The 57671-nt window shown below is 55.0% G+C and carries 41 protein-coding genes and 1 pseudogene (1 of these 42 running past the window's edge); 12 read left to right on the forward strand and 30 right to left on the reverse strand.

Going from position 1 to position 57671, the window contains the following annotated elements; all coding sequences use genetic code 11:
* Together ABVT36_RS14020 and ABVT36_RS14025 are read right to left on the reverse strand one after the other, a co-directional pair.
* The coding region (locus ABVT36_RS14020; protein WP_368456351.1) for a helix-turn-helix domain-containing protein at window positions 1-150 on the reverse strand (150 nt) is incomplete at its 3' end.
* A 401-nt stretch (window positions 151-551) separates the two neighbouring features.
* Window positions 552-2309: a hypothetical protein gene (locus ABVT36_RS14025; protein WP_368457100.1), complete on the reverse strand. Its 1758-nt coding sequence runs from the start codon at window positions 2307-2309 to the stop codon at window positions 552-554.
* A gap of 373 nt (window positions 2310-2682) precedes the next feature.
* Here ABVT36_RS14025 and ABVT36_RS14030 point away from each other — a divergent pair.
* Both ABVT36_RS14030 and ABVT36_RS14035 read left to right on the forward strand, forming a co-directional pair.
* Window positions 2683-3458 (forward strand): IS5 family transposase gene (locus ABVT36_RS14030; protein WP_368457101.1). Its coding sequence is split into 2 segments (ribosomal slippage): window positions 2683-2998 and window positions 2998-3458, totalling 777 coding nucleotides; the frame shifts between segments, so codons are not numbered across the junction.
* Window positions 3459-3473: 15 nt separating this feature from the next.
* Window positions 3474-4319 (forward strand): trypsin-like serine protease, encoded by an 846-nt coding sequence (locus ABVT36_RS14035; RefSeq protein WP_368457102.1) that lies wholly within the window; start codon window positions 3474-3476, stop codon window positions 4317-4319.
* A 242-nt stretch (window positions 4320-4561) separates the two neighbouring features.
* Here the strand turns inward: ABVT36_RS14035 and ABVT36_RS14040 are convergent, their stop codons facing one another.
* The 3 genes from ABVT36_RS14040 to ABVT36_RS14050 all read right to left on the reverse strand — a co-directional run bounded on the left by ABVT36_RS14040 (window position 4562) and on the right by ABVT36_RS14050 (window position 6754).
* Window positions 4562-5281 (reverse strand): CPBP family intramembrane glutamic endopeptidase, encoded by a 720-nt coding sequence (locus tag ABVT36_RS14040; protein WP_368457103.1) that lies wholly within the window; start codon window positions 5279-5281, stop codon window positions 4562-4564.
* A 393-nt stretch (window positions 5282-5674) separates the two neighbouring features.
* Window positions 5675-5881: a hypothetical protein gene (locus ABVT36_RS14045; RefSeq protein ID WP_368457104.1), complete on the reverse strand. Its 207-nt coding sequence runs from the start codon at window positions 5879-5881 to the stop codon at window positions 5675-5677.
* A 3-nt stretch (window positions 5882-5884) separates the two neighbouring features.
* Complete coding sequence (locus ABVT36_RS14050; RefSeq protein WP_368457105.1) at window positions 5885-6754, reverse strand: SPFH domain-containing protein; 870 nt, start codon at window positions 6752-6754, stop codon at window positions 5885-5887.
* Window positions 6755-7138: 384 nt separating this feature from the next.
* On the opposite strand from ABVT36_RS14050, the gene ABVT36_RS14055 reads away from it, so the two are divergent.
* Entirely contained in the window at window positions 7139-7297 is a 159-nt protein-coding gene (locus tag ABVT36_RS14055; RefSeq protein WP_367150060.1) for a helix-turn-helix transcriptional regulator, read from the forward strand.
* A gap of 58 nt (window positions 7298-7355) precedes the next feature.
* Here the strand turns inward: ABVT36_RS14055 and ABVT36_RS14060 are convergent, their stop codons facing one another.
* Window positions 7356-7700: a DUF4158 domain-containing protein gene (locus ABVT36_RS14060; protein WP_368457106.1), complete on the reverse strand. Its 345-nt coding sequence runs from the start codon at window positions 7698-7700 to the stop codon at window positions 7356-7358.
* A 152-nt stretch (window positions 7701-7852) separates the two neighbouring features.
* Between ABVT36_RS14060 and ABVT36_RS14065 the strand changes: the two are divergent.
* Window positions 7853-8023 (forward strand): annotated as a pseudogene (locus tag ABVT36_RS14065) (IS91 family transposase); the annotation flags it as partial.
* A gap of 526 nt (window positions 8024-8549) precedes the next feature.
* A complete protein-coding gene (locus tag ABVT36_RS14070) occupies window positions 8550-9830 on the forward strand; it encodes an NAD-dependent epimerase/dehydratase family protein (protein ID WP_368457107.1) in 1281 nt (426 codons plus the stop codon).
* 62 nt (window positions 9831-9892) lie between these two features.
* On the opposite strand, the gene ABVT36_RS14075 is transcribed toward ABVT36_RS14070, so the two are convergent.
* The 8 genes from ABVT36_RS14075 to ABVT36_RS14110 all read right to left on the reverse strand — a co-directional run bounded on the left by ABVT36_RS14075 (window position 9893) and on the right by ABVT36_RS14110 (window position 21813).
* The gene (locus ABVT36_RS14075) at window positions 9893-12616 is read right to left on the reverse strand and encodes a glycosyltransferase (RefSeq protein WP_368457108.1); all 2724 of its coding nucleotides are present in this window, start codon (window positions 12614-12616) and stop codon (window positions 9893-9895) included.
* Window positions 12617-12643: 27 nt separating this feature from the next.
* Window positions 12644-14896, reverse strand: a complete 2253-nt coding sequence (locus tag ABVT36_RS14080; protein WP_368457109.1) for a glycosyltransferase — start codon at window positions 14894-14896, stop codon at window positions 12644-12646.
* A gap of 58 nt (window positions 14897-14954) precedes the next feature.
* Entirely contained in the window at window positions 14955-17141 is a 2187-nt protein-coding gene (locus ABVT36_RS14085) for a glycosyltransferase (protein WP_368457110.1), read from the reverse strand.
* On the reverse strand, window positions 17138-18073 hold the full coding sequence (locus ABVT36_RS14090) for an NAD-dependent epimerase/dehydratase family protein (RefSeq protein ID WP_367150054.1): 936 nt from the start codon (window positions 18071-18073) through the stop codon (window positions 17138-17140). The genes ABVT36_RS14085 and ABVT36_RS14090 overlap by 4 nt, the downstream gene beginning before the upstream one ends.
* A 211-nt stretch (window positions 18074-18284) precedes the next feature.
* The gene (locus tag ABVT36_RS14095; protein ID WP_368457155.1) at window positions 18285-18779 is read right to left on the reverse strand and encodes an ATP-binding protein; all 495 of its coding nucleotides are present in this window, start codon (window positions 18777-18779) and stop codon (window positions 18285-18287) included.
* Complete coding sequence (locus tag ABVT36_RS14100; RefSeq protein WP_367150053.1) at window positions 18742-18903, reverse strand: winged helix-turn-helix transcriptional regulator; 162 nt, start codon at window positions 18901-18903, stop codon at window positions 18742-18744. The genes ABVT36_RS14095 and ABVT36_RS14100 overlap by 38 nt, the downstream gene beginning before the upstream one ends.
* Before the next feature lie 270 nt (window positions 18904-19173).
* Window positions 19174-20520 carry a methyltransferase gene (locus ABVT36_RS14105; protein WP_368457111.1) on the reverse strand — a complete coding sequence of 449 codons (1347 nt, stop codon included), beginning with the start codon at window positions 20518-20520 and terminating at the stop codon, window positions 19174-19176.
* Between the two features lie 153 nt (window positions 20521-20673).
* Complete coding sequence (locus ABVT36_RS14110) at window positions 20674-21813, reverse strand: glycosyltransferase family 4 protein (RefSeq protein WP_368457112.1); 1140 nt, start codon at window positions 21811-21813, stop codon at window positions 20674-20676.
* Between the two features lie 447 nt (window positions 21814-22260).
* Between ABVT36_RS14110 and ABVT36_RS14115 the strand changes: the two genes are divergently transcribed.
* The 4 genes from ABVT36_RS14115 to ABVT36_RS14130 all read left to right on the forward strand — a co-directional run bounded on the left by ABVT36_RS14115 (window position 22261) and on the right by ABVT36_RS14130 (window position 28501).
* The gene (locus ABVT36_RS14115; protein WP_368457113.1) at window positions 22261-23256 is read left to right on the forward strand and encodes a hypothetical protein; all 996 of its coding nucleotides are present in this window, start codon (window positions 22261-22263) and stop codon (window positions 23254-23256) included.
* A 456-nt stretch (window positions 23257-23712) separates the two neighbouring features.
* The gene (locus tag ABVT36_RS14120; RefSeq protein WP_368457114.1) at window positions 23713-23994 is read left to right on the forward strand and encodes a hypothetical protein; all 282 of its coding nucleotides are present in this window, start codon (window positions 23713-23715) and stop codon (window positions 23992-23994) included.
* 1529 nt (window positions 23995-25523) lie between these two features.
* On the forward strand, window positions 25524-27164 hold the full coding sequence (locus tag ABVT36_RS14125) for an amino acid adenylation domain-containing protein (protein WP_368457115.1): 1641 nt from the start codon (window positions 25524-25526) through the stop codon (window positions 27162-27164).
* A gap of 20 nt (window positions 27165-27184) precedes the next feature.
* Window positions 27185-28501, forward strand: coding sequence for a hypothetical protein (locus ABVT36_RS14130; protein ID WP_368457116.1), 1317 nt, complete (start codon window positions 27185-27187; stop codon window positions 28499-28501).
* 144 nt (window positions 28502-28645) lie between these two features.
* Here the strand turns inward: ABVT36_RS14130 and ABVT36_RS14135 are convergent, their stop codons facing one another.
* Together ABVT36_RS14135 and ABVT36_RS14140 are read right to left on the reverse strand one after the other, a co-directional pair.
* Window positions 28646-29449, reverse strand: coding sequence for an SDR family NAD(P)-dependent oxidoreductase (locus ABVT36_RS14135; RefSeq protein WP_368457117.1), 804 nt, complete (start codon window positions 29447-29449; stop codon window positions 28646-28648).
* Entirely contained in the window at window positions 29439-30161 is a 723-nt protein-coding gene (locus ABVT36_RS14140) for a glutathione S-transferase family protein (RefSeq protein WP_368457118.1), read from the reverse strand. The genes ABVT36_RS14135 and ABVT36_RS14140 overlap by 11 nt, the downstream gene beginning before the upstream one ends.
* 117 nt (window positions 30162-30278) lie before the next feature.
* On the opposite strand from ABVT36_RS14140, the gene ABVT36_RS14145 reads away from it, so the two are divergent.
* Entirely contained in the window at window positions 30279-30863 is a 585-nt protein-coding gene (locus ABVT36_RS14145) for a TetR/AcrR family transcriptional regulator (protein WP_368457119.1), read from the forward strand.
* 117 nt (window positions 30864-30980) lie between these two features.
* On the opposite strand, the gene ABVT36_RS14150 is transcribed toward ABVT36_RS14145, so the two are convergent.
* The 3 genes from ABVT36_RS14150 to ABVT36_RS14160 all read right to left on the reverse strand — a co-directional run bounded on the left by ABVT36_RS14150 (window position 30981) and on the right by ABVT36_RS14160 (window position 35011).
* Window positions 30981-31304, reverse strand: coding sequence for a TfoX/Sxy family protein (locus ABVT36_RS14150; protein WP_368457120.1), 324 nt, complete (start codon window positions 31302-31304; stop codon window positions 30981-30983).
* Between the two features lie 577 nt (window positions 31305-31881).
* Window positions 31882-33447, reverse strand: coding sequence for an AMP-binding protein (locus ABVT36_RS14155; RefSeq protein ID WP_368457121.1), 1566 nt, complete (start codon window positions 33445-33447; stop codon window positions 31882-31884).
* Window positions 33448-33532: 85 nt separating this feature from the next.
* The gene (locus ABVT36_RS14160; protein WP_368457122.1) at window positions 33533-35011 is read right to left on the reverse strand and encodes a hypothetical protein; all 1479 of its coding nucleotides are present in this window, start codon (window positions 35009-35011) and stop codon (window positions 33533-33535) included.
* 365 nt (window positions 35012-35376) lie between these two features.
* Here ABVT36_RS14160 and ABVT36_RS14165 point away from each other — a divergent pair, with 365 nt between their 5' ends.
* Window positions 35377-36417 carry an AraC family transcriptional regulator ligand-binding domain-containing protein gene (locus tag ABVT36_RS14165; protein ID WP_368457123.1) on the forward strand — a complete coding sequence of 347 codons (1041 nt, stop codon included), beginning with the start codon at window positions 35377-35379 and terminating at the stop codon, window positions 36415-36417.
* Window positions 36418-36522: 105 nt separating this feature from the next.
* On the opposite strand, the gene ABVT36_RS14170 is transcribed toward ABVT36_RS14165, so the two are convergent.
* Together ABVT36_RS14170 and purL are read right to left on the reverse strand one after the other, a co-directional pair.
* On the reverse strand, window positions 36523-38745 hold the full coding sequence (locus ABVT36_RS14170; RefSeq protein ID WP_368457124.1) for a TonB-dependent receptor: 2223 nt from the start codon (window positions 38743-38745) through the stop codon (window positions 36523-36525).
* Between the two features lie 278 nt (window positions 38746-39023).
* Entirely contained in the window at window positions 39024-42887 is a 3864-nt protein-coding gene (purL, locus tag ABVT36_RS14175) for a phosphoribosylformylglycinamidine synthase (RefSeq protein WP_368457125.1), read from the reverse strand.
* Window positions 42888-43304: 417 nt separating this feature from the next.
* Between purL and mltF the strand changes: the two genes are divergently transcribed.
* Complete coding sequence (gene mltF / locus ABVT36_RS14180; RefSeq protein WP_368457126.1) at window positions 43305-44780, forward strand: membrane-bound lytic murein transglycosylase MltF; 1476 nt, start codon at window positions 43305-43307, stop codon at window positions 44778-44780.
* A 38-nt stretch (window positions 44781-44818) separates the two neighbouring features.
* Here the strand turns inward: mltF and ABVT36_RS14185 are convergent, their stop codons facing one another.
* From ABVT36_RS14185 to sdhA, 9 genes are all read right to left on the reverse strand, one after another.
* Entirely contained in the window at window positions 44819-46288 is a 1470-nt protein-coding gene (locus ABVT36_RS14185) for an NAD(P)/FAD-dependent oxidoreductase (RefSeq protein ID WP_368457127.1), read from the reverse strand.
* A 24-nt stretch (window positions 46289-46312) separates the two neighbouring features.
* Window positions 46313-46999, reverse strand: a complete 687-nt coding sequence (locus ABVT36_RS14190; protein ID WP_368457128.1) for a TVP38/TMEM64 family protein — start codon at window positions 46997-46999, stop codon at window positions 46313-46315.
* 300 nt (window positions 47000-47299) lie between these two features.
* A complete protein-coding gene (gene sucD, locus ABVT36_RS14195; RefSeq protein ID WP_367150033.1) occupies window positions 47300-48172 on the reverse strand; it encodes a succinate--CoA ligase subunit alpha in 873 nt (290 codons plus the stop codon).
* 2 nt (window positions 48173-48174) lie between these two features.
* Window positions 48175-49341, reverse strand: coding sequence for an ADP-forming succinate--CoA ligase subunit beta (gene sucC, locus ABVT36_RS14200; RefSeq protein ID WP_368457129.1), 1167 nt, complete (start codon window positions 49339-49341; stop codon window positions 48175-48177).
* A gap of 370 nt (window positions 49342-49711) precedes the next feature.
* Window positions 49712-51154 carry a dihydrolipoyl dehydrogenase gene (lpdA, locus tag ABVT36_RS14205; RefSeq protein WP_368457130.1) on the reverse strand — a complete coding sequence of 481 codons (1443 nt, stop codon included), beginning with the start codon at window positions 51152-51154 and terminating at the stop codon, window positions 49712-49714.
* Between the two features lie 79 nt (window positions 51155-51233).
* Complete coding sequence (odhB, locus tag ABVT36_RS14210) at window positions 51234-52433, reverse strand: 2-oxoglutarate dehydrogenase complex dihydrolipoyllysine-residue succinyltransferase (RefSeq protein WP_368457131.1); 1200 nt, start codon at window positions 52431-52433, stop codon at window positions 51234-51236.
* A 47-nt stretch (window positions 52434-52480) separates the two neighbouring features.
* A complete protein-coding gene (locus tag ABVT36_RS14215; RefSeq protein WP_368457156.1) occupies window positions 52481-55309 on the reverse strand; it encodes a 2-oxoglutarate dehydrogenase E1 component in 2829 nt (942 codons plus the stop codon).
* Between the two features lie 211 nt (window positions 55310-55520).
* Complete coding sequence (locus ABVT36_RS14220) at window positions 55521-56225, reverse strand: succinate dehydrogenase iron-sulfur subunit (protein ID WP_368457132.1); 705 nt, start codon at window positions 56223-56225, stop codon at window positions 55521-55523.
* A gap of 18 nt (window positions 56226-56243) precedes the next feature.
* Window positions 56244-57671, reverse strand: the 3' portion of a protein-coding gene (sdhA, locus tag ABVT36_RS14225) for a succinate dehydrogenase flavoprotein subunit (protein WP_367150028.1). It continues 345 nt past the right edge of the window; 1428 of the gene's 1773 nt are visible here — the last part of the coding sequence; the start codon falls outside the window, past its right edge — the gene reads right to left on this strand; it ends in the stop codon at window positions 56244-56246.

Genomic DNA, 57671 nt, shown 5'->3' on the forward strand with positions numbered 1-57671 from the left:
CCTGATCCAGTTACGAACCGCCTTATCCGATACGTCCAGCGTGTCTGCTACTTCGATGACACGCATTCCATTTTTCCAAAGCTTGATAGCTGTGCGGCGCTTTTCTTCTTGGGCGGAAGCCGGTATTTTTCGAGCATCTATTTTATTCATGCTGCCATTATACAAAACTATAAGCGTGCCGGGTTAATATTTCAATGCAACACTTTAGGCAAAAGCCTTGAATTGAGCTTTTACCTAACTGCATTAACACTGCCCTAAGCTCATACTTACAAGATTCACACTCTATAGCCCTAGTGAATGATTGCGCCAATAGCCAAGCGATACAAAGAACTGTGACTGCAACAGAAAAAATCCAGTTCTTTGGAAAAACCACCTCACTAATTAGAAACCTAGAGCCAAGCACGAGTGATTAGAAAACCACATATAAGCTTTTTGATTCGCCTCTTAAGGCTATGTTTTTCTTGTTTTCGTAACTCATTTTGCACTCATCTCGTATAACGCCATGTCCACCGGCTTGTCCGGTGCAACGCTTTGCTATCTTTTAAGCATAATTATTGCTTTTTAATGACTTCAATTATCTGCTTCATGGCAGGATCTTCACCCGAAAAGTAGCTCACGGATGACAGAGATACAGGCAAATGCGGAGCAATCCATATACGATGATCTTCAGCCTTCGAAGCTTGATGATACTGAGAAGATATTATTCCCCAAACACCACTGTATGGAAGCTTAAACCAACCGGCTTCACCAAGATGGTTCGGCCTGCTCCCACTGGGTTCGCCGACTATGATCGCATCTGTCAGCCGGTTGATATCTGCCAGTAATAAATGTGCGGCTGAAAATGTATTGCGACCAACTATAACGAACAACTTGTTATCTGTATCTTGCTCTACAAAGTGAATTAAAGCTCTTGTGAGAGGAGGAATAATAGATCCATTTCCTCCACTATTATGTCGCAAATCCAGAATTACATTTTTTATATTACTTTTCTTGATATTTTGACGAACTTCGCCACTAAACTCAGAAAGCGATTGTGATTTGCTCTGGGCAACAGCATTTAACTGTATGTAAAAATAATTAGCTTCTCTGTTTTCAAAATACCAGTAATTTTCACTAATCCTTGTCAGATATTCTGGATTATCAGCATTTTCAAGCTCCGGCAATCTCGGAAAACCGCCAAAGCTAAATGGCTCTCCCGAAAACATTACTTTTTCCTCTTTGCCGTTCTCATCAACTAAAGCAAGAGCAATACTTTTGGTGTCGCTCACTACATTTAACCCCTTGAGGACTTCCGGGATAGCTAGATAGTAAGGTCCTAGCCAATATTGTTGCATTTCATTATCTCTGGCATTAACCTTCTCAATTCGCTCCATTACCTGCTCAACAGGAATATTCTCCACTGAAATGATTTTTCGGCCAATTAAATGCCTATAGCGATCGCTAGCTCTAACAATGTAAATACCATCGTTAAACCAATAGAACTGTACCGGTAGGCGAGTAAAAGCGCCTTTCAAGGAGTTGGTCGGCACAATAAAGTTATGTCCATTACCTACACTAGCTAGCAGCTCCATAAATTGAAATACGATTTGCTCATCGCTTAATTTCGGGATTTTTTCGACGATTAATTTTACTTTTAATTCAAGCTCCTCGGCAGAAACACTATGATATGGATCAACGTGAAGACGTTTTATTTCACTTAATAAAAATTGTAAATCATTAGCCCAGGCATCGTTTCTTGATAAATCCGGAGCGAGGAACTCACCTGAAAGCTTCTGAAAGTGTACATCACCAGAAATTTTCTCAAATTTGGCGTTGTTAATAAGAGACTTTCTGTCGTCCCACCTAAATTCAAGTGATTTTTGAATCCAGGCTAGTGCTTCAGCCTTATTTCCGATAGCGGAATGGGATTGAGCAATTTTGATCATTATGTCGTTTGATGGAGATGATGCTGACTTTATCCCTGATATTATTGTGCCAATCTTAAGCGTTTTCTCTAATGCTGGTATCGCCTTTTGATATTGCTCAGCTTGCAAGTACCCATGACCTAATAAAAACCAAGTATCTCCATCGTCCTGATACTGCATCGTCAGTTGCTCTAGCAATGGGATGGCTTTATCCCACTCATTGTTTTTTGCGTAGTCTACGGCTTTGGTTCTCACTGCCCAATACTCAGCACCATTATTCGGAAAATTGATTGAAGCCTTATGGCCAATCGCTTCATTGGTCATGAGATTTGAGTTAGATGCAGACAAAACTGGTGCTGTTATGCAAGCAAAGCTTAGAGCAGTCGTTAATAATATTTTTTTCATCAAGCTAAAACCTAAGTCAGTATTCTGTAGAGAAAGATAACAGTTTATTAAAGAGCCAGTGGCTCACTATCCATTTAGCCATTATTTCTGGGATGGGGCTTCCAAGCTCCGCAGAAAAGCCTTTAATTGCGATAGGTTATAGACTATTCGTTCAAATAGTAACCAAAGATAGTGAGCCATCGGCTCAAGTCGCCTGGTTCAACCTCTCGTTCTTGAACACATTCTACCTATAATTAAATCAATAAGTTAGGGGGGAATTTTTGTGGATGTCAGCCATGGCTCTATAATTCGGGGCTTCGTACCAGCGATACGCCCAATTCGTAAGCGATCTTACCAGGGCCTGTTAACATTAATTTTGATAAAATGTGCGTTTATGGAAATCACAAAATCGCAGTTCAAAATTATCGAACACCTGCTGCCTTTACAGCGGGGTAACGTCAAAATACCGAATATCCAGGTCATAAACGCTGTTTTGTACGTGGCTGAGCATGGTTGTAAGTGGCGAGGGCTGCCTGAGCACTTTGGTAATTGGCACAGCATCTACACCCGTGTAAATCGCTGGGCTAAAAATGGTGTATTGGATCATGTCTTTGGTGTCCTTCAAGATGCCGATGTGATCAACATTCAAGTGGATGAAGTTTCTCTGGACAGTACGATCATTCAAGTCCATCCAGACGGCACAGGCGCATTAAAAAAAACGGCCCTCAAGCCATTGGAAAATCAAGAGGTGGATGGTCAACTAAGATTCACATGGTAGCGGCAGATGACCGCACTGCGCTGACCTTTTCCTTGCCCCCCGGTCAATCTGGCGATGCGCCAGAGGGCCGTAACTTGCTGAAGAGGCTAGAAAACTGCGGTTGGGAAGGTGCCAGCGTCATCATGGATAGGGCCTACGAAGGCAATGATACTCGACAACTCGTTTTGGATTTAGGTATGACGCCTGTCGTACCTCCGAAGGTCAATCGACTGACATCTTGGGAGTACGACAAAGAGATGTATAAAAAGCGAAATGAAGTAGAGCGTCTGTTTCGCCGCTTGAAAGGTTTCCGAAGAATATTTAGTCGATTTGATAAGTTGGATGTCGTTTTTAAGTTCTTCATCAACTTTTCATTGATCGCTGACCGGCTAATTAGTGTTAACAGGCCCTAGAAAAAGGAGTTTCATGTGAAAATTACTCAATTCTTGATTTTAACTGTGAGTCTTACTACATCGGCAGCTGATGCAATTGTCATTCGGCATGATGTTTCTGACGAAAGTTATTACGCAGTCCCTTCCGACTTTCCTCCATTAGCAACCTTGTACAGCATTGGCGTTCATGGAACCCTTGTTGATCCTGAATGGGTTGTCACTGCAGCTCATGCTGTATTTTGCATGAATCCCGGACAGAAAATCAACGTCGGGAATAAAATAGTATCTATTTCAAATCGATATTCTCACCCTAAATATCAGCTGGGAGGAGAGAATGACATAGCCTTAATTAAGCTTAGCTCTCCTGTCACACATATTAAACCAGCCGAATTATATGATGCTAAATTTGAAAAGGGAAAAGTAGCCTGGTTTATCGGTGTAGGCGGGACAGGAACTGGTCAAAAGGGACAGACAATAAGCTATAAGGAAAATAACGGCAGATTGAGAAAAGCCCAAAATAAAATAATTAGAGTAACTGATACAGATATCGTTTTTAGTTTTGAAAAAGGCTCAAAAGGAGAAGTGCTGGAAGGAGTTTCTGGAAACGGCGATAGTGGTGGGCCAGCCTATATTAGGGAGGGAGACAAATATATATTACTCGGTATCAGTTCACGTACCGACTCATGGTTTTATGAGGTTGGCGAATATGGAGTCACTGAAGTATACACCAGGGTTTCATCTTATAGAGACTGGATACAACAAGTGATCTCAGCTAAAGACGATGTAGCGAGAGAAAAGATTGCCACTCAGAACCCTTTTCTTCAGGACAATATGCAATCTAAAAACATGAATGAATTATGTGCTTCTATAGAAGTACAGTGACCGTAAGTTACCCCAATCGGGTAAAGGCAGGTTTCTAGCTCGCCCCCAACACCGCCTTACATTTTGGCCCGCATATGGTAGTTTATTGGCCCTTTTGTGTTTTGGAGGTATAAAGTACCTATTATTTTCCATGGTTTTTCTGCAGACACTTGAAACGTTATGGATTATGAACTAGCGATGGATAACGACTATTTTGAGAAGTCCCTTGGAATTTTTTCTTTAGTTAGTAAAACCTATTCAAGCTAAACCCTTTCAATCATCGATATAGTATTCAAAACGCAGTGAGCGATTATTAATGGCCACAAATTGCGTCCAAACGCAACGTAACAAATTCCCATAGCAAGTCCAATAAGCGCTACGGTTATTGACCTTTCTGAAATATCATAAGAGTGTCGAAAACCAAAAATCAGCGCTTGTAATACAACAGCTATCACCATTGCGAAAATGGTACTGGATAGTGTTTTCTCAATCCAGGTTAACAAAAATCCCCTGTCAAGAATTTCTTCCAAACAAGACTGGAGCCAAATAAAAGGAATCAAAGATAGAAAAAACCACCAGTTATCCTTTAACTCTCCAAACTTGGAAGCAGCTTGCTCGTCAGATTTATCAACCGATAGTGGAGTTTCAATTACATCTTTAAATATCTCAAATAAGATAATCAGCAAGATAGTCAAGGCTAGTGTGGCAACAGTTGCTATAAATGCTTTCATTAAGTCGTCAGGTATGCATAATCCTAAATCCTTCCAGCTTATTTGCCTAACTCTCATGCGCCAAGACGCGAACACTAGCGTCGTGAATGACCAAAATAGCCCATTAGCAATAAAATTAAACTCAGAAAAATAGACTTCCCGAATTAAAAACATAACAGCCAGATAGCCGACCAGATCGATAAAGAAGGCCGTGTTTGATGTTATAGTCGAGGAATGATTCGGCCTAAATAATTTATTGATAGCATTGATCATTGTGTGACTTTAAGCTTTTAAGTGTTAAAGATTAATCTTGAATAAGCGAAATTATTTTGCGTCAATAAACCTTAAGAGTCAATGTTAAATCAGAAAGCCTCATTGTGCTCTCCTTTCTTAATTCCCTATTGGAGTTTCGGAGGGTTGGACTCCCTGTCGGTTTCACAGTATATGCTGCTGAAGAGCCAATTGAAGTTCTTCATCGCCTCATTCAAGAGCGCTTTGATCGGCCTCAGTGGGTGATCTGCTGGAACAGACGATTCCAACTGCACTGTTGTTAAAAGAGACTCCTGAAAAACCTCCATACGGCGCACTGAACTGAAATCCTCTATGAGTTATATTTTTCGTATTGTATCTAGCCCAATGTTCCCGGGCGACAAAATCAACGGCCTGCTAGTTGTCTACGGAATCTCCATCCTTTTCCTCAATCTCTGTCACCACCTTCTGCACCAACTTGACACGACCGGAATTCACCAGTGCATCGCGCAGCACATACTCTATCTGAGCGTTTACGCTACGCAAATCATCGTCAGCCCAACGCTGCATGGCCGCCAACACCTGCTCGTTGATTCTCAGTGGAAAGGCTTTTTTCTTCGCCATGGCTTAATAGAGACTGCCACTGTTGATAACAGGCTGTGCCTGCTGCTCGCCGCAAATGACGACCAGCAGGTTACTGACCATATTGGCCTTGCGTTCTTCGTCCAGTTCAAGCTCCTGGGATTCTGCTAGGGACCTGATCGCATCGGTCACCATTTCCACCGCGCCGCGCACGATCAACCGGCGAGCCGCCAGCACAGCACTAGCCTGCTGTTTACGCAACATGGCCTGGGCGATTTCCGGCGCATAGGCGAGGTGACTGATGCGCGTTTCTATCACCTCTATGCCCGCCTTGCCCAGGCGCTCCTGCACCTGCTCTCGAATTTTTCCGGCGATACCGGCTGGGTCGCCGCGCAGGGACAGAACCTCATCGCTATGATTGTCGTAGGGGTATTCGTTGGCCACGTTGCGTAGCGCTGCCTCGCTCTGGATGGTAACGAAGCTCTCGTAATCGTCTACCTCAAAGTAAGCCTCGGCGGAGTCCACTACCTTCCACACCACCACCGCCGCAATTTCGATGGGGTTTCCGTTGGCGTCGTTGACCTTGAGTTTGCCACTTTCAAAGTTTCTCACCCGCAACGAGATGGGTATGCGCGTAAAAATCAAAGGGTTAGTCCAACGCAGCCCGGTAACATGCTCGGTGCCCACATACTTACCGAACAGTTGCAGCACCTTGCCCTGGTTGGGAGCCACCAGAAACAACCCGTGCCAGCAGAAGGCGACAACCAAAGATGCAAGGATCCAGCCCACAATGGCGGCGGAATCTACCATCACCACCCCCCTCACCACCATGCCCGCGGAAACCAGCTGCAACAACAGCAAAACCGCGACCATGCCGTAACCGTTGACCGTAAACGCTTTTTTCTCTGTGATCATTGGAAATCCTATAATTTGACATGCTTATGATATCATAATAATATCACTCAAAAGTTTTAGTCAACCTTTATCACAACATATCCTTTCGTATGCGCGAGACCCCCCGGTATGTGGCTGTATATTGAGGCTTGAAACCCAGCTATTCGCCCGGCGGATGACGGACAATGCTGCCCTAGCAGGTTGCTGAAAAAGGCATCCTGCCTTTTGCAACACACGAAAAGCGAAAAATGTGATTTTCACTTTTCTCGCAAAATCAACGAGTTAGGTGTCGCCGATTGTGCCGGAACATCCATATTCCGGAACCAGGCGTCGAAATTCTTCGAATTTCAACAGCCTGCTAGTGGTGGGTGAAGTCTTTCCAGAAGCTCTCTTACGCCAATTGCTATGGGAAAGGGGAAAGCGCAATTTCGTAAAGCCCAGAACATGACTCAGACACAGTTTGCCAATGCGCTGGGTATTGCCCAGCAAACGAAGGCGCATTACGAAGGGGGCAAATTGCTCATTCCTGTGACCTTGCTATTCACACTGGCTGGGGTGTCCTGACAATACCAGACAGTCCCGCTTTAAGCCGCTTCGCTGTCATCATCAAACGATTGGTAGTCTAATAGCTGAAATATGCGCCGGTAGATTCGCACTTTTGCATGGGTGACAAGTTCTTGCGCCCGAGTTTCATGCCGGGGAAGAACTCGCCTGCAATGAACTGCAGGTCCTCCCGCACATCGCTATAGCGGATGTTCAGGACAACGGGCTTGACCTTGAAGTAGCCCAGCAACAGGACAAAGTAGACCCTGTTGTAGCGGTCACGGATTGAGCGAAGGGCATCGAATTCGGGATCATTCAGGGAGAAGTAGTACCGCTTCTGTTCGTGGGTGAGCTTCGGTGCACCATATAGATCTTGACTCTCAGAATCCAGGAGGATGGCGCGGCGCTTGCTTTTCAGGCTCATTCGGGAATCCAAAACGTCCGATCTTAGCCTAATCGGCTGAAAATCAGCCAATTCAGAGGAAGGTCAGAAAGTAAAGCACTCCTGAAAGCCTTGCCAGGCCTGGGTTTCAGGGCGAAGTGTTATTTGCGGCGGGGGTGTCCCTAGTACCCCGTCACGTCAAGGTGGTTGCCAGTATTGAGGATCCGGCAGTGATTGGGCACATCCTCAAACATCTTACGCAGAAAGCCGCCAATCCCGACACACCTCGCCACACACTGCTGCCAGAACGGGCACCGCCTCAGGAAAAACTGTTCGATTCACCGCAGACTGGTCTATTCGATTGACGACGTAAAGCCAACCACTGCCAACTTTCACAGTTTACAGCGGGCCTGACAACGGACCGTGGAGCGACTTGCGCCAAGAGAACTATCCGCAGGACTTTTCGATCAAAAAGAGCCAAAAGTGATCGATTTCAAATGTCCACAGCTTAAAACTTGGGATTTGAATGGTAAACAATCGCAGGGATTTCGGGTAGAATACTTCGGCTTACCTAATTACCACCCAAGCTAAGCAACCTTTATGGGTTAGTGACTGCACACCCTACATGGCCCTAAACATAAGGAGATGGAAAGTGTCGGCTATTCTCTCTGATCTGCGAAATCTAGAAGCCTCCTGCTCCGTTAAAACTCTTATTTTTTGGGGTGAAATCGTACACCCTTGTAGCGCAGGCTTAAGTTCGATAGTGATTAGGTCGGCTTAAGGCTAAATAGGTGGTTTATGCTTCCTATACCCCGAATCTACACTCTTCAATGAATGTCAGTTATGTAGCGTTTAGGACGTTACTCAAATTTACCTGAGGAGACCCCAGAATTGAATATTCTCATTCTCGGCGGCGACGGGTTCTGTGGCTGGCCCACCTCTCTGTATTTATCCCAGCAAGGTCACAATGTCACCATTGTTGACAACCTCTCCAGGCGAAAGATCGATGTCGAGCTGGAAGTCGAATCGCTGACCCCAATTCGATCGATCGGTGAGAGAGTCGAGGCCTGGCAGGAGATTACGGGCAAAACCATCGATTTCGCCTTGTTGGATATCGCGGCTGACTACCCTGCGCTGAAAGAACTGATCGAGCTAAAGCATCCCGACGCCATCGTTCACTTTGCAGAGCAGCGCGCCGCTCCTTACTCCATGAAAGGCACGAGAGAAAAGATCTATACCGTCAGTAATAACCTGAACGCCACCCACAACATGCTCTGCGCAATCGTGGAACTGGGGCTGGACACCCACATCGTACACCTGGGCACGATGGGCGTGTACGGCTACGGTACCGCTGGTATGAAAATTCCAGAAGGATATCTGCCTATCAAGACTGAATTGCCCGATGGCACTGTCAGCGACCAGGAGATCCTCTACCCCTCTAATCCGGGCAGTGTCTACCACCTAACCAAATCTCAGGACCAGCTCTTTTTCGCCTACTATAACAAGAACGACAAGGTGAGGATCACGGACTTGCATCAGGGGATAGTCTGGGGGACTGCCACAGAAGAAACCAGCCTGGACGAGCGCCTGATCAATCGTTTCGACTACGACGGTGACTACGGCACGGTTCTCAACCGCTTTCTCATGCAGGCCGCCATAGGCTACCCGCTGACCGTGCATGGAACAGGCGGCCAGACCCGTGCCTTCATTCACATACGCGATACTGTGCGCTGCATAGAACTCGCCGTGCTCAACCCGCCCGCCTGTGGGGAGCGCGTCAAGATCATGAACCAGATGACGGAGACACACAAAGTTCGCGATCTCGCCAGCATGGTTGCGGAAATTGCCGACGGCAGCGTGGATTTTCTGTCCAACCCACGTCACGAGGCAGAGGAAAATGAGTTGCATGTTGAGAACGCCTGCCTACTTGAGATGGGACTGAAACCCACCCGATTAGAACAGGGCCTACTCGGCGAAGTAGTCGATATCGCGCAGCGATATGCCCAACGCTGCGATCGACGGAAAATACAGTGTGTATCTTACTGGAACAGCGAGCGCGCTGCCGCCATTCTGCAGCAAGAAAAGAAGGTGTCAGTAGCTGTCGATGCCGAAAAGATCGAGCAGCTCAACGCCCGGCTCTCCGGCACTGAGAGGGATCTGGCCGAGGCTTAGCCTGCCCCAGCCGACGGCGAGAGATACAAGACTTTCGGCTTGTCTGGATGGCCGTCTGGCCTCTATCGCCGAATGCGGTCCACAAATCGCCGCAGGGGTTTCGTTAACCTCCAGATGGTACTCTGTCGCAGATTGGCCAGCTCGATTTCGTAGCGGTCCCTGGTCTTCCTTACCCTCTGATTGGCTGCCCGCAGTTCCCGCAACCGCTTGCGCAAGTGAATCATCTCTTCCTCAAGATTCGCCGCTGTCAGCCTTAGCTCACCTAACTCAGCGGACTGTTTTTTGGTCGCATGGTCACTGCTCTTCAGTGGCCGCGTCAGCTCAGCGTTTCTGCGGCTCATCTCTTTTAGCTCCGCTCGGCGTACCTTGTCCGCAGCGCTGCTGGTTTGTGCCGCTTGACGCAGCTGGGCAATCTTATCTTCCAGCTCTTTGCGCTTGCTCCACAGGCGCTTTATCCGGTCCCGCTGTTCAGCCGACTTTTCCCGCGCTTCCTTGAATCGACCTCGAAAATGCCTCATGCGGCCGTAGAAACCTCTGGCGGACCAGAGGATATTCTGGTGCGCCAGCGGAGCCATACCGCTGTACAGTCGGACCAGGCGCAACGCATCGGCTCCCTTGGCATTCTCACGCTCGCTGGTGCAATCCTCCGGGTGTCTCCGCCGAGTTAGAGCACGGGGTATTAAGTCGACTTGATAACCCTTCAGTCGAGCCTGAATTAAGATCTCGGTGCGCTCGCCACCCACCCGGTAGATGTCATTGAATCCGCCCAGCCGCAGGAAGGCGTCGCGCTTCAGGAATAGGTCTGATTCCACTGTCATGTTGCCGTAGAAGCTGCAGGCGTCGTCCGCTCCCAACGGTACGTGTAGCACGCTGCCCTGCCGCTGCACTTCACCCGCTACGGTATGCTCCGATGGCAGTACTTCATGGAACGAAAACATGGCATCCATCCCTGTACACCGGGCAGTCCGTTCGAAGATCTCAAGGGCATCCGGCCGGGGCGCGTTATCTAAGTCGGTGAACAATAGCCAATGCCCCTCCGCCGCTGCCGCAGCCCTGTTTTGTGAGGCGGCATAGCCCAGTCGGTCGCTGTTGCGCAGAAATTTCCAGCCTTTGGATTCGTATTTTGACTCCAGGCTGGCGAACTTCTGCCGAGCCTCGGCAAGCTCACTGTCGTCGTCGATCACTATCAGCTCGCAGTGCTCATGTGACTGCTGCTCAAAGCGGTGAAGAACGAATTCCAGGCGCTCTGGCTCGTCCCGATGCACCATACATACCGAGACTCCAGCAACCTCCGCCTGCGGCGACGATGGCACAGGGAAGTACTTGCGGTGCTCATCGCGCTCTATCATGCCGCCAAGGCTACCGTGAAAAGCCCCCCACATGAACAGGTTCCGCTCGTTGTCGAAGGCCGGCGCGGCTACCACACCGCCCTTCTTGAGTACTGCTGCAAGCCGCGGCCACAAAGCCTGCGGCAAGGGCTTGAACAGCACTTTTTCCCAATAGTCCTCACTTACCAGCTCCCGAGTGCCCCCGACGTCACTGGCCAGAAAGGGAAAGCGGTAAACCAGTGCCTCGTAGACCGCCAGGGAACTGTTTTCAATTAGCGATGGCATCACCGCCATACGCCCGGGCACGCTCAGATAGCGAATAGCGGTGGAGTGTTGAAAATCGGTGTGTATCTCGATGGGAAAAGGCCACCGCTCTGCCTGCTCGCAGATGTACTCCTCGGGGCTCAAATGCGCATGGGTGGCAATACGCAAACCGGGTTTACCCAAAAAAGCGACCTTTTTCGGTGTGATCCCCGCCCTAACCATGCGGGACACGGCGTCACAGAAAATTTGCAGGCCTTTGCGCCATTCGAGGCGACCAAAGAACACCAGCTCATCAATCGCCTGCACAACACCGACGGCGCGCGCAGATTCACCGTCCATTTCAATCGGCTCCAGGGCCAACACATTGGGCTGGACGTGTGTCCTTTCATGCGGCAATCGATAGCCCTGCACCTGCATCCATCGGAGCAGGTGGGCACTTCCACCCACTACGATGTCCGCCAATTCGACGGAGCGCTTCTCGGCGTAGCATTTGACCAGTTCGTCATCCGCCTCCAGCGGTATCGAGAGGTAATCGCGGTTCCACAGCCAGGGCGAGGAGGATTTGACACAAAAGACAGTGTCCTGAAATGCGATACCCTGCCGTTTGGCGAGCAGACAGTAATACGCCGATCCGCGCCATTCCGAAACATGGACCAGATCGAACTGCCGTCCAGCGAGATACTGGTACATGGCGATCATGGGCAAGATCCAGCGCGGTGAGTCGCACTCCAGCGGCAGTTCCGGGTCCGGCACCGGTACAAATTCTACGTTCCTGGTGGCATAGTGATCGATCCAATGTTCGATGGACTCGATCTCCGAGTGGTTACCTCTAAGATAAAGAATCGTGACGGCATGTCCGGCTTTAGCCAACATGTGGGCCAGATGCGTGTAGGTTGTGCCAATGCCGCCATTGCGAACCGGGCCGGCGATATCTTCCGTCGCAATACAAACGCGCAGGGGGCGATGCTGCGACTCCGGAAGAAGATACCCACTCAGGTCAGAAAACTCACCAAAGTCCGCGTCGTGTACTCTGGGCAAAACCCCTTCAACCACCTTCGTACTGGACTGAAAGGTTGCCTCATCGTAGATGGGGTGCTCCCTGTCCAGACTACCCACGGGGGGCGCGAGGTGTGCCTCCCTGTAGCCAGACATAACATCTGAGCGCAGACTACCGCCAGATTTCTTGTCACTCATGCGATTTCGCAACCTCCTGCTCTCGAGTCAGCGCTGGGGATTAAAAAGGCGGTGATAAACGCGCCGCGCAAGCTTTTCAAGCCCGGCAGAATGCCCTACCACCCGGCGCCCGGCCTCCTTGATCCGGCCCTTTGGATTCGCGGCACTACCCGTGGTCTGGCCGTGCTCATGACACATCCCCGACGCGTAGCGCAGCAGATTAGCTATCTCAGGCTGCATGCCCTGAGTAAGAGGCTCCAGAACCCGGACGCGGCCGGCGTAGCGACTGTACTGGCTCTGGCGCATCCTGGTCTGGTTTATTCGATACCAATAAAGCGCTTCTGGAACCATGAAAATCTTCAGCCCGGAAAGATACGCCCGGACAAAAAACTCCAGATCGTCCATCCCGACCTTATAATACTCAGAAAAGCCGCCTATCCTTTTAACGGCCTCCCGGCGCACAAAGCAGTTGCTGTCACCGAATGGATTGAGCATCAGCGCCATCGCCAGATTTTCCCCCTGGTAGATGATCCGCCTACTCTTGTCGGGCTCAGTATCTGGCCGAAACCCGACGAATGTGTCGGAGCAGCAGGTGAGAACATCCGCTTCGGTATGGCCGGCCACCTTAACAAAGGTGGCGACTTCTTCCGGCTTCGCCTCATTGTCGTCGTCCATGAAAAGTATGTAATCGCCCTTCGCCTGGGCAATCCCCGAATTTCTCACCGCACCCAGATAGCGATTGTCCTGCCGAACCACGCTCACAGGGAAAGAGTAAGCAGACTTCTCGATGTCCGCCAGAACTTTTATGGACTGACCGTCTGTACTGCCATCATCCACAATGACAATTTCGAGATTGCGGTAGGTCTGTTTCAGCACGGATTCAAGTGCATTGCGTAGGAGTGCTCCACGGTTGTGGTGGGCAATGCAAACACTGACCAACGGTTTTTTTAAATTGCCATCGGGCCCAGCGCGCCTTTCGCTCGCCGGCTGATCCGCCGCCCACAAATGCCACTGCAACCACTCAGACAGGCTCTTTTCAAAATCGAAGGATGCGGTGGCCAGTGGACAGCCGTTTTCCAATATAGAGCGCAGGCAACACGCCAGACCATTCGGACTCGCTTCAAATACCACATCAGGCCAATCCGCCTCGGCGATCAACTCCCTGCCACCGCCGGCGGAACTGGTGACAAAAGGGATGGCTTTGGCCAGGCATTCGTAGACGCCGAAAGGGCTGTTATCCATCAGGGAAGGCATTACCGCGACCCGGCCCCTCTCTGCTTTCAAATAATCCAATGCCGCGGGCTGGCTCTTATCCTGGTACACCGTCACCTCTATACCCAAGGAGGCCTGCAAACGCTCGATCAGCGGCGCCAGTTTGAAAGTCTTGCGGACCTTGCCCAGTAGCGTCACCCTGGGCACTTGGCGCCCATCAAAAAAGCCGTCAGCTTTGAGATTGACCAGGGCGTCGACAAAGAAATGGATACCCTTTCGAGACTCAAGACGACCGAAGAAAACCAGCTCTTCGACCTCGACGATTCTGCTTTCCCCTTCCCGGATATGGATGTCTCCAACCGGAAACACGTTCGGCTGCACATAGGTTCTGCCATGGGGTAACGCGTAGCCCTGATCCACCATCCAATTCAGCAGATATCGACTGCCGCAGATCACATAGTCCGCCATCTCCACGCACCGACGCTCCATGAACATCGTCGACAGGGACCTCACATCCGCTATCGTCTCCGCATTGCCCATACGGTTCCAGAGCAAAGGGCTGGAGCACTTGACCACGAACCGTGTTTTCTGAAAATGCAGCCCCGAGCACTTCGCCTGAAGACAAAGATATCCTGTCGCGCTCCACTCGGACACGTGAACAATATCGAATTCCATCTCGCGCGTTTTCAACCAGTCCAGCGCCATGTAGGGCAGGCGCATCACGCTGGTCATCGGTCCCCTGGCGAGAACGACATCGATATCGTCCGCCGGTATAAATTCTATATGCCGTTTTGCGTAGAAGTCGCGCCAGTATTCTAGCGTCTCATTGACACAGCTCTTACTGCAGTAAAACACCGTGACCTTGTGTCCCGCTTCGCTGAGCGCTCGGGCCGCGTACATATAAGCGGTACCGATGCCACCGTTGAGAACCGGCCCCACGAAATCTTGGGTGATGATGCAGATGTTCAGTGGCCTGAAAGGAAGAGCGGCACATGCAGCCTGGCCCAATCCCGGAAAGGCAAGATCGCTGCGCGCCTGTCCCGCCAGATCGATTCTATCGCGCTGGTAAAAGAAATCAGGTGAAGGCATAGGACCTACTCATCGGGACGACCTCAGTCACTGACTCTTGAGGGATTCTCGAAATAATTCATAGCAGCTTTCTCAGCAAGGGCTTGAGCATTTCAAGTAGGCGGGGAAAGCGGTACATGAATCGGCGGACTCTGTTATAGCGAAGGAGCCGCCTGGCGAGCAGCCGTTTCACACTGACTTCATCGGCAGCCTGCCCCTGGGCATAGCGCAGCAGGTTGTCTATCCCTGCGTTTAAACTCAATTCTCGGATATAGGTTTCGGTAACCCGCTGTCTACCGGCGAAGCTCGCGTAGTGCTTGCTGCGCATACGATTTGCACCCACCCGGTACCAGTAGAGCGACTCCGGGATAAGCTCCAGCTGAAATCCTCGCAGCACGGCGCGGGCAAAAAACTCCTGGTCGTCCAGGCCGACCTTATACTCTTCGCTGAAGCCCCCGATCTCGACATAGCTTGTCCGCTTGATCATGCAGTTCGAATCGCCAAAGGGATTGCGGAAGTAACCCGTAGACAGATCGGCTCCAACAAACAGGATACGACCAGAAGAAGCAGGGGGCTGACTACCGCTCACATCGAGAAACATGTCGCTGAAACAAGTTAGAATATCCGCGTCGGTGCGCCTGGCCACATCGACAAAACACCGCAGGGCCTGGGGCTGCAACAGATTGTCATCATCCAGCATCAGGAGATACTCACCCGCCGCCTCTCTGGCGGCTCTATTTCTCGCCTTACCTAAATAACCCTTTTCCTGCCGTATAAGCCGGTACGGAAAATCAAACTGCCGCTGCTTTAGTGTATCGATGAACTCCCTGGCTGGCTCTAAATCCGAGGCATCGTCCACAATAATCAGTTCGATATTCGTGTACTCTACCCGCGCTACCGAATCGATAGCCTGGGCCAACTCTGCCGGCCGGTTACAGGTCACAAGACAGATGCTGACCAATGGATCCTCACCGGTGAGAACATCTGTATGCGACGCTAAACAGCTTGTTTCATGCCATCTTTTCCAATCGGCTAAAGACTCTGAAAACTTACCCACCGCAAGCGTCGTTTGCGGCTTCCCGGCGAGCTGCTTCGCGATGCACATCGACAGTGCCGGCGGCGTGGGATCACACAGGGTTCGCTCATGCTCCTGTGGCTGGATCAATTCCCTGGCGCCACCGCGATTGCTGGTGATAAACGGCTTTTCGCAGGCCAGCATTTCATAGACACCAAAGGGGCTGTTATCGATGAGCGATGGCATTACCACCAGGCAGCCCGGTCGGCCCACCAGATAAGCCAGAGCCTCCGGTTGGCCCAGGCCATCTACTATCCGGTACGCAACTCCAAATGGCCCGAGTACACTGCGGATGGCTGCGCTTGCATCAAAATCACTGCGCTTTTTACCGAGAAAGGTGAAGCGGATCTGCGACAGGTACGCGCCGGAACTGTTTGACAGCAACATGGCAAGCGCGTCGAGATAAACCAGCAGCCCTTTGCGCGGCTCCAGCCGACCAAAGAAAACGATCTCATCAAAGGAGTCCGCGAGTGCTGGTGGGCGGGATTCTACGACAGTGTCAGGAAACACATTGGGTTGCGCGAAACAGCGACCGGCGGGCAGCTCATAGCCGTTCTCCCGCATCCAGTTCAACATATATTGACTGCCACTGACTACGGTATCCGCCAACTCGATGCACCGTCTCTCCATATAGATTCTCGGTAGATCCGCTATATGCGACGCCGGCTGGCTGTTTCCGATCCTGCTCCACAGCAGTGGGCTGGAGGCCTTGAGGACGAAGTGCAGGTTCGAGAAGTGAAGGCCGAGCTTCTTTGCCAGCAGGCAGTAGTAGAGATCGGCGCCCCACTCCGACCCGTGGACCAGGTCGTACTCATCTGCGTGCCGCTTGAGATGTTCGTAGACGCCATACTGTAGCTCACAGGCCTCGCCCATCAGGCTGGAAACCGGTTTGATCCCAGGCATGGGACACGGAGTCAACTTGATCCCTCTCTCCCCATACCAAGCCACCCAATGGGCAAAGCTATGGTCTGCCGAATAAGAGCCGAGGCTGAACAGAATCTCTACCCTATGCCCCACCCTGGCCAGCTCCGTGGCGAGATAGTAGAAAGCCGTCCCGACTCCTCCATTTCTAACCGGCCCCAGAATATCCTGACACACGATCAAAACGCTTTTGGTTGACGGTTTAGTGGCTCGTCGGGAATCAGATTCCAGCCCGGGGAAAATCTCCGCCTGCATGGGGCCAACCCTCATTCGTCAAAGTTGCGTTGGCAAAACCAATCCCATGTCATAGCCAAGCCCTCCCGCAAACTGATTTCGGGGTGGAATCCAAGCACTTCGCGTGCGCGATCATACGTAGCAAAGTTTCGCTCGACCTCTCCGGGCCGCCGGTCAGCAAATTCTATGGGGTGATCCGGCTGTCCACTAATCTCCTTAAAGTAGCCCGCCAGGGTTGCCAGGGACGTCTCCTCTCCACTGGCCAAGTGAATAACCTCCGGTGTGGACAAATCCAGCGTGAGCGCCGACAGCAGGCCCCGGCAGATATCGTCCACATGAATATAGTCCCGGGTTGCGCTGCCGTCACCGTAGATAACCATGGGCTGCTCCGCCTGTATGCGGCGAAAGAACTGGTTTATGACACCCTGTTTGTGGTCTGAATACGCACCATAGACGTTGGCGAAACGCGTAGCCACGATCGGCAGTCCATAAGCGTGGGCAAAGGCGTGACAGTAGGCCTCGCAACAGAGCTTACCCGCGCCATAGGGCGATATCGGCCTGGGCAATGAGTTCTCGTTAACCGGTGGCGTGGCATTGCCGATCAAAGCGCCACCAGTGGATGAGAAAACCAGCCTTTCGACGCCGGCCTCTGTGGCAGCCCTGAGCACGTTGAAAGTGCCAAGCACATTGGATTCGAAATTGGTGACAGGGTCCTCGATCGACTCAACCACGGAACCCAAGGCCGCCAGGTGCACGGCCCGATCGACTCCTGCGAAGGCCCCGCCAATAGCCTCGGCCTGACGTATGTCCGCCTCTACTATCTCAACGTCCAATCCCTGTAGGTAGGCCTGCCGGCCTCGCGCAAAGTTGTCCAGTACACGTACCGCATAGCCTCGTTCGAGCAACAACCTGACCAGGTTACTGCCCACGAAACCCGCGCCCCCGGTAACCAATACTCTATCGATCATCGAGCTATAGCCTCCGCCAGTTCAAACAATCCCTATTCAAGCGACTCGCTAACTCCGGCACTACAAACCAATCGGGCTGTGATAAAAGGGCCCTAAATGGGACGCTTTGCTTGTAGCTGCGTATTTTTGCAACTGTGAACACCTAATTTTGCGAAGCATGAACACCCCAGACGCCGCCCTCACACAGGCGACACCTTTGTAGCGCAAGTGTTCACAGTGAGTCAACTTCTGCGAGTTTTTTGCGCATGGATTCGCCCTCCAGCTTGATGCGGTGCGCATTGTGCAGCAGCCGGTCGAGGATGGCGTCGGCGAGGGTGGGGTCGCCGATGGTCTGGTGCCATTTGCTGACGGGCAGTTGGCTGGTGATGAGGGTGGAGCCGCGACCGTGGCGGTCCTCGATCACTTCCAGCAGGTCGTTGCGCTGCGGCGGCGTGAGCCCCTCCAGTCCCCAGTCGTCAAGGATGAGGACGTCGGTCTTGGCGAGTTGCGCCAGAGCAGCTTGCCGAAGCTGCCGTCGCCGTGGTCGATAGTGAAGCTCTCCAGCAGGCGGCTGCTGCGGAAGTAGCGCACTGGGATACCCCGCTCGCAGGCACTTTGCCCCGAGGGCGCAGGCGAGGTAGGTTTTGCCGGTGCCGGCGGGCCCCTCAATCAGCAGGTTACAGCGCTGCTTAAGACCACTCCGGCGGCAGTGGCCAGGTGATCCCAGCCATCTCGGCGCGGCGCAGGTACTTGGAGACGGCGCCCACGGAGAGGTTGAGGCTACGGGCGATCTGGCGCTGGGAGAGGTTGGCCTCGTGGTGGAGGCGCAGTAGTTCCTTGAGTTTTTGCATAGAGACCCTCTTGGTTGTCATGTTGGCTCCTGACGGTTGAGAAACACGAAAGGAGCGCAGGGTAAGTGAGGGCCTGCGGAAGGGGGAGAGTAGAGGAATCTTGTCAACCGTGAACGGTGATTTTTATCTGTGAACACCTATTTTTGCCGGGCGGCAAAAGTGTTCACGGTTGGCGAAAACAGGTGTTCACAGTTGGGAAAATTCGGCGTTCACAGTTAGGAAAAAAATGCATCCGGCACTACAAACCAATCGGGCTGCGATATAAGGGCCCTATTGGGACGCTTTGCTTGTAGCCACACAGAATACTGAGCGCGTGGCCAGGTCCTCGTAACCAACATCGTGTTGTCGCGCCGCTTCCTCGACGATATCAGGAGTCAATCTTGCCAGAATGTCCTCGGTATCCCGCTGTTCTTCCCAGATCTCAATATCCAGCAGTCGATCGACCAATGTCCGGAGGGCGTTCAATGTAACCCGGTTGAGATTCCTGAAAAGATAGTCGTCGGGCGGAATCTGACCGATCCCAATGACGTGCTGCCAGTCGGCGTAGCGACGGTGCTGTTCGTTCTGGGGGTCATACTGGCTCAACCTGATGGGCGGGCGGTGGTGCCCGTTCCAGGAGTAATAGTGGTGGTGCAGGAAGATCATTTTCGAGTCCTGGTGCATCAAGGGCACCAGCCCCTCGAACACTCGATCTATGTCCATCAAGTGCTCGGTAACATTGTGCATGACGATACAGTCGTACTGCTGCGTGTGGGCAATGTCTTCCGATTTACCCTGGATCAGATGCAGGCCCGGTAGAAGCTTCATCGCCTCCCTGCCCGTCATCGGCATCTGCGACCACTCGCGCGTCCGCTTGTTCTTGGCACGCAAACCGTCCATTTCCAACTGCGGATCGAGCCCGGTATAGGAACTGGCACCCGCGGCCAGAAACCCGGCTCCATATGCACTGAATCGACAGCCGACATCGAGCACGCTACGCCCTTGCACATAACGCTGAATTCGCCTAGGCCAGATCAGGTAGCCCAGACTCACCGACATGTCTATCAGTGCGGGATGGTAATTCGCAAGCGCCTCGCGGCAATCCCAATTGAACAAAATATGGGCAGCCCTCGCATACAGCCCATCCTCATCCCAGCGACTGCGCTCAATAAAGGGCAAATAGTCGCGAAGGCGGGTCAGCAGCGCGTCCAGCTCCCCCGCCCCCGCCCCTAAAATGCGTTCAATCTCATCGACCAGACTTTCAAGGGACGCGCGGTGGGCCTCGGCGTCCAGCGTGGCCTGCACTCGTTCAAGACATCGGGCGGCGGCAGTGCTATCGGAGTCCAGAAGAAGGGCCCTGCGATAGTGGTCTGCGGCGGCCTGCAACTCGCCCCTCTGTTCACGAATTCGGCCGTATTGCATGACGAGGCCGACACGTTCACTCTCTGGCCCTTCGAAATCGGCCAATGTTTGCTCGGCCCTGTCCATCTCTCCACGAAGCAGGTAGCACCTTGAAATTTCCAGAGATAGCCATAGGTGTGGCCTCTCGGGGGTACACCGCAGCAACAAGTCCAGCGCGGCATCTATCTCGCCGCCTATTCGCAGTCTGCGCGCCTCTGACAGTGTGTCTTTCAACATTCGGGCATCCGTACTTGATACAAGTCTATGGAGCTACGCGATCTTCGCCTGCGGCAAAAGCATACACCTGCTCGTTGCGCGCCGCAGCCCCCGCCACCTCGGAGGCTTCGCCGCTACGCCGAGCCGACATTGCAGGCCCCCTGTATCCATAGGTCAGGGTACTATATTCCGCAGCAGATCCTCATACAAGCCGAGAGTCTGAGCGATGACATGTTCGTTACTATAAGTCTGTTCAACTTTTTTGCGAGCGTTGGTGGCGAGCTGCCGGCGCCGGTCGGGATCATCGACCAGCGCGCCTATGGCACTCTCCAGTGCCTCTAGGTCACCGGCAGGTACCAGCAAGCCATCTCGATTCGAATGAATAAACTCGCTGCAACCCGGCATATCAGTAGCGACCACCGCACGACCCACCGCGCCCGCCTCCACCAGGATCCGCGGAAGCCCCTCGCCATAACGGGTGGGAAGGCAGACAAGATTGACATCCGCTATGAGTCGCTCGATATCGCGAACCTGGCCGTGCCAATCGATAATTCCTCCGGAGATCCATTGAGTAAGCTCATCGCCTGGTATCGCATCGCGGCTGTCGCTGTCGACTATTCCGGCGACATGCAGCTCTAGGGTTTTGCCCTGCCTTCGAAGAGACTCCACCGCCGCCACGAGCTGATCCAGCCCCTTGCTCTTCAGCAGCCGGCCGGCAAACAAAATTTTCAGGGTGGTCCTGCCATCGTCAACCTCCTCACTCCAGGAAAATCGATCCAGATCCACACCGGCTCCGGGTAGGATTACGGCCTGGGAGCCGGACAGCACCTGCCGCGATCTCAGCAGCTCCATATCGTGACGATTCTCAAAGCTGACCATGGTCTTCCTCGCCGCGAAGGCAAATCCCATGAGTTTCTCCAGGCCCGCCCATAAACTCCTATAAAATACCGTGTCCTTGGAGTAAGCATAACCCAGCCCCACGACACTGGACAGACAGGGAATATTGCGCCAGCGCGCTATGAAGCCTCCGTAAACTACCGGCTTCAGCGTGACGCAGTGGACAATGTCGGGCTGAAGATCCTTGAGCAGCGAATACAGCTGCATCACGCAGCTAATCTCGCGCACTGGATTTAGACTTCTACGGGAGAGAGGAATTTCGTGCAGCTTAAAACCCAAATCCGCGATGCGCACGGCGAGAACGGGATCGGTCGAGGCGGTCAAGATATGCACGCTATAGCCACACTGTTGTGCCGCCTCCGCGCGGTCCTGCCAGTGCAGCAGAAAATACCAGTCTACATTGACAATGTAGACCAATCGCCTAGATGCTTGAACAGATTTACGCAAGTTCTCGGCCCATTTGGAGCCATCGCTTCCCCCCGGAACGGAGTGTGCTACTGACAACAGTCTCATATTCCCGCCCGCATGGACGCGCAGGCTGCGCTTGTTACTCGCGCGAAAAAAAATTTGGCGCGCGAATCCAACCCACGCCACCTTCAAATAGTAGTACAATCTGGCGCAGCTTAGTCAACTCAAGCATGTGCACTAAGGCGTACCACTGGATGCTCGGCTACTAACCCAGAGTAATCGCCTATTGCCACTCAATATCGGGCTTGATGCGAAGTGCTCGAACCGTGGTGTGCGCAATGCGAGCATATGGTTTGCGGCAGCGGCGGCGACTCAGCTTATCACTGGACGAGATGAAACCCAAGAAACTCGTCCGCATCCAGCCAAACGTGACCACTCTAGAAGGAGATCATCGGATTGAATACCATGAGTTGGGATAGAACCGCCGCCGGGTGTATTTGTCATCCGCAGATCAGTGATTTCGAAATACCAACGCCAGCACATCTACTGGATACACCCGGTATGCTGTCCATTTCGGAACGAAAATTTTTGTACTCTCTTGCGAAGAGCAAGTACAAAGCGCAGGGTTTTGTCATAGATGCGGGGAGCTTTATGGGCTCTTCCGTCGTTGCACTTGCGCAGGGCCTTACGGAGAATCCCTATCTGAAAAATCCGGGCTCGAACTGGCTCGAAGGCGAAAAACCGATTCATAGCTATGAACTTGGCTATCTTCCAGCGCCTGCAAACGGCGCCGATGTTGTCAGACATTTCGGCCCTGCAACGTATAAATTCGGAGACTCATTCGTACCTACCCTCAAGGACAATATTGCACCGTACACTGAGCTAATTAACCTAAATATCGGCGACTTCAACACCTTTACCTGGCCAAAGCGGGCAATTGAAATCTGTTTTGTCGATATGTGCAAAACACCGGCACTAAACAGGCATATCACTCAACAATTTATGCCAAATCTTCTCCCCGATTCGTCATTTTTTATAAATCAGGACTTTTTCTTTGACCGGCTACCTTGGATCAAAATAACGATGGGTTATCTTGCAGAGTATTTTGAATGGTATGGACAGGTTTTCACCACTTCGATATATAAATGTACTAAAAAGATTCCTGATCATATCGTTGAATATGATCCATTTACTCAGGCCTCATTAGATGAATGCCTGAAGTATCATGACTGTTATGCCAATCAGCATTTGGAAGATATGTTTCAATTACGAATGGAGATATCCAAGGCCTATTTGCTGGGCGAGAAGGGCAATGCCGTCGATGCGCTGGACCACCTTGATGCTGTGGGGAAAACCTTTGAGCATACGTTTCATGACGAGGGGCTCAGAGGTATGCACAACAAGAACCGCTATGACCGCGCAGTGCGACAAATTAAGAGAAAATTTCAATAGATGGGGTTCTAGCATGCTGTTGATTTACCCCCAGATTCAAACACGTTGATCGTTTGAATCTGCAATTCTGGGCCCAAATAGACGATTTAAGGCCATTTTTCACCCTTACAGGCCTTGGTGGCGGGCTATCCCTGTAACGCCCTCATTCGAGTCAGGTTCCAGCCAATCATCGCCAGCATAAAGACACTGTTCACTTTCGATAAACCGCGTACTGTCATCTGCCTGATGAGATCAATTGAGGGGTACTAGCAGGTTGCTGAAAAAGGCATCCTGCCTTTTGCAACACACGAAAAGCGAAAAATGTGATTTTCACTTTTCTTCCAAAATCAACGACTTAGGGTCGCCGATTGTGCCGAAACATCCATATTCCGGAACCAGGCGTCGAAATTCTTCGAATTTCAACAGCCTGCTAGTGGTGGGTGAAGTCTTTCCAGAAGCTCTCTTACGCCAATTGCTATGGGAAAAGGGAAAGCGCAATTCCGTAAAGCCCAGAGCATGACTCAGACACAGTTTGCCAATGCGCTGGGTATTGCGATGGCGTACTACAAAGGGAGCAAATCGCGCATTCCTGTGGCCTTGCAATTCACACTGGCAACCCTGCTGGTGGTTTCTATCGAAGAGGTTATCGGCGAACCAGTTAAAGTCGCTAAGGGGGAGGGTGACCCCAAGCCCCGCTCGCAGCGGCAGATGGAGTTAATCGGCCACTCGCCTCGTGCTAAACAAAAATTGGAGATGTAGATGCCCGATACCGTAATCCAGCAACAAGCATCTTAAAGGTACTGACTGTAAGGGTTGCAGTCCAATCCGCCAGCTAACCACAACTCACCGGGTTGAAGTGAAGCATGGCTACCGGCAATGGTAAAACAGGCACACGCCTGCGTAAAAGCAAGCTCCACGAAAAGCGGCTCAGGGCGCGGCCCTTAGACATACACCTTTTTAGAGAAAGAAGAAAACAATACATGTACCCCAAGAATCTGACTTGAGCACCATACTCTTCATAGAGCTTAAATTCAGATTGCAAGTGAGAAAAGACTTTCAGAAGATATACTGATTTTAAGACAGTAATCCACAGCTTGGCCGGAACCTGGTCCTATAAATATTGAAAAAACCTATCTAATGAACGCAACGAAGGCCTGTAATCAAGCACAGAAGAAGAATACCGCTGATTCTCAGATACTTGGGCTCAGCTTTCAAAAAATTTGCCTACCCCATCGTTCAAACGGATTTTAACTCGACAATATTCCTGGCACTTAATTCATTTATTTGGTCCAAAGTTTCCAGCAAAACCTCCGGACACCAAATAAACCGACAATTAGTAGGGACATTATTCCTTCCAACTCGTATTGCCGCCAAATAATAGCGCTCTGAGATAGACCAGCCGTTAATTCAGTACTATTGATAGCTATCGATACTTTAAGTGGATACTCCCCCAACCCAGCAACTGATGTGTCTGTCATAATCAGAAAAAAGGCTTATCAATGTAATTGTTTCTTTATTTTACCCACCATCAAAAAGAATATTAGGAACCAGTTGTAGTAGAAAGTGAGAACAAATTCACTGGCATCCAGGGACGGCGAAGCCTTTGATCTTCTTTCACAAAAATGGCGGATATTCCCACCTAAATTTGAGAAGTTTCCAAAAATTTCTGCAACACAATCAAAATTCATAATGTTAATATCCGAAATATATCTGGTGGATATGTGCAATAAAATAAGACCAAATAACAATAAGACCAAGGACATGGATTTAAAAAAACTGCGGATGTTTCTCACATCATCAACAACATCCCTGATTCATCAAACCTCACCCCATAACAATCTGCTATTCCTGATGACTGTGAGTTAAGAGCTCATAATTGATGGCAGCAGATCCCCAATTGTTCAACAACGATTTAAGCCTGGAACCGTAACTTAATGAAATTGACCTATCACCTTCCTGTAAATCCTACGATTGAGCGAATGAAAAAAATATAACTCAAGCCCCTACAATCAGCCAGGAAAAAAATCTGAATTTATTAAAGCTCCGTTGAAAAGTAATTGGTTATATAGAAGATGAAGTCTTAAACCATGAATTTGTTTGGCGGTAGACTCAGGCCCATGACAGTTAAACCTAATTCAACCATGAGACCAAAAAAGGACAACTAATTATACTACAACAAATAAGGAGGATAAATTTATAAGAAAACAACAATTTCCACAAGAATTAGAATGAATAGGATCTAGTACGTTAAAACCAAAAATATTTTTAAGAGCGTCTTGGAGACAAAAATGGAAACCCAGAATATCCATCCTATCTCACCCAACACCTATCAATCAAAAAAATCGATTCTAGAAGTAAATTCATTCAAACGAAAAGCCCTGACTATACTTTCTCACTCCGACCAGAAGAAATTCGAAGCCTATGGCAAAGGTCCATCGATGCAAGTTCCCTACGGACTCATTCATCGGGCTATCGAGAGGCAGGCTCAATGTCGACAAAAGAATATTGCTGCCAAGCATGGTAGTCAACGAATAACTTATGGAGAATTGAATACACAGGCCGGTTATCTTGCAACAAAACTTGTCAATATGGGCATAGGACCAGGCGACAATGTAGGTCTTTTTCTGGAGCGCTCAATCCCGATGTTAGTCGGGATGCTTGCCATATTGAAGACAGGAGCTGCTTATGTACCTCAGGACATAAGAATAACCCCAACAACAACCATATCGAAGGTTATGGAGACCGCTGAAATCAGGGTGACTTTAACCCTTTCACACCTGAAAGATAAAATACCAGCCGATACCAATCGGATAATTTTACCTATCGACAATATCGATTGGATTTCCAGCGATCAGCAAAGTGAGATCGCTTCTAGAACCTATGGAAAAAAGATCGACTCCAGTTACAACTGTTTTATTTTGTTCACTTCCGGCACCACAGGAACCCCAAATGGGGTTCAGGTAACCCATGGCAATGTTTGCAATATACTGTTGTCCAGTCCGGGTAACCTGGGGATTCAACCAGGCTACAAGGTCTCGCAACTATTGAACATAGCCTTCGATATGGCGGCATGGGAAATACTGGGCTGCCTGGCTCATGGCGGAACACTGGTGATCAGAGAGGCCAACTTCACGCAGGCTGCCCGGCAGTGCGATGTAATTATCGCGACTCCAAGTATATTGGCAAAAATCGACCCCACCCTCTGCCACTCAGCCAAAACTGTGGCGGTGGCAGGAGAGCCCTGCCCAAGACCTCTGGCCGAGAAATGGGTAAAAAACTGTCGATTCATTAATAGCTATGGACCAACCGAAGCGACAATCATTACCACGGCACAGCCGTATTCTCCAAATTCCCCGTCTCTTACGATCGGCAAGCCGACTCCTAATAATACCGTGTATCTACTCGATGAGCATCTTAAGCCCTGCCCCATAGGTGAACTGGGAGAAATATGGCTGGGAGGGCAAGGCGTTACAGCCGGCTATATCAATAATGAAGCCCTGACCTGTGAGCGGTACCAGCTGGATCCCTTTAATTCCAACGGTGGAATCATGTTCAGAACCCGGGACCTGGGACGTTGGAATGAGGATGGTGAGCTGGAGTATTGGGGGCGCACCGATGACCAGGTAAAAATAAAGGGTTTCCGGGTAGAGTTGGATTCAATTTCCTCTGTCACTGAATCTGTCAAAGGTTGCCGGCAGGCAGTAACGCTGAAAATTGATAAAGAAAGTCTAGTGACATTTGTCACACCCATTAACGTCGATGTCCAGCACTGTATAGATGCCATTAGTGCAAGGCTGCCCTATTACTGCCTCCCCTCCGCTATCGTTACGCTTGCGGAGTTTCCAATAACAGCCAGAGGAAAAATAGATAAAAAGGCGTTACTGGAGCAGATTCAAAAGAAAACGCCAGATCTGGTATCTGTAGCCTAAAAAACAGGAGTCGCAGAATTATGGATGCAGTAATAGAAAAACTTACGCTGGACGACAAACCAAGCCTGACCCGAAGAATCCTACGACATCGTTATCTTGAACACTACAACCGATTATTTTTTCTGGTTATTTCTGTCAATGCCTGGATACTATGGTATGGATCAACTCAGGCAGGCTGGTGGTCAAAACAAGATGGCAACCTCTCCATATTATTGGATCTTGTTTTAGCAAATTTTATGGTAGCTGTACTGGTGCGCCAACAATATACCATCAATTTATTTTTCTGGATTGCTACCCGGGCTCCAGTCAGCTGGCCACTCTGGATTCGATGGAATCTTGCCAAGGTATATCACTTTGGTGGGCTTCACAGTGGCAGCGCGGTGGCTGGAACCCTCTGGTATGCGGTTTTTCTGGCGGGGCTCATTGATCAGAGAAACGGACCTTTACCAGATACACCCGCCGGCCTTGTCTGGGTAGTGTTTTTACTCATGGCATTACTGCTACTTATGGTTGTCATGGCTTTGCCATCTGTCCGGGGACGTTATCACAACCAATTTGAGCTGGTGCATCGGTTCGGCGGCTGGTCGGTACTCATTCTGTTTTGGGCCCAAACCTGTCTGCTTGCGGGCAGTACCTCTGATCTGGTCCAGAGCCTGTCATTCTGGGGGCTGACCATCCTGACTTTTAGTGTAGCCCTGCCCTGGCTGCGGTTGAAAAAGGTGAAGATCAATATCGTTTCGCCGTCTTCACATGTTGCCCTGACTCGCTTTGACCATGGCGTGACGCCTTTTGCAGGATCCTCCACAGCGATTAGCCGGCGGCCTTTTCTGGAGTGGCACTCCTTTGCCAATGTACCTGCACCAAGCGAAGAGGGATTTCGCTTGACCATCTCGCGAGCGGGGGACTGGACGGGCAGGTTTATAGATGACAAGCCCCAACAGGTCTGGACAAAAGGAATTCCAACGGCGGGTGTGGCCAATATCGAGGTGCTATTCAAGAAAGTGGTATATGTAGCCACCGGCAGCGGAATCGGCCCCTGTTTACCCCACCTGTTGGCAAAAAAAGTGCCCGCCAGCCTGGTCTGGTCTACCCGCAGCCCGAGAAAAACCTATGGCGACGACTTCGTTGAAGAAGTACTGGGCGCTATACCTGACGCCTTGATATGGGATACCAGCCGTCACGGGAAGCCCGACCTGGTCCAGTTGGCATGGGACGCCGTCCAGGAAACTGGAGCGGAAGCGGTGATCTGTATTGCTAATCAGGCCTTGACCCAGAAGGTGGTTTACGAAATGGAATTGCAGGGAATTCCCGCCTACGGCGCAATCTGGGACTCTTAAAAGTCTCCCCCCGTCCTTTAGGGCGGGGGGTTTCCACAGTTAGATAACAACAGCCAACAGTGAACTGTTTCTACACTGCATCTGGGGTTTTCAGCTTTGCGCTTCCCCTAAAACTACTCCCTGATTTACAAGTGCAATATGGGCTCACAATGCGGTGTGATCTTTGACCGCATCTGCCAGGGTATCCTTCAGCCCGGCAAAGCGCTCATCCAGCTTGGCCGGATCAGTACGGTTGAGTGCGATCATTTCCTGGCGTTGCTCACCGCCGCGGATAACCGTGAGTGCGTCCTCCTCCATACCGGCGACAATAGCCTCCGCTACCGCCTCTACCGGCTCCAGGGTAAACCCCAGTTCCGGGCCCGCATTACTGGTCTTCATCATCGGCGTATCAGTGCCACCGGGGAAAGCTGTCATCACATGAATCCCCTCCCCTTTGAGCTCCCGACGCAGACTCTCACCAAAATGTGCCACACCAGCCTTCACGGCGGCGTAAATGGAATAGAAAGGGATACCCACCAGGGCCAGCGCGGAGGAGACATTGACCACCATGGAATCCCCGCTTTTCTCAAGGGCGGGCAATGCGGCGCGGGTCAACAGAATAGGAGCCAAAAGATTGACCTCCACCATTTTCACTATGTCAGTCTCTTCCAACTGCGACAGGGGACCGGCCCGGAGACCGCCGGCATTGTTCACCAGTATATCGAGGCCGCCGAGCGCCGACAGCGCCTGGCTGAGTGTTTCCTCCCGCCCTTCGCCGGTGGCTACATCGGCACAGATAGCCGTCACATCACCGAAGCTGCGCAATCCCTCCACCGCCTTAGTCAGAGCCTCCTGTCGGCGGCCGCTAATGGCCACCCGCGCCCCTCTCTGCAACAAATTCTGGGCAGTAGCATAGCCGATGCCACTGGAACCCCCGGTAATTAAAATGCGCTTATTCTCAAGCTTCATTGGAAACCTCCTGGGCAGCATAATTGGACGGAAACAGGGCGCGTTTGGTCTCTTCATCGCTGACAGTTTTAAATGGATGATCGTTAACCAGGGCCCTGGCACGGGCGACAGCGGGACGGGCATCCACTTGTTCAAACCAGCGCTGTAGGTTGGGGAAAGGACCCAGGGCTTCCCCCGGCTCTGTGTTAAAAACATTGGTAAGGCGGTCAACCCAGCCCCAGGCGGCCATATCCACAATGGTATAGGTATCACCGAGGAGGTATTCCCGCTGGGCCAACCGGGTATCCAGTAGATTGTAGTGACGCCGCGCCTCCCAGCGATAGCGGTTTACCGCATAGGGTATTTTTTCCGGTGCCGCCAGCTGAAAGTGCACCGCCTGGCCGGAATAGGGACCCACACCAGTGCCAATAAACATCAACCAGGACAGAAGCTCGGGCCGGTCTTCCGGCGCACCGAGAAACCTGCCGGTTTTCTCGCCCAGGTAAAGAAGAATGGCCGTTGAGTCGAACAGGCGCGCCTCCGCTCCCCCCGGCCCGTCGCTGTCAACGATAGCCGGGACCTTGCCATTGGGGTTGATGTGGCGGAACTCCTCGCTGTGCTGCTCTCCCTTGCCGGTGTCCACCGGGACCATTTTATAGGGCAGTCCCGCCTCCTCCAGAAACAGCGCCACCTTGGCGGGGTTGGGGGTCGGATGATAATAAAAGCTGATCATAATCTCATACTTCCAAATTCAGTGACGCTGTGGGGAATGTTCAGCGTCCGGCGTTGGACATATTATATCGACCGTTATAAAATGCAACTAAGACAGTAACGACAAGTGGTGTCAGAGATGGCGCGACCGCGAACATTTGACCACAGCTCGGTTCTAAAACAGGTTCTGGACACCTTCTGGCTGCAGGGCTACGAGGGAACCTCGATGCGGGATCTGACGGACCGGACCGGACTGACGGGTCCCAGTCTGTACAACGCCTTTGGCGACAAAAGCGCTTTGTACCGGCAGGCCCTCGATCATTACGTCGATACAACCATCTCGGCGAGAATCGCGCGCTGTGAAAGCCAGCCGCCGCGGCAGGCAATAGAGACCTTCTTCAAGGAGGTAGTCTCCCGCTCCCTGAACGACTCCGATCAGAAGGGCTGTATGCTGGTCAATGCGGCCATGGCCGACAAACCCGATGATCCGCAACTCCAGCGGGACATTGCCGCCATTCTGGAGCAGGTAGAGCGGTTTTTTTATCAGTGCGTGAAATCGGGCCAGAAGGACGGCAGTATCAGTCTGCGGCTGCCGGCCAGGGATCTGGCGCGAAATCTTCTGGCGGTGCTAATGGGCATTCGTGTCTTCGCCCGGGTTCGTCCGGAACCGCGACTGCTGCAGGGCGCTGTAACCTCGGCACTGGCCCTGCTGGACGAGGACTGAGGTATCGGCTGGCGCAATGAAATACAGTCTTCCACAGGTGGACATCAGTATCCGACGAAGTAATGAAAGATAAGGCTATAAGCTGGGTGGAGGCTGGCGCCCGAGCGGCGCAGACAACTACTTGGGTGGTAAGTTGCCGGCAAATTCCACACCGCGACTGACCCATTCCCTCAAATCCGCGGCAATAGCATCCTCTTCGACATAAACCATGCCCTTGAGCGGCCTGCCGGTAAAGTCCATAGGGCGTGTAAATCTTTCACCCAGCGCCTGCTGGTAGTTGTCCGGGCCCACCCGCACCAGCAGCTCCTCCCCCACCACTCCGCAGGCCATATTGCCGTTGAGCATAAACGCGAGACCGCCAAACAGCTGCTTTTCACTGAGCCCCTCATTGTCAGCGAGCAGTTCGCGTATTTTTTTCGCCAGCTCCTGGTTATAGCTCATAGCCGCCTCCTCATATTTATCAAAGTGTCCAGTGACAGATATGTGACCGGCACATGCTCACCACACCGGGATTTGAACAGATTCCTGTGCAGCAGAATCCGCCGCGCTGTCGATAATTGAAAGAGAAATCCGCAGCAAGGTTATTAAGTGCTCGCGCCGGCCTTAACCCGGCGGTGGCGCATCCCCGTACCAGATTAACCTCACAACTGATTTCGTTGTCAGTTGGCTATTCTGCCCTCTTGTTATCCGCTGGGACGGCAAAATTATAACGCAACCATAACTTTGTCTGTTCAGGCCAGCCCGCCGGGTCAATCACAAGTTTAGCAAATAATTTGGATCTTGCCGGGCCCAATCCCCGGATCCAATGCACACGGACCTGACCGGCAGCCTAACCGGTCGCCCCGGCTTTCCACTGTGACAATAGCGGGGCAAGGAGAGACGCTTCCACTCCAGCCGCGATGCACACAGAAATTAGGAGCCTTCGCCCCCGGTAGCAGGGCAATAGCTTTGATGGTGGAATAGAGGCTAAAAAACCCGGGAAAGCCTTTCCTTCCCTGTTGGGGAGTCACGGCGCCTGTCAGTTGTCCCGCAATGCGCGCCGTAAAATCTTGCCGACACTGGACTTTGGCAGTTCGCGGTGAAACACGATTTTCTTCGGCACCTTGTACCCGGTGAGTTGCTCGCGGCAGTGGTCAATCACCTCCTGCTCTCCCAGCTCCCCCCCACACACGATATGCGCGCACACAGCTTCGCCGGTTTTACTATCGGCGACGCCGACCACGGCAGCTTCGATAATTTTTTCATGGCGACTGAGCACATCTTCGATTTCATGGGGGTAGACATTGAACCCGGACACTATGATCATATCCTTCAGGCGATCTACGATTTTTAGCGAACCGTCGCCGAGCAATACGCCCACATCGCCAGTTCTGAAAAAGCCGTCCGCGCTGATCGCTTCGGCGGTTTCCTCTGCGCGCCCCCAGTAACCGCTCATTACCTGTGGCCCCCGCACCACTATCTGCCCTTCCTCACCGGCGGCCACCGGCCGGTCGGACTTGTCCCAGATCTGAATTTCGCTGTCCACCAGCGGCCGGCCCACGGTGCCGAGCCGTTCGCGGCCCGGGACATTGATAGTCACCACCGGAGAGGTTTCTGACAGTCCGTAGCCCTCGGTGATGGTACAGCCGGTGACCTCTTGCCAGGATTCGAACGCGGCCGAGGTCAAAGCGCTACCGCCGGAGGTGGTAAGCCGCAAGTGGCTGAAATCCAGATCGCGAAACCCCGGGTGCCGGCAAAGGCCCGCAAACAGTGTATTCAATCCGGAAAAACCGGTAAATGGCACATCGCGAAGCTGGTCGACGAGGCTGTCCAGGTCGCGGGGATTCGGAATCAGCAAGTTGGTGCAGCCGCTGGCAAACAAACCGATCATGTTCACGGTAAAGGCGTAAATATGGTACAGCGGCAGGGGGCACACAAAGATATTATCGCGACACCGCGCGAAGTCGCTGATGGCGTGCAGGAACTGGTCTGTATTGTGGAGAATGTTGCTGTGGGACAGACTGGCGCCTTTGGCAACCCCGGTAGTGCCGCCGGTATATTGCAGTAGCGCTATATCCCGAGGCCGGGCCGGGCTGACAGCGAGAGGGGGAAGATCAGTGCCCGCGGAAATAACTTTATGCAGGCTGACATACTGCGCTTTGCGGGTTTTCTGTCGATCCCCCGGATCCGTGGCATCGGCGAGAATCACGGTACTAATAGAAGTCTGGTCAATAATCTCCTCTAGGCCGGGTAGCAGCTGTCCCAGGGTCACAATGGCTTTGGCCCCTGAGTCCACGAATTGATGGCGCATTTCCCGGGGTGTATACAGTGGATTGGTGTTGACCACCACCAGACCCGCCTCTATGGCCGCGAAGGCTGCGATGGGGTAATGGATCAGATTGGGCAGCTGAATCGCCACCCTGTCCCCCGCCTCCAGCCCACCCCGGTGCTGCAGCCAATGGGCCAGGCAGCGGCTTTGCCGACGCAGTTCCGCATAGGTGATGCTTTGGTCCAGGCACCGAAAGGCAATCTTGTCGGCGTGTATGCCACAGGCAGAGTCCACCAGTTGGGCCAGATTGTGCATTTTTCGGTATTCGGTGTGCATAGACTCGATTCCCGGGCATAAAGACCTGAAGATCAAACAGGTCTCCGCTGTCTGTCGCAGCAGCGGTTGGATTGATTGACGCAGATTATTTTTCGGTTGCGGTTTCCGTTAATTTGGTTCGGGTCAGGCGCGAAATATCAGCGCCCATAAATCCGGCCGCAATTTGTGTCATTACATTGGTCTGCCGGATGAACTGGTCCACGTCCAGATAATCGAGCCGTGCCGCACTCGACCAGTAGGCCCCCATGAACGTCATGTTGGAGGCAATGGCCTCTATCCCCAGTTTGCGCGGGTGATGCCCGAGACCGAACCAGGGCCCCTGGGACAGACCGTGCACCCCCGGAATATCTGCCGAGCGCAGCACCTGATTTAGCGGATGGTTGTCCTTAAGTGCCTGTTCGGCCAGGTCTATGACGCCCTGGTATCCGGTCACATAGTAACCCCCGATTTCCATGCGGCCGGTGGGCTCATATTTTCCGTTTAGCTCCCGGTATTCCAGCTGCCCCAGATGCTCCAGATGTACACTGGCCACCAGCTTGCCCTTTGCCGGCGCGAGAGGGCCACCCGGCCCCAGTACTCTGTCGATGTTGTAATCCGGCAGGGCAGCCTCCCGGTTTGGAATATAGTGGCGGCTATCCAAAAACAACATCAGGGTTTTGTCCCGCTGGCGGGCATCGAATTGAGCGAAATAATGGAGTATCGACAGCAGCCCCAGCGGACCGTTTTCCTGCGAAATGGACGGCCCGTCGGTGTGGGAAATCATCAGGACAATCTCATCCTTGTCGGTACCGTAATTCCTGCCAGGCAGAAAACCTGCCAGTTGATAGGCCTGTGTCTCTTCTATCTGGGCGCGCAGGGTGAGTGTTGCCTGTTTGTGCCGCGGTAGGTACTGCAACAGTTCCCGCCCGGATTCCCGCCCCAGATACAAAGTGGGTATGTTGTAGATTGCGGGCACGGGGAAGCTGTACAGGCCGTTTACCCGGGCATTGGCCATGTCGAAAATCACCACCACTGCCGCGGCACCTGTTTCCTTGATCAACCGCAGGTAGTGGGGTTTCGGAAACGGCAGGCTGCCATCGAAATTGGCGGCGAACAGCTGCGATACAGTGCTGTGGAAAACACTGGTCTCCGACTTCACTATCTGCCCCACCTCGAACGGGTATTCCGGAGGGGCATACAACCAGTCGGATATTCGCTCCAGCAGATGGGTCGGTCTGATACTGAGGACCAGTATCTTGCCGCGCAGGGCGCTTTTGTCCTGCATGGCCGAAAGTTCATCGCCGGTGAGGGCGACCACGTCCGCAGTGACCCCTGCGGCACCAGTGGTACCGGAATTGGCCCCATAGTTGGCCACCTCAATAGGGTGCCCTCCGATCGACAAAGACCAGCGGGAGCTATCCGGCCACTCAGAGGTGTGCCAGCGGCGGTAGCGAAAAGTGTTGTGTTTTAAATCCACCACCCCCAGCCGCCGGGCCTCAGTTTCGATCAAATCCATATATTGTTGCCATGCCCGGGTGCCGGCAAAAGTTGGACCATAACTGTCCTTTAACTGATGCCAGCGCAACACTGTCTCCTTCGAGACCACGTAGGAGGGACAAATTTTCTGCAGGCACGCTTCTCGCCCGCCCCCTTGTTTGGCCTGAACTGAAGACGGGGCTACCAGGGCCCAAACCAGGAGCAGCAAATACAAACAGGCGGGGCGGTTTCGCAACAGAATTTGGGTCATAGCAAGCTCGCGCAACTGAACTCATTCAGCGGTAAATGTCGGAGCCTTATTGTTGCCGCCATGGGGATTTCAACAATGATACAGGTGGCCACAACACTTGCGTTTGCGGCCTTAATCCGCTGCGGATTGCTTTGTGCCGTCGGCGCCTTTACTATGGGGTTTACGTATTTATACCCCTTGCCAAATGTCTCTCCGGTTTAGCTATGCATAAACTGTCCGCGACCAACGGAATGGCTAAAACCTCCCTCAACCGCCTGCTGGCCATCGCTTCTGACCAAGGCCTCAGTGCGGACAAAGACAGTGTTGATTCCCGCCTTTTACAAATCAAAGGAGAGCGTATCGACACGGGACTGTATTTGTCTGTGGTAGAAGAGATTGTGAACCTGCTGAATATTCCCGACCTGGGAATGCGTTCCGGTCAAAATTTCAATATGGGTGACCTGGGGGTACTGGGCCACGCCATTATCAGCAGCGAAGATCTGGCCGCGGCGGTAAAAACCTATGTGGACTACCGACAGGCGTTTGGCTCAGTGTTCAATGTGCACCATTTTTACGATGGGCGGGAACTGAAGATAACCGCCGATCTGAACGTCACCCACGGTGCTCTGCAGAGATTTCTGATCGAAAACTGGTTGACCACTTTAACCGCGCTGTCGGATCTTGTGAAGGACGGGGAATCCCTATTCAGCGCCATAGAGGTGCCCTATCCCGAACCCCAGCACAGCGAAGAATTCCACCGCCAGTTCAACTGCCCCATCGCCTACGGTAGAGAACACACCCGGGTGGTGTTTAACGGCGAGATTGGCCGCGATTCGCTCAAGTATTCGTGTAAGGTGGTCAATGATTTCTGCAAATCCGAATGCATGCGGGCGCTGCAAAATTTGGGCGCTTCCCAGTCCCTGGTACATACTGTGCGCACCCTGCTGATGAATTCAGGCGAAGGGTTTCTGTGTCCCGCGGATATCGGCCGGCGCCTCAATATGAGTGAGCGCAGTTTGCGCCGTCACCTGGCGCTGTCCGGCAGCAGCTACAACAAGCTTTTGTTGGAGGTTCGCATGGACCTCGCCTGTCAATATCTATCCACCGGCAATCGCAGCATCAAGGATATCGCCTATTCGCTCGGCTATGGGGATGTGGTCAGCTATCACCGGGCGTTCAAATCCTACTACGGCATTACGCCCAAACAGTTTTCCGAGCTGGACCCAGTGAGCCGGGTGGATATCACCAAGCGGGCCGGGCTCTGACACCAACCCTTTCCACAGTACAGTTGTGACCTGAACCCGGGCCGGTTTACGCGAATAACCCGGCAACTTCTTCAGTTGCCGGATTAATCACTAACTGAGTCAGCCCTAGAAATTCCAGCGGAAGCCGGCACCCCAGGTACGCGGTTCGCCATAGTAGGCGCCTTCCATTCCCAATAGTGTGCGCACACTGGTTACATAGGTTTCATCAGTGAGGTTTTTGCCGAACATATACACCGACCAGTCCCCCTCGGCACGGCCGACATCGACCCTTGCATTCAGCAGCGTGTAACCATCTGACATCAGGTCGGGGGTGTTCTCGATATCGCGGAATACCGCATCACTGTGTACCACCCATAGTCTGGAATCGATACCGTAACCGGACACTTCCGTGCTCCAGTTGACGTCGCCGGTGATACTGTTTTCCGGGGTGCCGGGCAATTCATTGCCGGTGCGCGCCTCAACCTCGGCCGGGTCGTCACTGTCCCAGTCGGTAATTTCGGAATCGAGCAGTGTTGCAGCCAAACCGAAAGACAGGTTTTCGGTGGCGTGGTACTTGAGCTCAAGGTCCAGGCCCGTCACATCGGAAGCGGCGGCGTTCTGGGTTACCGCTTCGGTGATACCATTGCCCAGGTCCAGGATCGCCAGCACCTGCTTGTCGGAATAATCGTAAAAGAATGCCGACGCCGACAGTTCCAGGGAATCCGCCAGCAAAAGGGTTTTGATTCCTGTTTCATAGGCGATCAGCTGTTCCGCACCATAGGGGATGTAACCCGCTTCATTGACCAGGCCGGAGCCGTCGAAGCCGCCACTTTTAAATCCGCGGCTGACGGAAGCATACACCAGTGTGTCGTCTATGCCTGTCCAGGAAAGTTTCAGCTGGCCGGAAACGTCCTGGTTGTCGTAGGCACTGGTACCCCAGAGGCCGCCGGCAACACCGGGAAAGGCAATGCTGACAATGGAGGTGCCGAAGGGGTCGCCTTCATAAGAGCCCCCTTCGTAATCCTTTTGCTCGTCGGTGTAGCGAAGACCGCTGCTGAGTTCCCAGTCGTCGGCGAACAACCAGTCCACCTGACCGAACAGGGACCAGCTCTTGTCCTCCTGCTCATAGGCGGAAACCAGATCACCCATCAAAAAGTCGGCACTGGAGAGTACCCGACCATAGTCGATCTTGTCCGCCGTGGCATTGACACCCGCCAGCCAGTGAACGCTATCCGTGTCCGCGGCGATACGAAATTCCTGGCTGACGCTGGAAACCCGCTCGTCATAGGTGGGTTCGGCCAGCCGCAGCGGTGTGAAGTCGCCCACGCCATACTGCCGCGAGAGCTTCTCGACACCGGTCAGGGAAGTGAAAGTGAAGCTATCCAGGTCCCAGTTTACCTCCACCGAGGCACCCTTCTGCGAGGCGTCCATCCTGCCGGCGAAATCATCATAGTCGGTAAAGGGATCGTCACCGGCGGGCTGGAACAGCCCCAGTATATCGCCGCTCAGATTGGTGGAGTTGATAATTTCAGACTCGTCCGAAGCGTAGTGAATTTTTGAATTCACACTGATATTGTCCGTCGGCAGCCACAGAGCCGTCGCCCGCACGGCGAAAATGTCCTTGTCGCCATAACCGGATTCGTCGCTGGTGACATCCACACCCGGAATCACACCGGGCGCGCGAGTAAAACCTCCGGTGGTGTCGGCAGTGCCCTCGCGGTCGATATAGCCACCACCCCTCTGCACCGTAGTGGCCAGCCGCAACAGCAGGGTTTCGCTTACGGGAGTGTCCACCGCAGCCTGGAGCTGCTGTTCGCCATAGGCGCCGTAACTGGTATCCAGATAACCGCCAAACTCGTCTCCGGGCCGGGCGGAAATAAAATTGATGGCCCCGGCGATACTGTTGCGTCCATAGAGGCCGGCCTGGGGGCCCTTGAGAATCTCCACCCGCTCCAGATCGTACAGCGGCATGCTCAGGTAGGAGGCGAACGGCAGATAAACGCCATCGCTAAACGCCGACACCGACGGGTTATTGTTGATCCAGGGGTCCGTCGACCCGACGCCGCGAATGGTGATCACCGGGTTGTTGGTACTGTTGCCCCGGGCCACATCCAGCGACGATGTGGATACGCTGAGATCGCCAAAATCCTGAATGCCCTTGTCGGCCAGCTCATCCCCGTCCAGTACGCTGATGGCGATAGGAATATCGGATGCGGACTGTTCCCGCTTTTGCGCGGTGACAACCACTTCCTCTAGATACTGCTCCTGTGCTCCGACAAGTGTGCTGCAGGTCATTGCGGCACTGCCGACGGCAATGCTGATAGCGGTGTGCTTTATTCTGATTGGCATAGGCTCGCCCCGATTTGATACGTCATTTCACCTGGCGAGTTGAGATTAACAGCGCCCTTTACCGGGCCGAAGGGATTCTCTGTGTCTTGGATGGCCAATCTATTAGCTTTGGTGGCCAGCCCCCTCTGGCTCAGCAATACACCAATAAGATCATATTTCGATCAAATCGTCACTATTTTGAACAAACTTCCGATTAGATCTCTTGCTGCATCGGGCCCGCAAATAAAAATGCCCGCACACTGTGCGGGCATTTGCGGACATCGACTATCGAGACTTATTCAGTCAACAAACACCCGCGCATTGCGGAACAGGCGCATCCAGCCGGAATCCTCTTCCCAGTCATCCGGGTGCCAGCTGTTGCATACGGCGCGGGCAACACGCTCCGGGTGCGGCATCATGATGGTGACGCGACCGTCCTCGGAACACAGGGCTGTTATGCCATTCGCCGAACCGTTTGGATTGGCGGGGTAGGTCTCGCTGATCTGCCGGTGATTGTTCAGGTAGCGCATGGCGATGGTGCCGGACTGCTCGCAGGCCTCCAGCGCCTGCCGGGTGGCGAATTCCACCCGCCCCTCGCCGTGGGCAACCGCCACCGGCATTGAGGATCCGGCCATGCCCCGAAACAGCACCGACGGCGACTCCTCTATACCTACCAGGGAGAAGCGCGCTTCGTACTGCTCGGAAAGGTTGCGCACAAACCGCGGCCAGTGGCTGGCCCCCGGGATCAGCTCCTTGATCACCGAGAACATCTGGCAGCCGTTACAGACTCCCAGACCAAAGGTGTCCGGGCGCTGAAAGAAGCCCGCAAACTGGTCGCGGGCGCGATCGTTGAACAGAATCGTCTTGGCCCAGCCCTCACCGGCACCCAGTACATCGCCGTAGGAGAAGCCACCACAAGCCACCAGCCCCCGAAATTCGTCCAGGGTGACATGCCCGGCCAGAATATCGCTCATATGGACGTCGACCGCACTAAAACCGGCGCGGTGGAATGCATGGGCCATTTCCACCTGGCTGTTCACCCCCTGCTCGCGCAGTATGGCGACTGCGGGCCGCTGGCCCCGGGCGATATAGGGTGCACTGATATCCCGGTTGAGATCGAAACTGAGATTGACGGAGAGACCCGGGTCCTCCTCGCCGATGGTGGCAAACTCCTGTGCCGCGCAATCGGCATTGTCGCGCAGGGCCTGGATACGGCAGCTGGTTTCCGCCCAGATACGCTGCAACTCGGCGCGGGAGCGGCAAAATACCTCCCGGCCACAGCAGGAGATACGCAGCATTTCATCGCGCCGCAGATCGCCGATCTGGTGCGCGGCCACCCCGACTGCGGCAAACCGCTGCACCAGCATTTCCGCCTCGTTGGCGGGGACCTGCAATACCGCCCCCAGCTCCTCGCTGAACAGTGTCGCGATCACATCGTCGCCCAGCTCATAGATATCCACGTCGACCCCCACGCGGCCGGCAAAACACATCTCTGCCAGGGTGACGAACAGACCGCCGTCGGAGCGATCGTGGTAGGCGATAACCAGTTCCTCTTCCAGCGCCTGCTGCATCACCTCGAAAAAACCCTTGAGGCGTTTGGGGTCCTCGAGATCCGCTGGGGTGCGGCCCAACTGGTTGTATACCTGCGCCAGGCAGGAACCGCCCATGCGGTTGCGGCCTGCGCCCAGGTCGACAAAGACCAGTTCGCTGTCCCTGCCCGGGCGCAGCTGCGGGGTCACCGTTCTGCGCACGTCCACCACTGGGGCAAATGCGGAAATAACCAGCGATAAGGGCGCCGTCACCGATTTATCCACTCCGGCATCGTTCCAGTCAGTGCGCATGGACATGGAATCCTTGCCCACCGGAATGGTGATACCCAGCTCGGGGCAGAGCTCCATGCCGACGGCCTCCACAGTGCGGTAGAGCTTCTCCTCCTCGCCCGGATGGCCGGCGGCGCACATCCAGTTGGCCGACAGTTTGATATCCGACAACTGCCGTATCCGGGTCGCGGCGATATTGGTAATGGCCTCCCCCACAGCCAGGCGGCCGGAGGCCGGGCCATTCAAAAGCGCCACTGGGGTGCGCTCACCCATGGCCATGGCTTCGCCGGCATAACTGTCATAGGCCACGGTAGTCACGGCGCAGTCCGCCACCGGCACCTGCCAGGGGCCCACCATCTGGTCCCGGGATACCTGCCCCGTCACAGTGCGGTCGCCGATGGTGATGAGGAAATTCTTGCTGGCCACTGTGGGCAGCCGCAATACAAGCTCCACCGCTTCATTCAAATCGATACCGGCGGTGCTGAATTCATCAGTGGCCACTTGGCACTTCTCCGCCTCGCGGTGCATGCGCGGCGGTTTGCCAAACAGCACCGACATGGGCAGGTCTACCGGCCTGCTATCGAACAACTGGTCACCCAGTAACAGATGCCTGTCCTCGGTCGCTTCGCCGACCACTGCATAGGGGCAGCGCTCGCGTTCGCAGATACTCTCGAAGCGCTGCAGATCGTCCGGCATTATCGCCAGCACGTAGCGCTCCTGGGATTCGTTGCACCAGATTTCCAGCGGACTCATATCCGGCTCATCGCAGGGTATGTCTCGCAATTCGAACCTGCCGCCGGTGCCGCCGTCCTTCACCAGTTCCGGAAACGCATTGGAAAGGCCACCGGCACCCACGTCGTGAATAAAAGCGATGGGGTTGCTGTCACCCAGCTGCCAGCATTGGTCGATGACTTCCTGACAGCGGCGCTCGATTTCCGGGTTTTGGCGCTGCACCGAGGCGTAATCCAGATCCTCGGAGCTGGAGCCGCTGGACATACTGGAGGCGGCGCCGCCGCCGAGGCCGATCAGCATCGCTGGCCCCCCAAGGACCACCAGCCTGGCGCCGGGTTTGAAGGGCGGCTTATCGATGTGCTCCTCGCGGATATTGCCATAGCCCCCGGCGATCATGATGGGCTTGTGGTAGCCGCGGCGCTCACCGCCAAAGTTCTCCTCAAAGGTGCGGAAATAGCCGCAAATGTTTGGGCGGCCAAACTCGTTGTTGAAGGCGGCACCACCGATGGGCCCCTCAACCATAATATCCAGCGCCGACACTATGCGCTCAGGCTTGCCATAGTCCAGCTCCCAGGGCTGCAGATAGCCGGGGATGCGCAGGTTGGAAACCGTAAATCCGGTCAGGCCCACCTTGGGCTTGGACCCGCGGCCCACCGCACCCTCGTCGCGGATTTCACCACCGGCGCCGGTACCGGCACCCGGAAACGGCGCTATGGCAGTGGGGTGGTTGTGGGTCTCCACTTTCATCAATATGTGAATGGACTCGTGACTGAAGCCGTATTCTCTGGTCTCCGGATCCGGGTAGAAACGACCCGCCCTATGCCCCACCATCACCGCGGCGTTGTCGGCATAGGCGGACAGGACATCCTCGCCACCCAGCTGGTAGGTATTGCGAATCATGCCGAACAGGGAGTGCGGCATCTCCTCCCCGTCGATGGTCCAACTGGCATTGAATATCTTGTGACGGCAATGCTCGGAGTTCGCCTGTGCGAACATCATCAGCTCTACATCGGTGGGGTTGCGTTCCAGCGTTTCGAAGTTGGTCAGGAGATAGTCGATTTCATCCTCTGCCAGCGCCAGGCCCAGGCTGACATTGGCCCCTTCCAGCGCGCTGCGGCCGCCATCGAGAATATCCACAGTGGTCAGCGCCCGGGGCTCCCCGGTGGTGAACAACTGTTCCGCAGCGGCTAAATCCCCCAGTACTGTCTCTACCATACGGTCGTACAACAGCTCGGCCAGGGCGCCCCATTCAGCTTCTGTTAAGTCGACGCCGCTAAGGTAGTAGGCGATGCCCCGCTCCAGGCGGCGAATCTGGGTCAGGCCGGCATTGTGTGCGATATCCGTCGCCTTGGAGGACCAGGGAGAGATGGTACCGGGCCGCGGTACCACCAAAAGCAGCCGGCCCTCGGGCTGGTGCTTTTCCTCGCTGGGGCCGTATTGCAACAAGCGCTCCAGCAGCGACTGCTGCTGGCCGCTGAGCTCCGGCGAGTCCGCAAAGTGGACAAATTCGGCATAGGCGTCCTGGATCGCGGGTTGCAGGGAACGCAACTGGTTGAGGAGCTTTTGGTGACGAAATTTCGACAGTGCGGGAGCACCACGCAGAATCAGCATCGCGGGAGTTTGCCTCTTGTCTGAAGATTGGGAATCCGCATCACGGAGCGCGGTGCAGCTTCCACGGGGAATCGGAGAGGGCGCAATTGTACCCGAACCCTGCGGCCTTCAACACTGTATATCAGGGGCGGCACACACTGGCTGTCCGACAGCGGCGGGCGGCGCGCCCGGCCCGCTTAAGCCCCGGCCACAGTGGCGCAAAATGCGACAATCGGCTCATACCCGCCCTGCAACGACTAAACTTAATCCATGTATACGGGTCTGTGACGACAATGAAACCTGGCCGGTGAGCAAATGCGCAGCAAATAGGGTAAAATTGCCCGCATTTTGCCGCCCAGGCCAGGGAAGATCTGTGCCGGCAGGCTGTGGGGAAGGCCGCCACAGAATAACAGCTAAGGGACTGGGAGGGGACCATTGATGATCACCAAACGCCGCTTGCTGCGCTATAGCCGCCGCCTGGTCAAAGGGCTGGCGCTGTGTGCCTGTGCATTGCTGCTGGTGGCGAGCAAGGCCCCCAGTGTACTGGAACAGGTCAAATCCTCCGGCCAGTTGGTGGTTCTCTCACTTAACGGCCCCACCACCTATTACGAGGACGCCTCCGGCCACTTTACCGGCTTTGAATACGGCATGCTGAAGGCCTTTGCCGACGAACTGGGTGTCCAGCTGGTGATCCGTGACAGCCAGAGTGTCAATCAGCTCTTCACCCGCCTGGGGGACCCCCAGGAGGGTGCCAACATGGCGGCAGCCGGGCTGACTGTAACATCGGCGCGGCGCGAGGAGGTCAGGTTCACCCCTTCCTACCTGGAGATCCGCCAGCAGGTGATCTACCGTCTGGGTGAAAAGCGCCCGCGCAAAATCTCCGATCTGATCGGCAAGCAAGTGGCGGTACTGGCCGGCAGCGCCCACGCCGAGGAAATGCGCCACCTGTCACAGCGATACCCGGCCCTGGAGTGGCAGGAGGTGGATGACGTCGCCACCATGGAATTGCTGGAAATGGTGAATGAGGGCAAATTCCCCTATGCGGTAGTGGATTCCAACGCCTACGCCGTGCATCGGGGCCTTTTCCCCAACACTGCACTTGCCTTCAATCTCACCCAGTTTCAACCCGTCTCCTGGGCCTTCCCCCAGGGAGAGGACGACAGTCTCTACCACGCCGCGCGCAGCTTTGTGTTGCGGGCCAACACCAACGGCATAGCGGCCCGGTTGCGGGAGGAGTTTTTCGGCCACCTGACTCCGCTGAACGCCGGGGGGGCCAAGGCATTCAGCAAAAGTACCAGGGAGCGCCTGCCGAAATGGCGCGACGCCATGCAGGAAGCGGCACAAAAATACGACCTGGACTGGCGCCTGCTGGCCGCACTGAGCTACCAGGAGTCCCACTGGAACCCCAAAGCCAAATCCCGTACCGGCGTCCGCGGTCTGATGATGCTCACCCTGGGCACCGCCCGCGAGCTGGGGGTGAACCGATTGGACCCCCTGCAGAGCATTGAGGGCGGCGCCCGCTATATAGTGCAAATCCACGATAAGATCCCCGCGCGCATTCAGGAGCCAGACCGCACCTGGATGGCACTCGCGGCCTACAATGTGGGCCTTGGCCACCTCGAGGACGCCCGGGTACTCACGGAAAAAATGGGGAGCAACCCGGACCTCTGGGTGGATGTGCGCGAGCACCTGCCGCTTCTCGCCAAGCGACAGTATTACAAGAACACCAAACACGGCTATGCCCGCGGCTGGGAGCCGGTGACCTACGTACAGAACATCCGCCACTATCAGGCCCTGTTGACCTGGAGCAGTCGTATTGAGGAGCAGCGGCTGGCCAGGCAGGCCCGGGAAGAAGCCGAGGCACTGGCGGACAGCAGCCAACCGGAAGTGGCCGGGCCCACCCCGGCGCTATAAAGCGGCCCTACCGGAAACAGCGGGGCCGGATTGCCAGCTTATTTGCGTCGCCAGCGATGGAATTTCGCCAGCAGTTTCAGGGCGCCCTGGGGCGCGTGAGCGCGCTTCCAGTCACCGGCCACCAGGCGATTGGCCTCCATCATGGTGGGATAGGCGTGAATGGTGCCCAACAGTTTGTTGAGTCCCAATCCGTGCTTCATCGCCATAACGAATTCCGCCATCAACTCGCCGGCGTGTTCACCGACAATAGTGGCACCCAGAATCTTGTCTTTGCCCGGTACTGTGAGCACTTTGACGAATCCGCGCGCGACACCATCGACGATGGCGCGATCCAGATCGCTGAGATCGTAATGAGTCACCGTATGGGGGATACCCTGTTCCACCGCCACCTGCTCGTTGAGGCCGACACTTGCCACCTCCGGGTCCACATACACCGCCCGCGGTACCAGGGAGTAATCCACTCGGAACTTCTTCAGATGGCCAAACAGGCCATTCACCACCGCATACCAGGCCTGGTGAGAGGCCATGTGGGTAAACTGATAGGGGCCTACAAGGTCACCAGCGGCGAGGATATGCGGCATATCGGTGCGCAAATACTGGTCCGTCTGCAGGCGCCCATCGACCACCAGTCCCAGCTCCTCCAGGCCGAAGCCGGTCACCCGTGGACGGCGCCCCAGCGCCAGCAATATCTGGTCGAAGGCCAGTTCGCGGTCGCCTTCCGGGCCCTGGAGGAAAATACGCTGCTGGGAGCCATCGGCAGCGAACCCTGTCGCCTTGTGGGCGGTCAGTACTTCGACGCCGTCCGCGCGCAGTGAGTCTGCCACCGTGGTGGACACTAGCTCATCCTCCGCCGGTAACAGCCGCGGGGCCATTTCCACCAGGGCCACCCGGGACCCGAGCCGGGCAAAGGACTGGGCTATTTCACAGCCGATAGCCCCACCACCCAGCACCACAAATCTCTCCGGCACGCGATCCAACTGGGCAAACCGGTCCCACATGGTCTCGCTGGTGACATAGTCAATGTCATCCAGTCCCGGCAGAGGCGGCACCACCGGCGCGGCACCGGTGGCGAGAATGATGGAGCGCGCAGTGAGTACCTGTTCCCCGCCGTCACTGAGGGTCACTTTGACAGTCCAGGGATCCAGCAGCTGCCCCCAGCCCTGCAATACCTCCACCCCGAGACCGGTGTAGCGCTCGACGCTGTCGTGGGGCTCTATGGTTTCAATCGCCTGGCGAACCCGTTGCATTACCTGGGGAAAATTGACTTCCGGAGCTGTGGTATGGATACCGAACTCAGCGGACTTGCGGACCTGGTTGGCCACCTTGGCACACTTGATCAGCGCCTTGCTGGGCACACAACCGGTATTCAGGCAGTCCCCTCCCATGGCACCCGCTTCTATCAGGGTTACCTCCGCCTTGATGGCGGCCCCGATATATGCGCTGACCAGTCCCGCGGCACCGGCGCCGATAACGATCAAATTGCGGTCAAAACTCTTCGGCTTAGTCATACTCGCTGTACTCACACGGTTTGCTCAAGCGTTCCGGCCCCGGAACCGCTTGATGAGGTTTAGAAGCTTTTTCGCCAGGAGGGGAAACAGGCCCAATAGTACGAAGGATGCCACCAGGCCCGGCGACAGGATGTCCCCAACACTCTTGATCTGTACCAACTGAGTGCCCGCATTCACGTACACGATGGTGCCGGTCAGCATGCCCAGCTGGCTGACCCAGTAAAAGGTCCAGGTTCTGATTTTGGTCAGCCCCATCAAAATATTGACCAGGAAAAACGGAAACAAAGGCACCAACCGCAGGGCGAAAAGGTAGAAGGCCCCCTCCTGCGCAACACCGCGGTTGATCGCCTGCAGGCGCTCCCCAAACCGGTTTTGTACCCAGTCGTGCAATAGATAGCGTGATACCAGGAATGCCAGCGTGGCCCCGATGCTGGAGGCAAAAGACACGATTACCGTGCCCCACAGAAGCCCGAACAGGGCGCCCGCAGCCAGTGTCATGATCGCCGCGCCCGGCAGTGAGAGCCCGGTGATCAGGATATAGAACAGGGTGAACAAGAGTCCCACAAGCAGTGGGGACTGGCTCTGCCAGGCAGCAAACTGCTCCTGGCCCTGCTTGAGGCTCTCCAGAGTCAGCCACTGGTTGAGGTCAAAGGCAAAAAAGGCCACCCCAAGAATCACAATAACAGTGAGTAGAATGATTTTTTTCGTCACAGTCTATGCTCCAAATGAAATCCGTCTGCCGGCGACTCCCGCCACCGCTCGCACTACATTTACGCGCGGATACTGGCAATAGTCGGGCAGGGATGCAAAATGTTACAAACCCCGGCACCGGCCCCAGTATCAGCCCGATACCCGCTGGCTTTCCCCCCCCGGCAATCGCCCCACTGCTGTTCCGCGGCGGATAGCTTTAGTCGGGCATAAAAAAAGGCCGCAAAACAGCGACCTTTTTCAGGCAGACAAACCGGCTAGGGGTTCTCGCCTATCGGTGTAACCGTGCTTTGGAAAGGGAGCTTACCAGCCGGTTACTTCCTTCAGCGCATTGCCGATTTCCGCCAGGGAACGCACGGTTTTCACACCAGCGTCTTCCAGCGCCGCAAATTTCTCGTCGGCGGTGCCCTTGCCACCGGAGATGATGGCGCCGGCATGGCCCATACGCTTTCCGGGAGGCGCGGTTACACCCGCAATATAGGAGACCACCGGTTTGCTGACATGCTCTTTGATGTAAGCCGCCGCTTCCTCTTCCGCAGTACCACCGATCTCGCCAATCATCACTATGGCCTCGGTCTGGGGATCCTGCTGGAACATCGCCAGAATGTCGATGAAATTGGAACCGGGAATGGGGTCGCCGCCGATACCCACACAGGTGGATTGGCCAAAACCACAGTCAGTGGTCTGCTTCACCGCTTCATAGGTCAGGGTGCCGGAGCGGGAAACTATGCCCACTTTACCCGGCTTGTGAATGTGGCCCGGCATTATGCCGATCTTGCACTCACCCGGCGTTATCACTCCCGGACAATTGGGGCCGATCAGGCGCACCCCCAACTCGTCGCACTTCACTTTGGCGTCGAGCATGTCCAGTGTCGGTATACCCTCGGTGATACAGACAATCAGCTTGATACCGCCGTTGGCCGCTTCCAGGATGGAGTCCTTGCAGAAAGGGGCCGGTACGTAAATAACCGATGCTTCCGCACCGGTGGCCTCTACCGCTTCTTTGACGGTGTTGAATACCGGCAGGCCCAGGTGGGTCTGACCGCCCTTGCCCGGAGTGACGCCGCCCACCATTTTGGTTCCGTATTCAATGGCCTGCTCGGAATGGAAAGTACCCTGGGAGCCGGTAAAGCCCTGACAGATCACTTTGGTATCTTTGTTAATCAGTACTGACATGGTTATTTCCCCTCCGCAGCTTTAACCACCTGCTCAGCAGCGTCGGTCAGGCTCTTGGCCGCAATAATGTTCAGGCCGCTGTCACTCAGCACCTTGGAGCCCAGCTCGGCGTTGTTGCCCTCGAGGCGAACCACGACCGGTATCTTCACTCCGACCTCTTCCACCGCACCGATAACCCCTTCGGCAATCAGGTCACAGCGCACTATGCCGCCAAAAATGTTGATCAGTACCGCTTTGACATTCTCATCGGACAGGATGATCTTGAAGGCTTCCACTACGCGCTCTTTGGTGGCACCGCCGCCGACGTCGAGGAAATTGGCCGGGCTGCCGCCATGCAGGTTGACGATATCCATGGTACCCATGGCGAGACCGGCGCCGTTCACCATACAGCCGATATTGCCGTCCAGTGCCACATAGTTGAGGTCCCACTTGGCCGCATGTGCCTCCCGCGCGTCCTCCTGGCTCGGATCGTGCATTTCACGCAGGGCCGGGTGGCGGTAGAGGGCGTTGCTGTCGATAACCACTTTGGCATCCAGGCAGTGCAGATTGCCCTGCGGGGTGATAACCAGGGGGTTGATTTCCAGCAGAGCCAGGTCTTTCTCCTGGAACATTTTCGCCAGACCCAGGAAAATCTTGGTGAACTGCTTGATCTGGTTGCCCTCTAGGCCCAGTTTGAATGCCAGCTCCCGCGCCTGGTACGGCTGTGCGCCCACCAGCGGATCGATGGTGGCTTTGAGGATTTTTTCCGGGGTCTCTTCCGCAACCTTTTCGATTTCAACGCCGCCTTCAGTAGAGGCCATGAAAACGATACGGCGGGTGGAGCGGTCAACTACGGCGCCGAGGTATAGTTCCTGATCGATATCGGTGCAGCTCTCCACCAGGATACGGGAAACCGGCTGTCCATTTTCATCTGTCTGGTAGGTAACCAGGCGATTGCCCAGCCATTTCTTGGCGAACTCTTCAATCTCCGCCTTGGAATCCACCAGCTTCACGCCGCCGGCTTTGCCGCGGCCGCCAGCGTGCACCTGGGCCTTCACCACCCACTTATCACCGCCAATTTCGTCAGCCGCCGCTACTGCCGCTGCCGGGGTTTCCGCCGCAATGCCTTTGGAAACCGGCAATCCGTATTCCGCAAACAGTTGCTTGCCCTGATACTCATGCAAGTTCATAGTCAATACCAATTCACATCTGGAATGTGTTTACCAATTGCAGATTACTCTGCACCTAAGAACAAAATTCGAAATCCCCATGATGCAAATTTCAAATCTTGCTTAACAGGCTGTCGAAAAATTTTCTTCGACAGCCTGTTATCCCGAACAGGGATGTTCGTGTCGCAAATCAAGCGCGTCACTGCTCGATTTGTCGCGGAGGGTTTGCGTACATGGACCGCAAACCCGGGTTGAGAAAAGCCAGGGAAGGCCTTACAACAACCCGTTAAGTCACAGCCTGCCCGCCGCCGATAGGGCTGCAAAACAGTGCCAACACTGGAGACACCAGTGGAAAGCCGGGGCGGGACCGCCCCGGCGCCTCGGCCGAAACCTAGTTGCGCTTCTTGCGGTTGGCGATGTGGATGGCGTGGCCATTGGCCGCCAGGGCCGCTTCCTTTACCGCCTCCGACAGGGTGGGATGGCCGAATACGGTCATACCTATATCCTCCGCACTGGAGCCGAACTCCATCGCGATCGCCACCTGCTGCACCAGATCGGCGGCCGAGGGACCGACGATATGGGCACCCAGTACCCGGTCGGTCTCGGCGTGCGCGATGATTTTTACCATCCCGCTGGTATCGTTGGCAGCCATGGCGCGGCCGGAGGCCGCAAACGGAAAAACACCCACATTGTAGGGCTCGCCGTCTGCTTTTACCTGTTCTTCGGTGCGGCCGACCGCCGCAATTTCCGGGTGCGTGTAGATAACATTGGGGATCACATCGTAATTCATCATCGGCTTTTGGCCGGCGATGCGCTCCGCCACCACAACGCCCTCTTCAGAGGCCTTGTGAGCCAGCATAGGGCCGCGCACCACATCACCCACTGCCCAGACACCCGGCGCTGAGGTCATGCACAGGTCGTTGACATAAATAAAGCCGCGCTCGTCCAGCTTGACACCCGCATCCTCCGACAGCAGCCCTTCGGTATAGGGACGGCGCCCCACACACACGATCAGCTTGTCGAAAGTTTCCCGGTGCTCCTTGCCGTCCTTGTCCTGGTAGACAACCGCGACCTCCTTGCCCTTCACTTCCGTACCGGTCACGCGGCAGGACAGGCGGATATCCAGGCCCTGCTTCTTGAAGATTTTCTGCGCCTCTTTGGCGATCTGCTGGTCCATGACGGAGAGGAAGGTGTCCAGCGCCTCCAGCACCACCACATCGGCACCCAGGCGTCCCCAGACGGAACCCAGTTCCAGTCCGATCACGCCGGCGCCGATCACGCCCAGACGCTTGGGAACCGCGCCGAACTCCAGCGCACCGGTGGAGTCCACGATAGTCTTGTTGTCCACCGGGGCCGGGGGAATATTCACCGGCACTGAACCGGAGGCCAGGATGATGTTGTCCGCCTCGTAGACGGTGGTTTTGCCGGCGTCGTCGGTCACTTCGACTTTCTTGTTGGCCAGCAGCTTGCCGGTACCCCAGATGGAGGTGACCTTGTTGGCCTTGAACAGGCCCGCTACACCACCGGTCAATTTCTTGACGATGTCATCCTTGCGCTCGATCATCTTGGGCACCTGCATCTTGATTTTGCCCACTTCGATGCCGTGCACTTCGAAATCGTCTTTCGCCTCGTGGTATTTCCACGAACTGTCCAGCAGTGCTTTGGAGGGGATACAACCGACGTTCAGACAGGTACCGCCATTCACCCCCTTGCCTTCCTTGTTCTTCCACTTTTCCACACAGGCGGTTTTGAGGCCCAGCTGAGCCGCACGAATCGCCGCCACGTATCCCCCCGGACCGGAGCCAATTACGATTACGTCAAATTTTTCCGACATGGTCTGTTCCAGATGTTGGTATATTCAGAATTTCCACAGGCGCATCCGCTTCCCCCTCAGGGTCAGCGACTGACCACACTTAGACTTCGAGCAGGATGCGCGCCGGATCCTCGATCATCTCCTTGATCGCCACCAGAAAGCCCACCGCTTCCTTGCCGTCGACCAGGCGGTGGTCGTAGGACAGCGCCAGGTACATCATCGGCAGTATTTCCACCTTGCCGTCCACCGCCATGGGGCGCTCCTGAATCTTGTGCATGCCCAGAATGGCCGTCTGCGGCGGGTTCAGAATTGGCGTGGACAGCAGTGAGCCGAATACGCCGCCATTGGTGATGGTGAAGGTGCCGCCGGTCATCTCCTCGATGGACAGCTTGCCGTCCCGGGCACGGGTGCCCATGTCGCGGATACTGTTCTCCATATCCGCCAGGCCCATATTCTCGGCATTGCGCAAGATGGGTACAACCAGCCCTTTGGGTGAAGAGACCGCCACACCAATATCCTGATAGCCATGGTAAACGATGTCGTCGCCGTCGATGGAGGCGTTCACCGCCGAAAAGCGCTTCAGCGCCTCCACCGCCGCCTTGACGAAGAAGCCCATAAAGCCCAGGCGGGTGCCATTGTGTACCTTCTCAAACAGTTCCTTGTAGTTCTTGCGCAGATCCATGACCGGCTTCATGTTCACCTCGTTGAAGGTGGTGAGCATGGCGGTGGACTGGCTGGCATCCAGCAGGCGCTCGGCGATGCGCTTGCGCATCCGGGTCATGGGAACGCGTTTTTCGACCCTCTCACCCGGCGCCATGGCGACTTCCGCAGCGGCCGCAACCGGGGCAGGCGTCGCGGTGGCAGGCGCGGTGCCTGCTTTCAGCACGTCCTCTTTCAGGACGCGGCCACCCTTGCCCGTGCCTTCAACCGCGGCCAGGTCGACACCTCTTTCCGCCGCCATTTTCTTCGCGGACGGCATGGCAATTTTTTCACCAGCAGCAGCCGGAGCCGGTGGCGCCTCTTCCACCTCGACGGCCGGGGCCTCTGGAGCAGCGGCGCCGGCACCCGGTTCGAATTTGGCGATCACCTCGTTGGAGAGGACTGTATCGCCCTCGGCCTTGAGAACTTCGCTGATAGCACCATCCGCGGGCGCAACCACTTCCAGCACGACCTTGTCGGTTTCGATGTCCACGATCAATTCGTCGCGGGACACCGCCTCACCCGGCTGTTTGTGCCAGGTGGCGACGGTGCCATCCTGTACCGATTCTGGAAAAGTTGGCGCTTTAATCTCGATCGTCATTGTACCTGTTTCCTGAGATTGACTCTTCACTAATTACTGCCGCCGCTTTACTGGACGGTCAGCGCCTCGTCGATAAACCTATTCTGTTCTTCCAGGTGCGTGGACATAAAGCCCGCAGCCGGTGCGGCGGAAGCCACGCGGCCCACATAGTCCAGTGCCAGCTTGGGATGCACCTCTGCCAGCAGACGACGCAAATGGTGCTGACTGTGATACCAGGCGCCCTGATTCATCGGCTCCTCCTGGCACCAGACAACACTCTTAAGGCGCCCGAATGCGGACACCGCCTCCACAAACTCCTCGTCCGGGAAAGGGTACAGCTGCTCGACGCGGACCAGGGCCACATCGTCCTGCTCCCGCTCCAGGCGCGCTTCCAACAGATGGTAGTAAACCTTGCCGGAACACAGCACCAGGCGCTTCACCTTGGCCGGATCCACGCTGGAGTCCTGGATGACATTGTGGAACCGGCCCTCCGCCAGTTCCTCCAGACTGGAGGTCGCCAGCTTGTGACGCAGAATCCACTTGGGCGACATGATGATCAGCGGGCGGCGCATAGGGCGGATGGCCTGGCGACGCAACAGGTGGAAAATCTGCGCCGGAGTGGTGGCATTGCACACCTGGATGTTGTGCTCGGCGCACAGCTGCATAAAGCGCTCCAGGCGCGCGGAAGAGTGCTCCGGCCCCTGCCCTTCATAACCGTGCGGCAGCAACATAACCAGCCCGCACATGCGGCCCCACTTGTGTTCACCGGAGGTGATGAACTGGTCGATCACGACCTGGGCGCCGTTGGCAAAATCGCCGAACTGCGCCTCCCAAATCACCAGTGATTTGGGCGTGGTTGTGGCGTAACCATACTCGAACGCCAGCACCCCCTCTTCCGACAGCAGGGAATCGTAAATATAGAAAGGCGGCTGGTCGTCGTACATATGCTGCAGAGGAACGTAGCACTGGCCGTCCTTCTGGCTGTGAATGACCGCGTGGCGGTGGGAAAAGGTACCGCGGCCCACATCCTCACCGGTAAAGCGCACCATAATGCCCTGTTCCAGCAGGGTGCCATAGGCCAGGGTCTCCGCCATACCCCAGTTCAGCGGCAGGGCGCCGCCGCCCATCTTGCGGCGGTCGTCGTAAATTTTGGCCACCTGGCGCTGCATGACGATACCGTCCGGCACAGTGGTCATGCGGGCCGCAACTTCCTTCAACTTCGGCAGGGCGAAACCGGTATCCGCCGGGGTCTGCCAGTCGTGGTGCAGGTAGGGACTCCAGTCGACAAACATGGATTGGTCCGGCTGTTTTACCAAACCGGTAGCCACATCTTCACCGCGATCCAGTTTGTCGCGGTAGTCGTTGGCCAGCTTGTCCGCCGCGGGCTTGTCCAGCACGCCCTCGGCCACTAGCTTTTCCGCGTACAGGGTGCGGGTGGTCTTGTGTTTGCGGATCGCCTGGTACATCAGCGGCTGGGTACCGGACGGGTCATCGGTTTCGTTGTGACCGCGGCGGCGGTAGCACACCAGGTCGATCACAATGTCTTTCTTGAACTCGTAGCGATAGTCCACCGCCAGCAACGCCGCCAGTACCACGGCTTCCGGATCATCCCCGTTTACGTGCAGTACCGGGGCGTCGATCATTTTGGCCACGTCGGTGCAGTACTCGGTGGAGCGGGCGTCCTCCCGCTTGCTGGTGGTGAAGCCCACCTGGTTGTTGAGCACTATGTGCACGCTGCCGCCGGTATAGTAGCCGCGGGTCTGGGACATCTGCAGGGTTTCCTGCACCACGCCCTGGCCCGCAAAGGCAGCGTCACCGTGGATATTGATGGGCATCACCTTTTCGCCGGCCGTGTCGCCGCGGCGGTCCTGGCGGGCGCGCACCGACCCCACCACTACCGGTGCACAGATCTCCAGGTGCGAAGGATTGAACGCCAGCGCCAGGTGCACCTCCCCGCCGGGAGTCATCACATTGGATGAGAAACCTTGGTGGTACTTCACATCACCGGAGGTATCCAGCAGTTTCTTGCCCTCGAACTCCTCGAACAGATCGGCGGGGTTCTTGCCGAGAATATTCACCAGTGTATTCAGTCGGCCCCGGTGGGCCATGCCGATCACTATTTCTTTTACGCCGTAAGTTCCCGAGCGGCGAATCAACGCGTCCAGCATCGGGATCATGCTCTCGCCACCCTCGATACCAAAACGCTTGGTGCCCGGGTACTTGGAGTCCAGGTGCCGCTCCAGGCCCTCAGCGGCAGACAGCCGGTGGAGAATTTCCACCTGGATATCAGCACCCAGGTTGGCCCTGGCCTGGCTGCGCTCCAATCGCTGCTGAAACCACTGCTGCTCATTCAGATTCGACAGGTGCATGATTTCGGCACCGATATTGCCGCAGTAGGTCCGGTCAAGCCCCTGGACAATCTCCCTCAGTGTCGCTTCGCCGTCGCCGAAGAAAAGGTCACCGGTCTGGAAGGTGGTGTCGAAATCGCCCTCGGTGAGACCGTGATAGTTGAGCTGCAGATCCGGCACCTGCTCGCGGGCCATCAGCCCCAGCGGATCGAGGGTCGCCTTTTTGTGGCCGCGGTGGCGGTAGGAACTGATCAGCTGCAGAACTTTGATCTGCTTGCATTCGTGTTCGATATTGACGGAACCGGAACCCGGTGCCGACAGGGGTCGCGCGCGGTTCTTGGCCAGCAGCTCGAAGTGGGTGCGGACCGCGGAGTGGGAGATATCGCTGCCATTGCCTACCCTGGGCAGGCTGTCGAAGTAACTGCGCCACTCTTCCGGCACACCATTGGGGTCGTGCAGATAGGTTTCATACAGCGCCTCCACATAGGCGGCGTTGCCCCCGGAAATATGGGAGCTACGCCACAGCTGCTCCATGGTGCTTTCGTGCATGTTGATGTCTACCTCAATCACAGCGTCCCCGCGATGGCGGACTCACACTGCGCTTTTTCTTTCACTCGCAAAAGGGGAGGTGTCCAGAGTCACCTCCCCTTTGCAGCCTGACACCGGCCCGGTGAGGCCGGTCTTGTAGTGGCAAGCAGCGCCGCTGACACTGAACCGGTGGCCGGGGCCCAGTCAGTTTGTCGACAATCTTCCGCAGTCCTTACACAGCGCGGGCCAACAGCATGTCGCGAATATGGCCGATAGCCCGGGTCGGATTAAGGCCCTTGGGACAGACGTTCACACAATTCTGAATGCCGTGGCAGCGGAATACGCTGAAGGGATCATCCAGCTTGGACAGGCGCTCATCCGCAGCCGTGTCGCGACTGTCAGCCAGGAAGCGATAGGACTGCAACAGGCCCGCCGGACCGATGAATTTATCCGGGTTCCACCAGAAGGAAGGACAGGCGGTGGAGCAACAGGCACACAGGATACACTCGTAGAGTCCATCCAGCTTTTCGCGATCCTCCGGTGACTGCAGGCGTTCAATGGCCGGCGGCGGAGTATCGTTCTGCAGGTAAGGTTCAATCTTTTTGTACTGATCGTAAAACTGCTCCATATCCACCACCAGGTCGCGGATCACCGGCAGGCCCGGCAGCGGGCGCAGCACCAGCTTGCCTTTGGGGGCCGCCTCGGACAGAGGGGTGGTACAGGCCAGGCCGTTGCGGCCGGAGATATTCATACCGTCCGAGCCACACACGCCTTCGCGGCACGAGCGCCGGAACGCCAGTGTCGGGTCCTCCGCCTTCAGCAGTTCCAGCACATCCAGCACCATCAGGTCTTTGCCCTGGGTATCCAGCTCATAGTCCTGCATGTAAGGGGCTTGGTCGGTTTCCGGGTTGTAACGGTAAATGCTTACTTTCAACATACTCTTTCCGCTCCCGAATCAGTAAGTGCGAGCCTTTGGCTCGAACGTCTCGACGGTATTGGGGGCAAAGTTGACCGCGCGCTTGCCGACGCGCTTTTCCGCCGGGAAGAACATCGAGTGGCACAGCCAGTTGTCGTCGTCCCGTTCCTGGAAGTCCTCGCGGGCGTGGGCGCCGCGGCTCTCGGTGCGCACCTCAGCCGGAATGGCGGTGGCCTCGGCCACTTCCAACAGGTTTTGCAGCTCCAGCGCCTCTATCCGAGCGGTGTTGAATGCGCGGCTTTTGTCGTCCAGGCGCACATTCTCTATACGGCTGCGGAGATCCTCCAGCTTGCTCACACCCTCGGCCATATAATCGCCCCGGCGGAACACACCGAAGTGGTTCTGCATCACACTTTGCAGTTCCCGACGCAAATCGGATGCCTTCTCACCATCGTTGCTGTGCTCCAGGCCGTCGAGGCGCGCCATCGCGGCCTCCAGATCGGAATCCGAAGCCTCGCGGGTCTCGATACCCTCCCGCAGAGCCTGTTCGATAAACAGGCCGGATGCGCGGCCGAAAACCACCAGATCCAACAGGGAGTTGCCGCCCAGGCGGTTGGCGCCGTGCACCGATACGCAGGCAACCTCGCCACAGGCGTAGAAACCATCGATCACGTGGTCGTTGCCGGCGGCGTCCTGGGTCAGAGCCTGACCGTGCACATTGGTGGGGATGCCGCCCATCATATAGTGACAGGTGGGCACCACCGGGATAGGTGTCTTGACCGGGTCCACATGGGCAAAGGTCTTGGCCAGCTCGCAGATACCCGGCAGGCGGGACTGCAGCACCTCCTCGCCCAGGTGATCCAGTTTCAGGAAGACGTGATCGCCTTCGGGGCCGGCACCGCGGCCCTCCAGCATTTCCAGCACCATGGAGCGGGCCACCACGTCGCGCGACGCCAGATCTTTGGCGTTGGGCGCATAGCGCTCCATAAAGCGCTCGCCATCCTTATTAATAAGGTAGCCGCCCTCTCCCCGGCAACCCTCAGTCACCAGCACGCCGGCACCGTGGATACCGGTCGGATGGAACTGCCACATCTCCATATCCTGTACCGGAAAACCGGCCCGCAGGGCCATACCGATGCCATCGCCGGTATTGATGTGGGCGTTGGTGGTAGACGCATAGATACGGCCGGCTCCGCCGGTGGCAAATACCGTGGCCTTGGACTTGATGAACAACACTTCGCCGTCTTCGATGCAGAGGGCGATCACCCCCACTACGGCGCCATCCTGGTTTTTCACCAGGTCTACCGCGAACCATTCGTTCAGAAACTCCGTGTCGTGTTTCACGTTGTTCTGATACAGGGTGTGCAGCAGGGCGTGGCCGGTGCGGTCTGCCGCGGCACAGGTGCGCGCCGCCTGGCCACCGCGGCCATAGTCCTTGGACTGGCCGCCGAAAGGGCGCTGATAGAT

Origin of the sequence: Microbulbifer sp. TYP-18 (assembly GCF_040932045.1) — a bacterium.
Classification (GTDB): domain Bacteria; phylum Pseudomonadota; class Gammaproteobacteria; order Pseudomonadales; family Cellvibrionaceae; genus Microbulbifer.

What these genes read in the sequence shown, in the direction of transcription:
- ABVT36_RS14215 (WP_368457156.1), bottom strand. Translation starts at nt 55,309, where the DNA reads ATGCACGAAAGCACCATGGAGCAGCTGTGGCGTAGCTCCCATATTTCC.
- ABVT36_RS14060 (WP_368457106.1), bottom strand. Translation starts at nt 7,700, where the DNA reads ATGAGCCTGAAAAGCAAGCGCCGCGCCATCCTCCTGGATTCTGAGAGT.
- odhB (WP_368457131.1), bottom strand. Translation starts at nt 52,433, where the DNA reads ATGACGATCGAGATTAAAGCGCCAACTTTTCCAGAATCGGTACAGGAT.
- ABVT36_RS14145 (WP_368457119.1), top strand. Translation starts at nt 30,279, where the DNA reads ATGGCGCGACCGCGAACATTTGACCACAGCTCGGTTCTAAAACAGGTT.
- ABVT36_RS14125 (WP_368457115.1), top strand. Translation starts at nt 25,524, where the DNA reads ATGGAAACCCAGAATATCCATCCTATCTCACCCAACACCTATCAATCA.
- ABVT36_RS14220 (WP_368457132.1), bottom strand. Translation starts at nt 56,225, where the DNA reads ATGTTGAAAGTAAGCATTTACCGTTACAACCCGGAAACCGACCAAGCC.
- ABVT36_RS14130 (WP_368457116.1), top strand. Translation starts at nt 27,185, where the DNA reads ATGGATGCAGTAATAGAAAAACTTACGCTGGACGACAAACCAAGCCTG.
- ABVT36_RS14090 (WP_367150054.1), bottom strand. Translation starts at nt 18,073, where the DNA reads ATGATCGATAGAGTATTGGTTACCGGGGGCGCGGGTTTCGTGGGCAGT.
- ABVT36_RS14045 (WP_368457104.1), bottom strand. Translation starts at nt 5,881, where the DNA reads ATGGCGAAGAAAAAAGCCTTTCCACTGAGAATCAACGAGCAGGTGTTG.
- ABVT36_RS14165 (WP_368457123.1), top strand. Translation starts at nt 35,377, where the DNA reads ATGCATAAACTGTCCGCGACCAACGGAATGGCTAAAACCTCCCTCAAC.
- ABVT36_RS14050 (WP_368457105.1), bottom strand. Translation starts at nt 6,754, where the DNA reads ATGATCACAGAGAAAAAAGCGTTTACGGTCAACGGTTACGGCATGGTC.
- ABVT36_RS14105 (WP_368457111.1), bottom strand. Translation starts at nt 20,520, where the DNA reads ATGTTGAAAGACACACTGTCAGAGGCGCGCAGACTGCGAATAGGCGGC.
- ABVT36_RS14150 (WP_368457120.1), bottom strand. Translation starts at nt 31,304, where the DNA reads ATGAGCTATAACCAGGAGCTGGCGAAAAAAATACGCGAACTGCTCGCT.
- ABVT36_RS14135 (WP_368457117.1), bottom strand. Translation starts at nt 29,449, where the DNA reads ATGAAGCTTGAGAATAAGCGCATTTTAATTACCGGGGGTTCCAGTGGC.
- ABVT36_RS14080 (WP_368457109.1), bottom strand. Translation starts at nt 14,896, where the DNA reads ATGCCTTCACCTGATTTCTTTTACCAGCGCGATAGAATCGATCTGGCG.
- sucC (WP_368457129.1), bottom strand. Translation starts at nt 49,341, where the DNA reads ATGAACTTGCATGAGTATCAGGGCAAGCAACTGTTTGCGGAATACGGA.
- ABVT36_RS14185 (WP_368457127.1), bottom strand. Translation starts at nt 46,288, where the DNA reads ATGACTAAGCCGAAGAGTTTTGACCGCAATTTGATCGTTATCGGCGCC.
- lpdA (WP_368457130.1), bottom strand. Translation starts at nt 51,154, where the DNA reads ATGTCGGAAAAATTTGACGTAATCGTAATTGGCTCCGGTCCGGGGGGA.
- ABVT36_RS14100 (WP_367150053.1), bottom strand. Translation starts at nt 18,903, where the DNA reads ATGCAAAAACTCAAGGAACTACTGCGCCTCCACCACGAGGCCAACCTC.
- ABVT36_RS14040 (WP_368457103.1), bottom strand. Translation starts at nt 5,281, where the DNA reads ATGATCAATGCTATCAATAAATTATTTAGGCCGAATCATTCCTCGACT.
- ABVT36_RS14155 (WP_368457121.1), bottom strand. Translation starts at nt 33,447, where the DNA reads ATGCACACCGAATACCGAAAAATGCACAATCTGGCCCAACTGGTGGAC.
- ABVT36_RS14075 (WP_368457108.1), bottom strand. Translation starts at nt 12,616, where the DNA reads ATGAGTGACAAGAAATCTGGCGGTAGTCTGCGCTCAGATGTTATGTCT.
- mltF (WP_368457126.1), top strand. Translation starts at nt 43,305, where the DNA reads ATGATCACCAAACGCCGCTTGCTGCGCTATAGCCGCCGCCTGGTCAAA.
- ABVT36_RS14085 (WP_368457110.1), bottom strand. Translation starts at nt 17,141, where the DNA reads ATGAGGGTTGGCCCCATGCAGGCGGAGATTTTCCCCGGGCTGGAATCT.
- ABVT36_RS14170 (WP_368457124.1), bottom strand. Translation starts at nt 38,745, where the DNA reads ATGCCAATCAGAATAAAGCACACCGCTATCAGCATTGCCGTCGGCAGT.
- ABVT36_RS14055 (WP_367150060.1), top strand. Translation starts at nt 7,139, where the DNA reads ATGGGAAAGGGGAAAGCGCAATTTCGTAAAGCCCAGAACATGACTCAG.
- sucD (WP_367150033.1), bottom strand. Translation starts at nt 48,172, where the DNA reads ATGTCAGTACTGATTAACAAAGATACCAAAGTGATCTGTCAGGGCTTT.
- ABVT36_RS14140 (WP_368457118.1), bottom strand. Translation starts at nt 30,161, where the DNA reads ATGATCAGCTTTTATTATCATCCGACCCCCAACCCCGCCAAGGTGGCG.
- purL (WP_368457125.1), bottom strand. Translation starts at nt 42,887, where the DNA reads ATGCTGATTCTGCGTGGTGCTCCCGCACTGTCGAAATTTCGTCACCAA.
- ABVT36_RS14025 (WP_368457100.1), bottom strand. Translation starts at nt 2,309, where the DNA reads ATGAAAAAAATATTATTAACGACTGCTCTAAGCTTTGCTTGCATAACA.
- ABVT36_RS14120 (WP_368457114.1), top strand. Translation starts at nt 23,713, where the DNA reads ATGGGAAAAGGGAAAGCGCAATTCCGTAAAGCCCAGAGCATGACTCAG.